Here is a 55,565-nt window from a genome sequence, read left to right as displayed (position 1 = left end):
TTCGGGTTATGGTTCAGGAAATCACGCCACAGGACTTCGGCAATGTCAGCCATACCCATCGGGGCACCCGGGTGGCCGGATTTGGCTTTCTGTACAGCATCCATGCTCAGCGCACGAATAGCGTTAGCAAGCTCTTTACGTGAGGACATTTTGACTCCAGTTCGGACTGTTGAAGGCCATACCCTTAACGACTTGACGAGAGCGCGTTTTGGGCTACGCCAGAAAAAAGTGTCAACAATGTAACCCAAGCGCGAAAGCATGTACATGGAGCATCCTTTTGTGGTTTAAGAAATCTCCGGAACACGTTGTGCTGCCCCGGAATCCTCTCGCCCGCATCACGCAATAGTCTTTATAATTTGTGCAGGATGCGACATGCTTATCGTCGCCTTTTTCAGACAAATAATCGTAAGATTGTGGAAGATAAAAATGAAAATTCGTTCAACTATTCTTGCCCTTGGGATTGCAGCAACCCTTACCGGATGTCAGAACATGGACTCCAATGCCCTCCTCAGCTCCGGCGCAGGCGCTTTTCAGGCCTATTCGCTGAGCGATGAGCAGGTCAAAACGCTCAGCGATCAGGCCTGTAAAGAGATGGATAGCAAGGCGACCCTTTCGCCGGCCAGCAGCGAATACAGCAAGCGCCTGAATAAAATCGCCGCCGCGCTGGGGGACAATATCAACGGCCAGCCGGTGAATTACAAAGTGTATGAAACCAAGGACGTTAACGCGTTTGCCATGGCGAACGGCTGCATCCGCGTCTATAGCGGCCTGATGGATCTCATGAATGATAATGAAGTTGAAGCGGTTATCGGCCACGAAATGGGTCACGTCGCGCTCGGCCACGTCAAGAAAGGGATGCAGGTAGCGCTTGGCACCAACGCCCTTCGCGCCGCCGCCGCGTCAGCGGGCGGCATCGTCGGCAGCCTGTCGCAATCTCAGCTTGGCGATCTGGGCGAAAAGCTGGTGAACTCGCAGTTCTCCCAGCGCCAGGAGTCAGAAGCGGACGACTACTCTTACGATTTGCTGCGTAAACGCGGGATTAATCCCGCGGGGCTGGCCACCAGCTTTGAAAAACTGGCCAAACTGGAAGCCGGGCGTCAAAGCTCGATGTTTGACGATCATCCTGCGTCCGAAGAACGTGCGCAGCACATTCGCGATCGCATGAAGGCGGACGGCATTAAATAAGCGCCATCCCCTCTCCGCGCGGCGGGGAGGGGAATAGCGGCACTTAGTACAGCGTTTTTTGCGGCGGCCCGGCAAAACGCAGGGCGCCAATCTGCCCCATTCTGACCTCCACCACCGACGGCCCCGGCATCGCCAGCGCTTCGGTCATCACCGACTGAAAATCCTCCGCCCGCTCCACGCTCCACGCCTGCAGGCCTATCGCCTGCGCCAGCAGCGTGAAATCAGGGGTGTGCAGTTCGTTATAATACTGGCGGCCGCCAAAATACTTATCCTGAATACCGCGCATCACGCCATAGCCGCCATCGTTCATAATCAGCAGCGTGACGTTAGCTTTTTCCTGCGCCAGCGTCGCCAGCTCCCCGAGGTTCAGGCTCAGCCCGCCATCGCCGACCAGGCCGACAATCTTGCGCTGCGGGTTGGCGATCGCCGTACCGATCGCCATCGGCAGCCCCATCCCAATCGCCCCTGCCAGCGAATGCACATTCATCAGCGGACCGTGGGCGCGGAACAAACGGCTGCCCCACAGGCTGCCGGAGACGGTGATATCGCGGACCAGAATGCCATCGTCAGGCAGCGCCTGGGCAATGGCGTCGTTCAGCTGGGCATAGGCGCCGCACTGCTCGCGCAGCCCCTGTTCCGCCAGCGTCACCGCGTCTTTTACCTGGGCGTCCCAGTGACCATTGCCCCATTCACGCCCCTGCGCTTTTGCCGCCAGCGCGCCCAGTAACGCGGCGCAATCGGCAATCAGCGTGTTGTCCATCAGATAGTTACGGCTGGCCGCCGCCGGGTCGATGTCAATCTGCACCCGCGGAGAGGGCAGCGCCAGCGTCCAGGAACGGGTCTCGTTGCTGCGCAGGCGCGACCCCGCCACCAGGGTAAAATCGCATTGCGCCATCAGCGCTTCAACGGAGGGTGAATTGTGGAACGCGCGCAGGCTGGCGCGGTGGCCGTCCGGCAGCACGCCGCGCCCGTGGGTACTGGAAATCACGGTGATCCCCGCGTCCGCCAGCTTCTTCACCGCCGCCGCGCTGCCGATAGCCCCGCCGCCCAGCCACAGCAGCGGCTGTTTCGCCTGCTTGAGCTGCGCCCACAGGGCATCGACCATCGCCCCATCCGCAGCGGCCGCCGGTGCCGGTTTCAGCGCCGCGGTCACCAGCGACAGCGGAATCTTCGCCCCCTGAATATCAATCGGGATCTCGACCGATACCGGTCCGCACGGCGGCGTCTGCGCCTCCTGGATCGCCTTATGCAAAATGGCGATCGCCTGGTTGGCATTGCTGATACGCCAGGCACGTTTCGAGCTGGCTTTCAGGAAGGTCAGCTGGTCGCGGGTTTCGTGAATAAAACCGGTATCGGCATCCAGCCAGGTTTTCTCCACCTGGCCGGTAAGATGCAGCAGCGGCGTGCAGGCGTTCATCGCCTCGACCAGCGCCCCTACCGCATTTCCGGCCCCCGCGCCGGTGCTGGTCAGCGCGACGCCCAGGCCGGAAAAACGGCCATGGGCATCGGCCATGGTGACCGATCCGGCCTCGCCGCGCGCCGGAACAAAGCGGATATTGCCACGCTGACCAATCGCATCGGCGACCGGCAGGTTGTGAATGGAGATGACGCCGTAAATAGCCTCAACGTTGTACTGCTCCAGCGTTCTGGCGATGGCTTCGCCGACGGTTATCATTTCGCTCATTACTCACCCTTTTCTCAGTCGCACCAGTGGTTGACGCTATTACCCGTCGCCAGATAAATGCTCTTTTGTTGCAGCCAGGCTTTCAGGCCCTGGATGCCTTTTTCGCGGCCCAGACCGCTCTCTTTAAAGCCCCCGAACGGGGTCGAAATGGAGAAGATCTTGTAGGTATTGATCCACACCGTCCCGGCTTGCAGACGATCGCTTAAGCGCAGGGCGCGTCCGCTGTCCCGCGTCCAGATCCCCGCCGCCAGACCGTAGATGGAGTCATTGGCTTCGCGGATCAGCGTCTCCTCATCGCTGAAGGGCATCGCCACCAGCACCGGGCCAAAGATCTCCTCCTGGCAGACGCGGGCGCCATTGCGTAACCCTTCGACGATCGTCGGCTGGAAATAGCTACCTGCCGCCAGCGCCGGATCCGCCGGGATCTCGCCGCCGCACAGCACCCGCCCGCCTTCACGTTTCGCCAGCTCGACGTATCCGAGGACGCTGTCGCGATGCTTTTCATTAATCAGCGGCCCGACGTGGGTGTCAGCGCTGAACGGGTGACCCAGCCGCAGCCCGCGGGTCAGCTCCAGCAGGCGCGCCATGAGCTGCGGGTAGACCTTTTCATGGACAAACAGCCGCGAACCGGCGATACACGCCTGGCCGCCCGAGCTGAAAATGCCGTAGCAAATGCCCCGCGCCGCCTGTTCAATATCGGCATCCTCCAGCACGATAGTCGGCGATTTCCCGCCCAGCTCCAGCGAGGCCGGAATCAGTTTTTCTGCCGCTACGTGCGCCAGATGGCGCCCGGTGCGGGTACCGCCGGTAAACGAAATTTTGCGCACCAGCGGATGGCGGGCCAGCGCGTCGCCAATCACCGCGCCTTTCCCCGGCAGGACGCTCAGCAGCCCGGCGGGTAGGCCGGCCTGTTCGAAGATCCGCGCCAGCTCCAGCGCCATCAGCGGCGTCGCTTCCGCCGGTTTGAGGATCACCGCATTCCCGGCGGCGATCGCCGGCGCCACCTTTTGCATCTCACTGGCGATCGGCGAGTTCCACGGGGTGATTGCCGCCACCACGCCCAGCGGCTCGTAGCGGCTCAGGGTCAGCAGATCCGCGTGGCGCGGCGTGGGCAGCTCCCCTTCCAGCAGCTCGCAGGCGGCGGCGAAATAGCGGGCGCTGCCCGCCGCGCTCATCACCAGCCCCCGTGCTTCCGCCAGCGGTTTGCCGTTGTCCCGGCTTTGCATCCGCGCCAGTTCATCAATACGGGATTCAATAATATCCGCCACGTTATGCAGGATTTTTGCCCGCAGGTGGGGCAGCATGTTGCGCCATGCCGGTTCGCGCCAGGCGCGCTCGGCATCCGCAAGCGCCTCATGCAGATCGTCGAGGCTTGCCGCATGGAGCGTGGCATTCAGCGAACCATCCGCCGGAAAGTGGCTGTGCATCAGATCGCCGCCGCCGTGCCGCCAGCGGCCGCCGATAAAAATCTTCAATTCGTCCATCGCAGCCTCTCAGCGTTGCGCCAGTTCACGGCAGGCGCGTACTGCGCTCAGCGCCGCCAGGGTGGAAGTTTTTGGGTTGCTGGCCAGCGGGAGCCCGCTCAGCTCCAGGTGGAATTCGCCGAACAGCCCTTCGACATGTAGCGTGTGGGTGTTGCGCCGGGTCGCCGGGTCAACCATCAGCTGCACGCGAGTGTCGTCCATCCCGATGCCGCCCAGCGCCACGGTCGCCGCAACGTTGGCGTTGGCCGGAAACAACCGCGCCGCTTCACGGGCGCTGCCCTCAAAAAAGATTTTCGCCTCGCTGACCGCATTCAGGTCGATCAGCATCTCCGCGTAGCTGCCGCGCCAGCTGGCCGGGCTTTTACGCGACCGATAGGTCACGCGTTCAAGCCCCCCCTCTTTCGCCGCCGCCAGGCCATCGATACCGGCCACCGCTCCGGGCAGCAGCGTTAATCTGCCGCCCGCTTCGTTTAAACGCTGTTCCAGCTCGCTATCGGCCAGCGCGCCGGTGGAGATCACCGCCAGATGCCAGCCGCGGGCGAGAATGGCTTCGCCATATTGCGCAACCGCCTGCTGGCTGGCGCACTCCAGCACCAGATCCGGGGTTTCCGCGCAGGATTGCGGGTCGTCAAGCGCGATCACCGCGTCGCCGAAGCGGGCGCGGATCGCCGCATGGTGCGTTTCCCGCGCGACAATCCAGCCCAGGGTCACCTGCGGCGGCAGTCGCTCAATCACCGCCTGCGCCATGGCGCCGTAGCCAATCAGCATGATTTTTTTCATGACCACTCCTTACAGGTGACGGCAAAAACCGCCGGAGACATCCAGCGCCGCGCCGGTGGTAAACGACGCCAGCGGCGAAGCAAGGAACAGCAGCGCCTGCGCGGGCTCCTGCGGCTTGCCAAGACGCGCCATCGGGATCCCTCGTTTCCGGGCGATATCCGCCGTCCACTCGTGCCAGGTCTGACTCTGGTCCGTGCGGTTGGCGAAGCGCCGCTGCCACTGTCCTGATTCCACCATTCCCAGCAGAATGGAGTTGACGCGAATACCTTTCCCCACCAGATCTTTGGACAGCGTCAGCGTCATATTGAGCAGCGCCGCGCGGGCGGCAGAGGTGGCAATCATGTGTTCTTCCGGCTGCAGCGCCAGCAGTGAATTGACGCAGGTAATCGAGGCGATATCCGACTGCTCCAGCTGCGCCAGGAAGGCTTTGACCGGGTTAATCACGCCAAACAGCTTCAGCTCCGCCTCGTGCAGCCAGGCCTCGCGCGGGGTATCGGCAAAATGCGCCACATAGCCCTGGCCGGCGTTATTGATCAGCATGTCCACCCCGCCAAAACGGCTGGCCACCGCGGCGGCAAACGCCTGGACCTCTTGTTCCTGCAGTACATCGCAGCGCCAGGAAAAGACCTCCGCTCCGGGATACTCGTTTTGCAGCGCCGCGTGGGCGCTGGCAAGCCGGTCGGGATTGCGGCCGCAGAAAGCGACCTTCGCCCCTTCCCCCAGCAGCAGACGCAGCGTTTCAAAGCCGATCCCTGACGAGCCTCCGGTGACCACCGCGACACGTCCTTCAATTTGTGCATTCATCGCGCACCTCTTCCCCTACCCGTAACAGCTGTTGATTAAAAAAGGTTTCATTATCGAGATAGCTGGCATGCCCCGCCTGTGGGATGGCGGTGTACGGCATGCCGTAGCGCAGCGCTAGCCCGTGAACCCACTCTGGCTGAGTGATCGCGTCCTGTTCGCCGCACCACACTTCAAACCGGCCGCGATAATCGCCAAGCCAGCGGTGAATGTTGTCGTGCGCCAGCATCCGCGCCGCGGCGAGATAGCCGTCATGACGCAGCTTGCGCATCCCGGCGGCGACGGTGGCTATATCGGCCGCCTTCGCCCCGGGATGCAGCAGCTTCGCCGCCCGGGTTGCCGCCAGTACGTCAACGCCCAGCGCGATCTGCTGCTGGCGGCCCTGCCAGACCTTTTCCCGCTGCGCCGCCTCCGCCTGGCCGTAGCCTTGTGCCGCATCGGCCAGCACCAGTTGCAGAACGCGTTGGGGATATTTCGCCGCAAAAGCGCTGGCGACCAGCGCACCGAGGGAGTGACCCACCAGCACCGTTCGGTCAACGCCGGCGCGGTCCAGCAGGCGCGCCAGCGCCTCGGCATAGTCGCCCGCATCGGCTTGTGCGACCGGCAGCATCGGGCTTTCGCCATAACCGGGCATATCCCAGGCCAGGACGCGGTAGCCGGGCAGCGCCATCTGTTTATGCCAGGAAGCCGCGCCGGAGCTGATGCCATGTAGCAGCGTCAGCGGCGTACCGCGTCCTTGTTCACGAAAACCCGTCATACCGCCTCCTTAATTACGTTTTACTTTCGACAGCGGATGATCTTCCGGATAGGTCGGGATATTCGGCTTCTTCGTCCCCAGCATCACGCACATCAGCGCCTCTTCTTCGCCATGGTTAAACAGCCCACGGTAGATCCCCGCCGGGACGGAGATCAGGTCACGTTCGCGCAGCACGGTTTCGGTATAGCTATCGCCGTCCTGAATCATCAGGGTGATCTGCCCTTTGAGCATGAAGAACACCTCTTCCACGTCATCATGCAGGTGCAGCGGCCCCTCACATTTCGCCGGCAGCACCATGGTGGAGAAGGTGAAGTTTTCCGCCGCCACGGTATTGGTATCGCTGGCCACGCCGGTGGCGCCGGTGCCGATATAGCGCATCTGGGCGCGGCGATATTTGGGGTCGAAATCGGCCTGGAATTTCAGCGCATTCCAGTCATATTTACGCCCCTCAAAGCGCGCGATACGCGACTCCACCCACTCTTCCATCGTCAGATGTTCAGGTTTGATACCCGGTTTTGCAGTTACGGTTGAATCAGTCATCGTTTTATCCTCAGTAACGTCTCAGCAGCGGCAGTAACAGGACGCAGCCCACAGCCGCCATCACCGCCAGAAAAATCAGCCCGGAATCCATGCTATGGGTGAAGGCGATAAGCGCGCCCATCACCGCCGGCGACAGGGCGCCCGCAAAGTTCCCCAGCCCGTTGAAAATGCCCCCCGCCGTGGCGCTGACCCGGGGATGGGTCGCCTTCGCCAGCAGGGCGAAGATGTTGGGCGCGCCGGTGCCCCACATAAAGGTGCTAAAGCTCATCGCCGCGATAACCGTCAGCGGGGTGGTGAAGTGCATCACCGCCGCCAGACCTACCGCCGCCCCGGCCAGCGAGATAAAGCAGGCGGCGGCGCGTTTATCGAGACGATCGGAGAGCCAGGCGCCAATCACTTCGCCCAGCAGCATGGCGATAAACGGCATCGACGACAGCCATCCGGCATGTTCCAGATGGATACCTTTGCCTTTGATCAGATAGCCCGGCAGCCAGCCGTTAATGCCCCACAGATAGGCCAAAAAGGCGATATTAAAGATGCAAATCATCCAGAAGTGCGGGCTGACGAACAGCTCGCGGCGCGCGGCGCGGCGTTCCTCCTGCGACACCGTCGTGCCGGACGTTTTGCTCTCCAGCTGGATTCCGCGCAGCCCGATACGCACAAACAGCAGCACCGGCAGCGTCAGCATCGCCATCACAAAGAAGGTGCTCTGCCAGCCGAAGGTATTAAGCAGCCAAATCGACAGCGGGAAGCCAATGGCCGCGCCGACCGGCGTCCCGAGTAGCCACAGCATGGTGGCGCGCGCCTGAAGCCGCGGCGGGAAGGTATGGCGGACAATGGCGAAGGCCAGCGGAAACAGCGGCCCTTCGGCGATGCCGAGCAGAATGCGCAAGGTGACCATCGCGGTGTAGTTATGGGTGAAACCCATCATCACCATTAAGATGCACCACACTGCCATCATCCCGCTAAGCAGGCGCAGGGGCGCGATACGGTCGCCCAGTCCGCTCAGCAACACCGAGGAAAAACCGTAGCTCAGTAAAAAGGCGCTCATCAGAATGCCGAGACGCGTGGTATCAAAATCAATCCCCATCGCCTGCTGGAAATGGCTATCGGAGAACAGCGCGGCAATGCTGATCTTGTCGAAAAACGCCAGCAGTACGCAGGCCAGCAATGACAGTGGAATTGCCCAGCGGACCGCTTTTTCAGGCGTACGGACGCCCTCACCGCTGGCCTCAACCGGCGCGGTGTTTGTCTCTAATGTGGTCATCTCTCCCCCCTTAAGGGTGCGCGTGTGTTATCGCAATGACATCAGCGAAAAGGTCAGATCGTCGAGCGGTACGGCGGAAAGATCCCTCCCTGCCGCCATCCAGCGCTTCGCCAGCTTGACGGTACGGGCGTCGTTGAACGCCACCAGTTGGCTCAGGCGCCCGTCGGCATCGATCGAGAAGAACAGCGGCCCTTTTGGATCCGCGCGAACCACCGTCCGGCTTCCCGGCTGAGGAATCCCGAGGATCTGGATGTTGTGCGCGTATTGATCCGACCACAGCCACGGCGCTTCGTCATAACCCGCCGCCTGCGGATCGCACATCGCTTTGGCCGTCGCCACCGCCTGGTTCTGGGCGAAGGCCCAGGACTGAATGCACAGGCCATACTGGTGATGCTGCGCGACATCTCCCGCCGCGAAGATCGCCGGGTCGTTGGTCTGCCCCTGGGCGTTGACGACGATCCCGCGATCGATCGTCAGCCCCGCCTCGCGCGCCAGCTCAAGGTTAAGATCGACGCCGATCCCCACCACTACCGCATCAAAGGTTTCGCGCTGGCCGTCGCAGTGAATAACCGGCAGGCCGTTACGATCCTCCAGCTCCAGCGCGCCGCAGCCGCTACGGATCTCCACGCCCTCGGCACGGTGAACACGTTCCAGCTCCTGCGAGACTTCGCCGCTTACCGAGCGCAGACATAGCGCCGGCTGCTGTTCGAATAAGGTTACCGCCACGCCGCTTTTTCGCGCCGATGCGGCAATTTCAAGGCCAATCCAGCCGCCGCCGACCACCGTCAGCCGCGAAATCGTGGCCAGCCGGCGTTTCAGGCGCTGCGCATCCTGCCAGTGGCGCAGCGTGTAAACCTGCGGGTGTTGCGCCCATGCGTCGCCGGGCAGCCGGGCGCGACCGCCGGTGGCAATCAGCAGCGTGTCGTAGCCGAGCTGCTCGCCGTTGCTCAGCCGGACGCATTTTCCTTCACGGTCAATGGCTTCGGCACGCAGCGGACGATACCACCTGAGGTTCAACGCCTGCTGAACGTCTGCGCTGAACAGCCGCGGCAGCGCCGGTTCGGCCTCCAGCAGCGCCGCCTTTGACAACGGAGGACGTTCGTAAAAATCCCATTCTTCTTCGGCAACGACGCAAATTTCGCCGTCATAGCCTTCGTCACGCAGCGTTTTCGCCGCCCAGCCGCCCGCCTGGCCGCCGCCGATAATCACTATCCGCGCCGTCATACCGCCTCCGGCTTCTTCTGCTGGCGACGGGTGTCGTGGTCGATCCCGCCTTCCACCGCCCATTCGGTAAAGGAGACCAGCGAATGTTCCAGCTCGCGCGGCTGCCAGTTCTCCGTCAGGAAATCATCGTTGGTGTAATACTCAAACGCGCCGCCGGTCGGGCTGTTGACGTACCAGAAGTAGGCGGAAGAGACCGGATGACGACCCGGACCGATAAAGGTGCTCCACGCGTTTTTGTTCATCGCAATGCCGCCGCCAATCACTTCATGAATATCGCGCACGGTAAAGGCGACGTGGTTGAGGCCGCGTTGGCGGTTGGGCAGCTGTAATAAAAAGAGGTTGTGGTGACCGCCGCGCGCGCCGCAGCGCAGGAAGACCGCGCGGTTGATATACCGATCAGAGACCTGGAAACCGAGCACCTCACGATAGAAGTTCTCTACCGCCGCCAGCTCTTCGACAAAGAACACCACGTGGCCGACGTTGATCGGCTGCGCACGCTCATAAACCGGGCTTGGCGTATCGATGCGGCGCATATCGCCCCACTGGTTAATCGGCTCAACCTTGAGCTCCACCGCGGTTTGCTGGCTGACCTGAACCCGCAGCGTCATGCCGTTCGGATCCTGACACTCAAGGGCGCCGTCGACCTCACGAAAAGCAGGCTGTTGCGCCAGCCTCGGCCGCAGGGCATCCAGCGCCGCCTGGTCCGCCACGCCCCAGGTCATACGGCGTAGGGTGTTGCCCGCCTCAAAGGCCGGCGGCAGATCCGGGCTATCAATCGGATTCAGCTCCACCCGCGCACCGCTCAGGGTGGTAAAGCGCTGGCCATCGGCATCGCCCGTCAGGCCAAAATCACGCATAAATTTGGCGCTATGGGCCAGGTCGTCGACGCCAAATTCCAGCTTTTCAATTCCGCATACACTCATGGTTCGTTGCCTCTTTACCGTTCGGTCGCCCTGATTTGGGCGTAAAACATGCCCGACGCACGCAAGCGCCTGATGTTAACTTGTTGATTTAACTAGCCTGTGATAGATACCCTAAAAAGCCGGATATTTTGTCCGCCGCCATGCTGACGTCATTTTGCAGCCGCTCGCGATCGCTTTGCGGGATCTCATCCGACGGCACCAGGATGCTCACCACTGCCGCGACCCGACCGCTGCGATCGTAGACCGGGTAGACGATGGAGGAGATGCCGTGACGGAAGAAGGATTCGCCGATCACGTAGCCGCGCGCTTTATCCTGCTGCACCATCAGCCACAGCGCTTCGCGGTCATGAATCTGCCCCGGCGTGTTGCCCGGCAGACGCTCATCGGGAAACAGCTGCTCAAATTCACTGCGGGAAACGTCGGTCAGCAACATGCGGCCAAGGGACGTACAGTGAACCGGCAGGCGGGTGCCAATACTGACCTGATTGATGCGCGAGCCGGCGGCGCTGACGCGGGCGATGTAAATAATGTCCCGGCCATCGCGGATCGCCAGATGGCTGCTGCACTGGCTGGTATCACGCAGCTGCTCGATAACCGGCTGGCCGACCTGCGCCACGTCCAGCGACGCAATATATTCAAAGCCAAGCCGCAGCACATTCATCCCAAGGGAGAAGGTGTTGGTGCGCGCATTGCGCTCCAGAAACCCCATATACTCCAGCGTCTGCACCACGCGATACGCGGTCGCTTTCGGCATATCCACCAGCCGATGTAGCTCGGCAAAGGTCAGATCGCGATGCTGTTCGCCAAATGCCAGGAGCAGCTGTAGTCCCCGCTCCAGTCCCGGCACCAGGTATTTCACTTCCTGATCGTTTGCCATACCGCCTCGCTTTTTAGTTAAAAACAAATCCGCCGTTGACCGGAATCAGCTGCCCGGTAATAAACCGCGACAGGTCGCTTAACAGCCACACCACGCTGCCGGTGACATCTTCCGGCTGCTGGGCGCCGCTTAACGCGCGCCCGTTTTCGTACAGCTGATGCCGCTCGGCAGGCACATATTCCGTCGCTTCAACGCGGGTCAGACCGGGGGCGATCGCGTTGATACGAATACGCTTTTCGCCCAGTTCACGGGCCATTGAGCGGGTCATAGCAATCACCGCGCCTTTGCTGGCGACATAAGCCATCAGGCGAGGAGCCCCCCACAGCGCGGTATCGGAAGCGACGTTGACGATCCCGGCCCCTTCGCGCAGCAGCGGCACCGCCGCCCGGGTCACCAGCCAGGTGCCTTTGACGTTCACCGACATCACCCGATCCCACAGATCCGGATCGTAATCGATCATATCTTTGCCGCCGACGCCGGTAGCCATCGCCGCGTTATTCACCAGCCCGTCGATCATTCCCTGCTCGCCGATCGCACAGAACGCCCGCGCGATGGAGTCCGCATCGGCCAGATCGATGACCTGCGATTCAATACGATAACCCTGCTCGCGCAGGCGATGGGCGCTTTCCGCCAGCTCGCCCTGCAGGATGTCGCACATTACCACCCCGGCGCCCTGCTCAGCGCAAGCTTTGGCGAAATGAAAGCCGAGGCCGCGCGCCGCGCCGGTCACCACCAGCCGTTTGCCATTGAGCAGTCCGTTCATCAGGCGGCTCCCTGCTGCGTTTCGCGGGCAGCCAGCTGCTCTTTAGCCGCTTTTTGCATCATCCGGCGCAGGCGGGAAAGGCCGACGTCGTGCTGATACAGGTATTCGTGGTCGCGGGCGTTCGGCGCCAGGCTTTCCAGCACCACGCGATCCTGCTCCAGCACTTCCCAGTGCAGTTTTTCCAGGCGGTTGCGGTACATAAAGCGCCACAGATCGCGCTGCCAGCCCTGTACGCCACGAATACGCCAGAAGAAGACCCGGCAGTTATCGTTATCTTCCGGGACCACCATGCCGACGATCCAGAAGTGGCCGCCGGGCCCAAAACGCTTTTTGTAGGGGATCGACAGGCGCATCCAGTAAGCGCCGCTGTTGCCGAGCTCCACCCAGTCGAAGTTCACTCCGCTCTGGCCTTTCTTCTCAAAAATGAAGCCGGTTTTGGTCGGCTGGAGCACCATCTCCGCTTTACGTTCCCCTTCCGCCATCGAGTGCGACGACGAGTGCAAGTAGGTACCGTGCATCGGGTCCATGACGTTTTCCAGCGCGTACTGATAGTTGCATTTCCAGGCGGCGGTACAGAGGAAGTTGCTGTATTTATCGCTGTCGGCCAGCTCCTGCGGGAAACTCAGTTCATCCGGCTGCTGGTCGGCGGTGACGCCAAACCACAGGAAGATCGCGCCATGCGCTTCCTGGACGTTGTAGCTACGTACGCACTGCTGGCCCACCAGCGGGCATTTGTCGACCGCCGGGACATCTTTCACTTCGCCGTTACCTGCCACTTCCACGCCGTGATACCAGCAGGCGATACGATCGCCGAGGTTCCAGCCCATCGACAGGCGGGCGCCGCGGTGCGGGCAGCGGTCTTCCAGCGCCTGCAGCTGACCATCTTTGTTACGCCACACCACAATTTGTTCGCCAAGACGGGTGATGCCTACCGGGGCGGATTGCACTTCCCAGCTCGCCAGCACCGGATACCACAGGCCGCGTAAACCTTTATCGAGATAATTTTGTACCGTTGTCGTCATCGCTGTGTCCTCAGTAGCCGTTTACCTGCAAAAACGCCTGAAAGCTGGCTTCGCTCCAGGGCTCGCCTTGCCGATCGTGCATCTTCAGCGCGTTCAGCCCGTCCACCAGCTGCGTCAGGCTCTCCGCCCCCTGCTCAAAAAGCGTTTCGAGGGTAGCGATAAGCTGCAGCTCCCAGTTTTCCGGAACGCGACTGCGGGTTTGCCAGATAAGATTGTGATAGTCGCCGGGCTTATGAATGTTGCCATTCCCGCCTTCCGCGGGGGGCGTAAACTGGCGACTTTCCGGCAGCGCCGGGTTGAAGTTCAGGATTTCGCTCATGCCACACTCTCCTCGATAAACGTAATCTGGATCTGCTTGTCGAATACCCGCACCGGGTAACGATTGAGGTTACGGCCGCCCGGACCATGCAGGCATTGCCCGGTTTTCACATCGAAAACCGCTTCATGCAGCGGGCATTCGACCTTGCCGTCTTCCACAAAACCCTGGCTTAACAGCGCGTAGGCATGGGGACACACGTCTTCCAGCGCGTAATACTCACCATCAATCAGATAAATACCGATTTCTTTACCGTCGATGTTGCCGCTATAAGGGAAATCTTCCTGTACCTGCTCTGCGTCACATACGCCTATCCAGCTCATCACGATCCTCCAGGCTTTGTTTCATATATGAAACTCTGTTTCTTATTTAATACGGTCAATATAAAAGCGTTCAATCTTTCGTCAAGCGGTAATGTAAAGGATTTGTTAACTGATCGCTATTTAGTTAGCTAAGTGTGCAATTGATCACGAAAAATTACGGTAATATGAAATTGTGATATTTAACGGGAGAAGTAAAAATAAATTAACCTGGCGATGTAATTTTCGAAAATGACTATTGACTTCTTTTCCGGATGATCATTAAAAATGGTCATCGGGGCATATCGTGCGGTTTCACCTGTGAAACAACATTTTTATTTATCATTAAAAACAATGAGTTTCACTGGTGAACTATTTTACCTGCGTGACTATCACCGCTATTAAAAAATAAACACATCGCTTCATCAAAGACCGGGAGAAAAAAATAAAAATGACCGCAAGATGGCAGGGTACAATCGCGTTGCTGTTGTTAATTATCATCTCTTATATTGATCGGGTAAATATTTCAGTGATGATACTTAACCCCGACTTTGCCGCCCACTTTCAGTTAAATGAAAACAGAATGTTACAGGGAATGCTAATGACCTGCTTTCTGCTGGGCTATGGTTTTTCGGCATTATTATTAACGCCGGTTATAGAAAGTAAGCTGCATTACCGCCAGGGATTGCTTGCCAGTATCGCCGTCTGGGCGGTGGTCTGCGCGATTTCGCCCGTAGTGGGTTCGCTGATGGGGATGCTGATCGCCCGCCTCATTCTGGGGATCGCGGAAGGCCCGCTATTTTCCCTTAAGACACGGTTTATCAGCGACAACTTTGCCGCCGAAGAGATTGGTAAACCGAATGCCGTCACCGCCCTGGGGGTCTCTTTGGGGTTGGCGGTAGGCTTTCCGCTGGTCACTTTTTTAGTCGCCCATCAGGGATGGATGGGATCGTTTTATAGCCTGGCGCTCCTGAACCTGGTGCTCGGCGGTGGGCTGATCTGGCGCTTCCTGCCCGCGCCAGCCGCCGCGGTGAAACACCGCCAGCCCGGTTTTCAGCAGACCTTTATGCTCGCCTGGCGAACGCCGCTTCTCGGCTGGATCGTGCTGGTTGAAATTGCCACCCTTAGCTATCTGTGGGGCAGCAGCGCCTGGCTGCCGGCCTGGCTGCGCGATGAGCACCACTTTTCCCTGCAGGTGACCGGCTTTCTGGCCGCAATTCCATTCCTGCTCAGCCTGGGAGCGAAATTTCTCGGCGGCGTGCTGCTCGACAAGATGCGCCCGGAACAGGCGCCGCTGCTGTTTATCATCGGCGGCGCGCTGACGGCCTGCTCGGTCGTGGCGCTGATACTCAGCCAGCAGCCGGCTCTGCTGGCGCTGTTTATGCTTTCGGCGAATCTCTTCTGGGGGCTACAGGGGGCGGCGATCCCGGCGGTGGTGCAGCATCATGCGCCACGACAGGCGGTAGGCAGCGCCTACGGGATCATCAACGGGGTAGGCAACATCTGCGCGGCGTTTATTCCGCTGCTGATGGGGATGGTGATGAAGTCGGTGGGCTCGGTCAGTTCAGGATTTTCGGTACTGGTGGCGTCGCAGCTCATCACCCTGCTGGCCGGAGGAATGCTGCTGCTGCGCATGCGTCGCGCAGCAGCAGTGAGCGTCTAAGGCTTATTCGCCTTTTTTCGCCGCCTGGATGTAGAGCATTTCCAGCGCCAGGGTCGCCGCCGCCAGGGCGGTGATCTCAGACTGGTCATAGGCCGGGGCCACTTCCACCACGTCCATCCCGACGATGTTCAGATCCTTCAGGCCGCGCACCAGTTTAATCGCGCGGTCGGAGGTCAACCCGCCGATCACCGGCGTACCGGTGCCCGGGGCAAACGCCGGATCCAGGCAGTCGATATCGAAGGTCAGGTATACCGGCATATCGCCGACGATCTGCTTCACCTGGGCGATGATGTCATCGACGGTGCGATCGTTCACCTGGCCGGCATCCAGTACGGTAAAGCCGTTATCCTTGTCGAATTCAGTACGAATACCGATCTGCACAGAGTAGTTCGGATCGATCAGCCCTTCTTTCGGCGCGGTGAAGAACATGGTGCCATGGTCGAATTCGCAGCCGTTGGCGTAGGTGTCGGTATGGGCATCAAAGTGAACCAGCGCCATTTTACCGAAATGCTTCGCGTGGGCGCGCAGCAGCGGCAGGGTCACGAAGTGGTCGCCGCCGAAGGAGAGCATACGCTTACCGGCCGCCAGCAGTCTTTCCGCATGCGCCTGCAGCTTCTCGCTCATCTCACGCGCGTCGCCGAAGGCGTAAACCAGATCGCCGCAGTCAACCACGTTCAGGCGCTCGCGCATGTCGAAGTTCCATGGGAAGCGGTTATGTTCCCACGCAAGGTTAGTAGAGACCTGACGGATCGCCGCCGGGCCATGACGGCCGCCCGCGCGCCCGGAAGTCGCCATATCGAAAGGCACGCCGGTAATGACCCAGTCAGCATCGCTGTCGTACGGCTGGAAATTCAGCGGCAGACGCAGAAAACCAAACGCGTTAGATACCAGGGAGTTATCGTATTGATGACCTAAGGTGCTCATGGGTATGACCTCTTTTTACAGTCGGTGTATGTAACTACAGATATAAAAAAACCCTTCCGCGTCGTTAGGCCCGACGAGGAAGGGTTTGAATAGGGTTGCTGCTTTGTGGAGCGAATTATCGCCATTAATGCATACGGGTTCAAGTCAGTATAGCGTTTGTGTGACCTGATGCCCTCTCGACAACGCAAAGAGGGCTCGCCGAACGTTACTCGTCTTCCAGATAAGTGTAGCCGTACAGACCGGCTTCGAACTCTTCGAGGAACTGCTGCTGCAGCGCTTCGTCGAGACCGGAATTTTTCACCTGATCGCGGAACTGGGTCAACAGCGTGTTCGGATCCAGCTGCACATACTGCAGCATATCCGCCACGGTATCCCCTTCATCGGAGAGTTCAACTTCGACGCTGCCGTCAGGGAACACAAACACGTCTACCGCTTCGGTATCACCGAACAGGTTGTGCATGTTGCCGAGGATCTCCTGGTAGGCGCCAACCATAAAGAAGCCCAGCATCGGTGGGTTCTCAGGATCGTATTCCGGCATCGGCATGGTGGTGGCGATGCCGTCGCCATCGACGTAATGGTCGATGGCGCCATCGGAGTCGCAGGTGATATCCAGCAGCACCGCGCGGCGTTCAGGCACCAGGTTCAACCCTTCCAGCGGCATCACCGGAAACAGCTGATCGATACCCCAGGCATCCGGCATCGACTGGAACAGCGAGAAGTTGACGTAAATCTTATCCGCCATACGTTCCTGCAGTTCGTCGATAATCGGACGATGCGCGCGGTTGCTTGGGTCGAGCTGTTTCTGAACTTCATGACACATGTTCAGATACAGCTGCTCAGCCCAGGCGCGCTCCTGGAGGTTAAAGGTGCCGGAAGAGTAGCCGATATGAATATCGTGCAGATCCATCTGGCTGTCGTGCAGCCATTCGCGCAGCGAGCGACGGTTGCCGGTCTCGTGCATCTCCTGCCAGGTTTCCCACATGCTTTGCAACGGACGCGCCGCATCTTGCGCCGGCGGCGTCGCCTCGGTGTATTCGTTACGCTCAACGCCGATGATGTTGGAGACCAGCACGGTGTGGTGTGCGGTAACCGCACGCCCGGATTCGGTAATCACCGTCGGGTGCGGCAGGCCGTTCTCTTCGCAGGCGTCGCCAATCGCCCAGATAATGTTGTTGGCGTACTCGTTCAGACCGTAGTTCACCGAGCAGTCAGACTGCGAGCGAGTCCCTTCGTAGTCCACGCCCAGGCCGCCGCCGACGTCAAAGCACTGAATATTGACGCCCAGCTTGTGCAGTTCGACGTAGAAACGTGACGATTCGCGCACGCCGGTGGCGATATCGCGAATGTTGGCCATCTGCGACCCCAGGTGGAAGTGCAGCAGCTGCAGACTTTCCAGGTGTCCCGCCGCGCGCAGAATCTCAACCAGCTGCAGAACCTGCGTTGCCGCGAGGCCGAACTTCGATTTTTCGCCGCCGGAAGATTGCCATTTACCGGAACCCTGCGAAGCCAGACGCGCACGTACGCCAAGGCGCGGCACGACATTCAGGCGCGCGGCCTCTTCCAGCACAATCGCGATTTCCGACATCTTTTCGATAACCAGATAGACCTTGTGGCCCATCTTTTCACCGACCAGCGCCAGACGGATGTACTCGCGATCTTTATAGCCGTTACAGACGATAACGCTGCGGGTCATGCCGGCATGCGCCAGCACCGCCATCAGCTCGGCCTTGGAACCGGCTTCCAGCCCCAGCGGCTCGCCGGAGTGGATCAGCGACTCAATCACGCGACGATGCTGGTTCACTTTAATCGGATAGACCAGGAAGTAGTCGCCGTTATAGCCATAGGACTCACGCGCGCGTTTAAAGGCGGCGTTAATCGAACGCAGGCGGTGCTGCAGAATTTGCGGGAAGCAGAACAACGCCGGCAGGCGCTGTCCCTGTGCTTCACGTGCTTTCACTAATTCAGCAAGGTCAACGCGCGCTTCCGGAACGTCAGGATCCGGGCAAACGCTGATATGGCCCAGTTCGTTAACGTCGTAGTAGTTATTACCCCACCAGGCAATATTGTAAGTACGTAGCATTTTGCTGGCTTCCTGGGAGCTCATCGCAACCTCCTGCATGGAACGTAGTACACCGTGTTCGCCTGCTGACGAAGGCGAAACTGAAGACATGTCGTCAGACATAGCGAACCTCAAATTTTAGTCGTAAGTGTAAAACAGTTAACTACTATCGCAGTCCGAAGACACGATAACAACCCATGAACAGTCCTAAACCCCAGCAGATAGTGCTGGCTTTGCGACTGCGCGACCGGTTTCTTATTCATATCATAGTAAAACACATACCCGAACGTAGTATGACAGTCCGGAGAAACCACGAGAAAACCCTTGCGATAGCAAGAGCGCCCTTGTTCAGTTTTCAGATAGCCTGCCGGCCCTGGAATCCTGAGAAGCGCCGAGACGGGTAGAACGTCGGCTGGTGTGCATGAAAGAGATGCAGAGTGCGGGAAAGTCACGCGCGACGGAACGACGCGACGAATCGGATGAAAAACGTGGGTTCATTATCTGGTATCACCTCCACACTGCCCCGGTACGGGCCAGCGACAAGCCAAAGCTAGACATACCGCAGCCGCGTGCCGAAACGCCGCTGAGGAATTCTGTAAATACAGACTGCTTAACCCGGCTGGAAGTGGCGTCACGAGATGCTCTTCGTGCGCTTTTTTAATGAGCCGCGCGCGGCGTTTTATACCGATAAGCCAGCTAAAATGCAAAATAAAAATAGGCGACTTGCCGCGATTGGCAGGAAAAATTTCCACCCTTCATTTTTCGTAAATGCGAAGCCGGTCAAAAAAGGCTGGAAATGGGATTAAGATTTGACCTAAAATAGCCATCCAGAAGTTAATCCATCTATACTGATTAACACTCAGACTGCTCGTGTCACTACCTGCAAGCTTTGGTAGAATCATCCATCAAAGCTAATCCACACAACAGTATGAGCTACACGAATACTCCACAGGTAAAATAAAACATGGCAAAACACCTCTTTACGTCCGAGTCCGTATCAGAAGGGCATCCAGACAAAATTGCTGACCAAATCTCCGATGCCGTGCTGGACGCGATCCTTGAGCAGGATCCGAAAGCGCGCGTCGCGTGTGAAACTTATGTCAAAACTGGCATGGTGCTGGTCGGCGGTGAAATCACCACCAGCGCATGGGTTGATATCGAAGAGATTACCCGTAATACGGTTCGTGAAATTGGCTACGTGCATTCCGATATGGGCTTTGATGCCAATTCCTGCGCCGTCCTGAGCGCCATTGGCAAGCAGTCTCCGGACATCAACCAGGGCGTTGACCGTGCCGATCCGCTGGAGCAGGGCGCGGGCGACCAGGGCCTGATGTTTGGCTACGCCACCAACGAAACCGACGTGCTGATGCCGGCGCCGATCACCTATGCGCACCGTCTGGTGCAGCGTCAGGCTGAAGTGCGTAAAAACGGCACCCTGCCGTGGCTGCGCCCGGATGCGAAAAGCCAGGTTACCTTCCAGTACGACGATGGCAAAATCGTTGGGATTGACGCGGTGGTGCTGTCTACTCAGCACGCGGAAGAGATCGACCAGAAATCGCTGCAGGAAGCGGTGATGGAAGAGATTATCAAGCCGGTTCTGCCGACCGGGTGGCTGAATGCCGCCACCAAATTCTTCATCAACCCGACCGGTCGTTTTGTTATCGGCGGCCCGATGGGCGACTGCGGCCTGACCGGACGTAAAATTATCGTTGATACCTACGGCGGCATGGCTCGTCACGGCGGCGGCGCGTTCTCCGGTAAAGATCCGTCTAAAGTTGACCGTTCTGCGGCCTACGCGGCGCGTTACGTTGCCAAAAACATCGTGGCCGCTGGCCTCGCCGACCGCTGCGAGATTCAGGTTTCCTACGCCATCGGCGTGGCTGAACCGACCTCCATCATGGTTGAGACGTTCGGTACCGAGAAAATCGCCCCTGAGCAGCTGACGCTGCTGGTTCGTGAGTTCTTTGACCTGCGTCCGTACGGCCTGATCCAGATGCTGGACCTGCTGCACCCGATCTATAAAGAGACGGCGGCATATGGCCACTTTGGTCGTGAACACTTCCCGTGGGAAAAAACCGACAAAGCCGCGCTGCTGCGCGAAGCCGCCGGTCTGAAATAATCCTGCCGCTTTGCTAAAAAAGGCCAGCCTTGCGCTGGCCTTTTTATTATCTGCACGTCCTGCTTCTCTCCCCTTCGCCGCGCATCCTCCGCGAATTCCCAATGAAATGAAAGCGATTACATAGGCAGTGAAGCCAAAAAACTGGATAAATAATGGGTTAGTGAAACGGTTTTCACTATGTTACATCCTGTTTCAGGCTTATCTGATTATGACTTTTTGTCAGCCAATCTATAATCATATATATAGCTGAATTTAATCATTTTTAAATAATTACACTTCTTTACCTTGGTGTAACCGATTACACAGCCGTGATTGGTATCACGTTTTTTTACGATGGACTCCCCTACCCTAAGTATCGACAGAATCAATAACTCAACTGGAGGGCGTTATGCCTGACAACAAAAAACAAGGGCGCTCGAACAAGACGATGACGTTCTTTGTCTGTTTCCTCGCCGCGCTGGCGGGCCTGCTTTTTGGCCTTGATATCGGCGTCATCGCGGGTGCCTTACCCTTTATTGCCAACGAGTTCCAGATCAGCGCCCACACCCAGGAATGGGTCGTGAGCTCCATGATGTTCGGTGCCGCCGTCGGCGCCGTCGGCAGCGGCTGGCTCTCTTTCCGCCTCGGCCGGAAAAAAAGCCTGATGATCGGCGCGATCCTGTTCGTCGCCGGTTCGCTGTTCTCGGCCGCCGCCCCGAACGTCGAAGTGCTGTTGGTTTCCCGCGTCCTGCTGGGCCTCGCCGTTGGCGTCGCCTCCTATACCGCCCCGCTGTACCTGTCCGAAATCGCGCCGGAAAAAATTCGCGGCAGCATGATTTCGATGTATCAGCTGATGATTACCATCGGGATTCTCGGCGCCTATCTGTCGGATACCGCCTTCAGCTACAGCGGCGCATGGCGCTGGATGCTAGGAGTGATTATCATCCCGGCGGTTCTGCTGCTGATTGGCGTTATCTTCCTGCCGGACAGCCCGCGCTGGTTTGCCGCCAAACGCCGCTTTGTCGATGCCGAACGCGTACTGATGCGCCTGCGTGATACCAGCGCAGAGGCAAAACGCGAGCTGGATGAAATCCGGGAAAGCCTGAAGATTAAACAGTCCGGCTGGGAACTGTTTAAAGAAAACAGCAACTTCCGTCGCGCGGTATTCCTCGGCATCCTGTTACAGGTGATGCAGCAGTTCACCGGGATGAACGTCATCATGTATTACGCGCCGAAGATTTTTGAACTGGCGGGTTATGCCAATACCACCGAACAGATGTGGGGCACCGTGATCGTCGGTCTGACTAACGTGCTGGCGACCTTTATCGCCATCGGGCTGGTGGACCGCTGGGGCCGTAAACCGACGCTGCTCCTCGGCTTTATCGTCATGGCCGTCGGCATGGGCGTCCTGGGCTCCATGATGCATATCGGGATTCACTCAGCGACCGCCCAGTACTTCTCCGTGCTGATGCTGCTGATGTTTATCGTCGGCTTCGCGATGAGCGCCGGTCCGCTGATTTGGGTCCTGTGTTCGGAAATTCAGCCGCTGAAAGGCCGCGATTTCGGCATCACCTGCTCAACGGCGACAAACTGGATTGCCAACATGATCGTCGGGGCGACCTTCCTGACCATGCTTAACTCTCTGGGCAACGCCAACACCTTCTGGGTCTACGGCGGGCTGAACGTCCTGTTCATCCTCCTGACTCTGTGGCTTATCCCGGAAACCAAAAACGTGTCGCTGGAACACATCGAACGTAACCTGATGAAAGGCCGCCCGCTGCGCGAAATCGGCGCCCGCGACTGACCGTCACGCTTCCTCCTCTCGCGGGAGGAAGCGTCTTCCCCTTGCTCTCCCCTTCACGCCGCACTATCCTCTGGCACTATGAAAACACCCCGAATTCCCATCGCCATTCAACAGGCCGTTATGCGCAGCCTGCGGGAAAAACTCGCCCAGGCGAATCGCCAGCTTGGCCGCAATTACCCGGAACCCACTCTGGTCTATCAGCAGCGCGGCACCTCCGCCGGCACCGCCTGGCTGGAAAAAAACGAAATTCGCCTCAACCCGGTGCTGCTGCTGGAAAACCAGCAGGCATTTATTGATGAGGTCGTCCCGCACGAACTGGCGCATCTGCTGGTGTGGAAACACTTCGGCCGCGTGGCGCCGCACGGCAAAGAGTGGAAATGGATGATGGAAAGCGTGCTCGGCGTCGCCGCTCGCCGCACCCACCGTTTTGAACTCGACTCCGTCCGTCAGAACACCTTTCCCTATCGCTGTCGCTGCCAGCAGCACCAGCTTACCGTCCGCCGCCACAATCGGGTGGTGCGCGGCGAAGCCACCTACCGCTGCGTTCACTGCGGCGATCTGCTGGTCGCCGACACCTAATTATCGGCTATAACTGGAAATTTTCTGATCTGACTGATTGCATCTGACAATCGCATTCGCTACGTTGCGGGCTCGTTTTGACACGGAGTTCACGATGTCCCGTATTTATGTTTTTACTGCGGCGTTTCTGGCCGCAGCCTGTGGCGGCCAGGCCGCGGCGGAAGGTATCAACAGCTTTTCTCAGGCCAAAGCCGCCGGCGTGAAGGTCAATGCCGACGTCCCCGGCGACTTCTACTGCGGCTGTAAAATCGACTGGCAGGGGAAAAAAGGCGTTATCGACCTGCAATCTTGCGGCTATAAAGTGCGTAAAAATGAGAACCGCGCCAGCCGGGTTGAATGGGAGCACGTCGTTCCGGCATGGCAGTTCGGCCACCAGCGCCAGTGCTGGCAGGATGGCGGGCGTAAAAACTGCGCCAAAGATCCGGTCTATCGCCAGATGGAAAGCGATATGCACAACCTGCAGCCGGCGGTGGGCGAAGTCAACGGCGACCGCGCCAACTTTATGTACAGCCAGTGGAACGGCGGCGAGGGCCAGTATGGCCAGTGTGCCATGAAGGTCGATTTTAAAGATAAAGTCGCCGAGCCGCCGGCCCGCGCTCGCGGTTCTATCGCCCGCACCTACTTCTATATGCGCGATACCTATCAGCTGACCCTTTCCCGCCAGCAAACCCAGCTTTTTACCGCCTGGAATAAAATGTATCCGGTGAGCGCCTGGGAGTGCGAACGCGACGCGCGCATCGCCAAAGTTCAGGGCAACCACAATCCGTATGTCCAGCAAGCTTGCCAGGCGCAAAAGAGCTAACCTACACTAGCGGCAATTGTTAATTGCAGATCCCGTGTTGCTCAATGGTGGGGAAGACGGCATCTGCGCGAAGAACGGAATATCAAGTATGCGCATCCCTCGCATCCACCACCCGGAGCCTGTTACCGTCGGTAGCCAAATCGCCCTTTCTGAAGATGCCGCCAACCACGTTGGCCGCGTTTTACGCATGGGCAAAGGCCAGGCAATCCAGCTTTTTGACGGCAGTAATCAGGTTTTCGCGGCCGTGATTGCCGAAGCCGGTAAGAAAAACGTTCTGGTTGAGGTGATAAGCGGCGAGACGGACGATCGCGAGTCGCCGCTGCACATCCATCTGGGCCAGGTGATGTCGCGCGGTGAAAAAATGGAGTTCACCATCCAGAAATCGATTGAACTGGGTGTAAGCCTCATTACGCCACTGTTTTCCGAGCGCTGCGGCGTTAAACTGGACGCCGAACGTTTGCAGAAAAAGATCCAGCAGTGGCAGAAAATCGCCATTGCCGCCTGCGAGCAGAGCGGTCGTAACGTGGTGCCGGAAATTCGCCCGGCGATGCAGCTCGAAGCATGGTGCGCGGAGCAGGACGATAGCCTGAAGCTCAACCTGCACCCTCGCGCCAGCGCCAGCATCAACACCTTGCCGCTGCCGGTGGAACGTATTCGTCTGCTGATTGGCCCGGAAGGAGGACTGTCGGCGGAGGAGATCGCAATGACCGCTCGCTATCAGTTTACTGATATTCTGTTGGGACCGCGCGTTCTACGTACAGAGACAACTGCGCTAACTGCCATTACCGCCCTGCAGGTGCGTTTTGGCGACTTAGGTTGAAGCGTTAACGGAGAATTACAATGATCAAGCTCGGCATCGTGATGGACCCCATCGCAACCATCAACATCAAGAAAGACACCAGCTTCGCTATGTTGCTGGAAGCGCAGAGTCGCGGCTATGAACTCCATTATATGGAGATGAACGACCTGTACTTAATTAACGGTGAAGCCCGCGCCCACACGCGCAAGCTGAGCGTGGAGCAGAATTACGATAAGTGGTACGCGTTTACCGGCGAGCAGGATCTGGCGCTGGCGGATCTCGACGTCATTCTGATGCGCAAAGATCCGCCGTTCGATACCGAGTTTATTTACGCCACCTACATTCTGGAGCGTGCCGAAGATAAAGGTACGCTGATCGTCAACAAGCCGCAGAGCCTGCGGGACTGTAACGAGAAGCTGTTCACCGCCTGGTTTGCCGACCTGACGCCGGAAACCCTGGTGACGCGTAATAAAGCCCAGCTGAAAGCCTTCTGGGAGAAGCATGGCGATATTATCCTCAAGCCGCTGGACGGCATGGGCGGGGCCTCCATTTTCCGGGTGAAAGAGGGTGACCCTAACCTGCCGGTGATCGCCGAGACGCTGACCGAGCTGGGTAGCCGCTACTGCATGGCGCAGAACTATCTACCGGCGATTAAAGACGGTGATAAGCGCGTGCTGGTGGTCGACGGCGAGCCGGTTCCTTACTGCCTGGCCCGTATCCCGCAGGGCGGAGAAACCCGCGGCAATCTCGCTGCCGGGGGGCGCGGTGAAGCGCGTCCGCTGAGCGACAGCGACTGGGCCATTGCCCGCCGCGTCGGCCCAACGCTGAAGGCCAAAGGGCTGATCTTCGTCGGTCTGGATATCATCGGCGATCGTCTGACGGAGATTAACGTCACCAGCCCCACCTGCGTGCGCGAAATCGAAGCGGCCTTCCCGATTTCCATCACCGGAATGCTGATGGACGCTATCGAGAAACGCATCAATAAATAAGTCCCCTCGGGCGCCAGCAAGATACACCACGTGATTCAACGCGAGATTTCGGGCTACAGGAAGGCGATGACGCAGCGAGTGCCCGGGAGCATAGTCCGCTATGTGACCGGGTTGAGCGAGGAAATCAACGCTCCTGTCGCCTGAAAGATACACCACGTGATTCAACGCGAGATTGCGGGCTACAGGAAGGCGATGACGCAGCGAATGCCCGGGAGCATAGTCCGCTATGTGACCGGGTTGAGCGAGGAAATCAACGCTCCTGTCGCCTGAAAGATAAAGTTGAATCGACAGTCTCGCACTTTACCCGCATACTGGGTGCTGCTTTTTGAACCAGGAACAGAACCTCTGACAATGAATTTACAGCATCACTTTCTGATTGCCATGCCTGCTCTTCAGGATCCCATTTTCCGCCGCTCCGTGGTTTATATCTGCGAATACAACGACGAGGGCGCCATGGGTATTATCATCAATAAGCCGCTGGAAAATCTGCAGATTGACGGAATTCTGGAAAAATTGAATATCGTCGCTGAGCCGCGTAATCCGGACATTCGTCTGGATAAACCGGTGATGCTTGGCGGGCCGCTGGCCGAAGACCGCGGTTTTATTCTGCACTCGCCGCCCTCTGATTTTTCCTCCAGCATTCGTATTTCCGATAATACGGTGATCACCACCTCTCGCGACGTGCTGGAAACGCTTGGCACGGATAAGCAGCCAGACAACGTGCTGGTGGCGCTGGGCTACGCCTCATGGGAGAAAGGTCAGCTGGAGCAGGAAATTCTTGATAACGCCTGGCTGACGGCTCCGGCGGATCAAAATATTTTGTTTAAAACGCCGATAGCCGACCGCTGGCGTGATGCGGCGAGGCTGATTGGTATCGATATCGTGACGATGCCTGGCGTAGCGGGGCATGCGTAATGAGCGGAACGCTGCTGGGTTTTGATTTCGGCACCAAAAGCATCGGCGTCGCCGTCGGTCAACGCATTACCGGCACCGCTCGTCCCCTGCCGGCACTGAAAGCGCAGGACGGTAAACCGGACTGGAACGTTATCGAGAAGCTGCTTAAGGAGTGGCAGCCTGAGGCCGTCATCGTCGGCTTGCCGCTGAATATGGACGGCACAGAACAGCCGCTGACCGCGCGCGCACGTAACTTCGCCAATAAAATCCATGGTCGTTTTGGCGTGAAGATCACCCTCCACGACGAGCGCCTGAGCACGGTCGAAGCCCGCGCCGGGCTATTCGAGCACGGCGGATCTCGCGCCCTGAATAAAGGCAGCATCGATTCCGCCTCAGCGGTCATTATTCTGGAAAGCTACTTCGAGCAGGGTTTTTAAACCCGAACAGGGTTGATGACGCCACCTTCCGCACCATGGCGCCATCAACCTTACCGCGACTTATCGCCTTAGTGACGCAAGTGCTCATTCGCCCAGCTGACAGCCTGGGTACGGTTCTTCACGCTCAGTTTACGGAAAACGTTGTACAGATGGGTCCGCACCGTGTTCTCGCTAATAAACAGCGCACGGGCAATATCCATATTGGTCGCGCCGCCACGGAGCTCATTCAGAATTTCACATTCCCGCTCGGTCAGTGGGGAGCTTTCCGCCGGGCGCGATGCCTGATCCACGGCATACATCGCCGGGTGCATCACGCTCAATTCGGCCGTCTGTTGGCCATTAAGTACAGCCTTAATGCCCTCAATTAAACGCAATTCATCATCGTCGTGACGGAATACGCCATACAGAGCCGGCCACTGCGCCATTTCATAGAGTTCATATTTTTGCGCGCTGTTGATAATCAGCAGTCGCGGGTTATGAGCATAAGAACGAATAATATCTCGCCACGCACCATTCAGCTTTTTATTCGACACCGCGATATCAAACAATATTACACTCTCTTTCGAAAAACGCTGAGGCTGGGGCTTATTGATATTATGCAGCATCACCTTAACGGACAAGGCTTCGGTCAGGTAAGAGGCAAATGCCTTACTCTGAATAGTCGGATGAGTAATAAAGACAAGCTGACAAGAACAAGGAAAACTACCTGATAAATTAATCACTTAAAACTCTCCTTAGCAAGCGCCCACCATCATGGTGGTTAAATGAATCAAACCAGAATGACAAACAAATTAATAAATTTACATTTCAACACAATATTCTACAGGGACCCTCCTGGCCCCAGAAACAAGCATAATTCGAACCAATGAAAAGTGTCAAAAGATAATCTTATTTTTTCCCTGTTCTGCGAAGATAATATCATTTCAAAATTTATACCCGGCATTCCACACCGTAACAGACTTACCCTAAGCGATATTTCATTTTAATACCAACAAACATTAATAAAACATTACGATAACAACAAACTGGCATGACCACGGAATATTAAAGCGGCGCTTATAAGCGGCCAGATGATACACGTTGTTGAAAACTTTGCGTAAAAGTCTGCATTCCGGCCTGTTGTCCGGTTTGCATCACGCCGGGCAACTGATGAGTTTTCCCCTCACGGATCAAATTCGCCACCGCCGGGATATTGACCAAAAGCTCGTATAGCGCAACTCTTCCGCCTGAGGTATCCGGTAGCAATTTTTGCGCGAGTACCGCACACAAACTTCCTGCAAGCTGGCTACGGACCTGCTCTTTCTCCTGAGCGGGAAAGACGTCGACCAGCCGTTCAACCGCCTGTGCGGCCCCGCGGGTATGCAGTGTAGCCATCACCAGATGCCCGGTCTCAGCAGCGGTCAGCGCCAGACGGATGGTTTCGCTATCGCGCAGCTCCCCAAGAAGGATGACGTCGGGATCCTGGCGCAGCGCGACCCGTAAAGCTGCAGCAAAGGAGGGACTATGGCGACCGATTTCCCGTTGCTGAATCAGGCTTCGTTCACTGACATGGAGATATTCCACCGGATCTTCGAGGGTCAGAATATGGCCATCAAGACATTGATTAAGGTGGTTGACCATCGCTGCCAGGGTGGTCGATTTCCCGCTGCCGGTCGCGCCGGCGACCAGAATCAGACCGCTTTCTTCGCGCAGCAGTTCCGTCAGCGCCGTCGGGACGCTGAGCTCCTCAAGCCGGGGGCAGCTTCGCGGCAGTAAGCGCAGCGCCAGCGATAGTCCCCGCACGTGGGAAAATGCGCTGGCGCGAAGACGCGCGCCGCTGGCCAGCGTTAAGGCAAAGTCCACCTGCCCGTTGGCCTGCCACTGGGCTAACTGCTTTTCGTTAAGCCAGTCGTTAAGCAGTTTAGCGATATCCGGCGAGTGAAAAGGGGCCGCCTCCAGCTTTCCCTGGCGACGCCAGCGCGCCGCTGAGGCATTGCACAGGTGTAGATCGGAGACGTTATGCTTTACACTAAGGGCCACGATTTCTTCCAGCTCCATAACTCATCCTCGGAATATGAACGATATTGCGCATAACCTGGCACAGGTCCGGGACAAAATCTCAGACGCTGCCGCACGCTGCGGCCGCGCTCCAGAAGAAGTGACGTTGCTTGCAGTAAGTAAAACCAAACCTGTGAGCGCGATTGAAGAGGCGATGGCAGCAGGCCAGGTGGCTTTTGGTGAAAACTACGTTCAGGAAGGGGTGGAGAAAATTCGCCACTTTCAGCAGGCCGGCGCCCGACATCTGCAGTGGCACTTTATCGGGCCTTTGCAGTCCAACAAAAGCCGTCTGGTGGCGGAACACTTTGACTGGTGCCATACCGTCGATCGCCTGAAAATCGCCACGCGGCTTAGCGAGCAGCGTCCGGCGCACTTGCCACCGCTCAATGTATTGATTCAAATAAACATTAGCGATGAGCAAAGCAAATCGGGCATCCTTGTGCAGGCGCTGGACGCCCTGGCGGCGGAGATCGCCGCGCTGCCTAACCTGCGGTTGCGCGGGCTGATGGCTATTCCGGCACCTGAGTCAGAATATGTAAGGCAGTTTGCCGTGGCCCAACAAATGGCGGTAGCATTTGCGCGACTCAAAACGCATTACCCTACGGTCGATACCTTGTCTCTGGGCATGTCGGATGATATGGAAGCCGCAATCGCGGCGGGAAGCACGATGGTGCGCATCGGTACCGCGATATTCGGTGCGCGCGACTACAGCAAAAATTAAGGAATCTGAGGAACGCCATGAAGACGTTGACTTTCCTGCTGGCAACGGTCATTGAACTGTACACGATGATCATGTTGCTACGCGTCTGGATGCAGTGGGCACGCTGCGACTTTTACAACCCGTTTTCGCAGTTTGTCGTTAAGGTCACCCAGCCTATCGTCGGGCCGCTGCGACGCATTATTCCGGCCATGGGCCCTATCGACAGCTCTTCGCTGCTGATCGCATTCATTCTTTGCGTCATAAAGGCTATCGTGCTGTTTATGGTGGTTACCTTCCAGCCGATTATCTGGATTTCCGCGCTGCTGATTCTGATTAAAACCGTCGGCCTGCTCATTTTCTGGGTTCTGCTGCTGATGGCGATTATGAGCTGGGTCAGCCAGGGCCGTAGCCCGGTAGAGTTCGTTCTGATGCAGCTGGCCGATCCGCTGCTGCGCCCGATTCGCAGAATGCTGCCGTCAATGGGCGGTATCGACTTCTCGCCAATGGTGCTGGTGCTGCTGCTGTATGTGGTCAACATGGGCATCGCCGAGCTGCTGCAGGCGACGGGCAACGTTCTGCTTCCGGGGCTGTGGATGGCGCTATGAGTGCCGTCGAAGTCTGCGCTGACGGGTTGGTGCTGCGGCTGTATATTCAGCCCAAAGCCAGCCGCGACAGCATCGTAGGTTTACATGGCGACGAACTGAAAGTCGCCATTACCGCTCCACCCGTTGATGGTCAGGCTAACGCCCATCTGGTGAAATTCCTCGCCAAACAGTTTCGTGTCGCCAAAAGCCAGGTACTGCTTGAAAAAGGGGAGCTTGGCCGCCACAAACAGATAAAAATCATCAACCCGCAACAGATCCCGACCGCGGTCGCGGCGCTGACAGAATAAACAGGATTAATGATGCAAAAAGTTGTTCTCGCCACCGGTAACGCCGGCAAGGTTCGCGAGCTGGCCTCGCTGCTGGAAGATTTTGGTCTGGATATCGTGGCGCAAACCGATCTGGGCGTGGATTCCGCCGAAGAGACCGGGCTGACCTTTATCGAAAACGCGATTCTGAAAGCGCGCCATGCCGCTCAGATAACCGGGCTACCGGCCATTGCCGACGACTCCGGTATCGCGGTAGACGCTCTGGGCGGCGCGCCGGGGATCTATTCCGCCCGCTATTCCGGCGAAGATGCCAGCGACCAGCAGAATCTGGAAAAACTGCTTGATGCCCTGCAGGAGGTCCCGGACGAGCAACGGCAGGCGCAGTTCCACTGCGTGCTGGTCTATCTGCGTCATGCCGCCGATCCTACGCCGATCGTCTGTCATGGCAGCTGGCCGGGGGTGATTACCCGTAAAGCGGCAGGAACCGGCGGCTTCGGCTACGACCCGATTTTCTTTGTTCCGTCAGCGGGGAAAACCGCCGCGGAACTCAGCCGTGAAGAAAAAAGCGCCATCTCCCACCGTGGACGCGCGCTGAAACTGTTACTGGAAGCATTGCGTAATGGCTAATTTGCCGCCTCTGAGCCTGTATATTCATATCCCCTGGTGCGTACAGAAATGCCCGTACTGCGACTTTAACTCGCATGCGCTGAAGGGCGAGGTGCCGCACGATGACTATGTGCAGCATCTGCTGACCGACCTGCGGGCCGATGCGGCCTATGCCCAGGGGCGTGAAATCGGGACCATTTTTATCGGCGGCGGTACGCCGAGCCTGCTTTCCGGCCCGGCGATGCAAACCCTGCTCGACGGCGTACGCGACTGCCTGCCATTGGCCGCCGCGGCGGAGATCACCATGGAGGCCAACCCTGGCACCGTGGAAGCCGATCGCTTCGTCGAGTACCAGCGCGCGGGAGTGAACCGCATCTCCATCGGCGTGCAAAGCTTTAGCGAGCCTAAACTGCAGCGCCTGGGTCGTATTCACGGCCCGGACGAAGCCAAACGGGCGGCGCATCTGGCCAACGGCCTCGGGCTGCGCAGCTTCAACCTCGATCTGATGCACGGTCTGCCGGACCAGTCGCTGGATGAGGCGCTGGACGATCTGCGTCAGGCGATTGCACTCAATCCGCCGCATCTCTCTTGGTATCAGCTGACCATTGAGCCGAATACCCTGTTCGGTTCGCGCCCGCCGGTACTGCCGGATGACGACGCGCTGTGGGATATTTTTGAGCAGGGGCATCGCCTGCTGACGGCGGCGGGCTATCAGCAGTATGAAACCTCGGCCTATGCCAAACCGGGCTATCAGTGTCAGCACAACCTGAACTACTGGCGCTTTGGCGACTACCTCGGCATCGGCTGCGGGGCGCACGGCAAGATTACCTTCCCGGACGGGCGGATCCTGCGTACCGCAAAAACGCGCCATCCGCGGGGGTACATGGAAGGTCGTTACCTCGAACGCCAGCATGATGTCGAGGTCAACGATAAACCGTTCGAGTTCTTTATGAACCGTTTTCGTCTGCTGGAAGCCGCGCCGCGCCGCGAATTCAGCCGCTATACCGGCCTGGATGAGCGCGTGATTCGCCAGCAACTCGATGCCGCCATCGCCCAGGGCTACCTGGTTGAAGATGCTCACGCCTGGCAGATAACCGAGCACGGCAAGCTGTTTTTAAACTCGCTGCTGGAGCTGTTTCTCAGCGAAGAGTAACGCCGCGGGCGGCCCTCCGCCGCCCGTTTTTTCCTGCATTCCTCCTCTCACCGTCGTTTTTTTCACCCGCGCTTCGGTCAAATCCCCTGCTGGTTTTTTATTCAATTCTTTGCAACCAATCACAAATCTGCATCAACATTTTTCCATTTCTTGACTCCATTTTTGCGCGGTGGTAATCCTGCTTCATCGGTTGAGCAAATGTAAAACCGAAGTATCCTACATGTGAAATATTGGTAACTCTTATTAAAAAAGTCTTGATGACGTTGGCGCAGCCCGGCGGATTCAAGCATATAAAAAAGAGGGTAATACAATGAATTACCGTAATATTTTTATCGCACTCGCAACAATATCCGGCGGAATTGTCGCCTCTGCTCACGCGGCGGAATCCGCCACCGTGGCATTTCTCATGCCCGACCAGGCCTCCACCCGCTATGAACAGCATGATTTCCCGGGATTCAAAGCCGAAATGAGCAAGCTGTGCGCCGATTGCAAAGTCATTTATCAAAATGCTAATGCCAGCGCCACGCTACAGCAGCAGCAATTCAACTCGGTCATCGCCCAGGGGGCGAAGGTTATCGTGCTCGATCCGGTAGACTCCTCCGCCGCCGCCGCGTTGGTGGAAAACGCCCAGGCGCAGGATGTCAAAGTGATCGCCTACGATCGCCCTATCCCCGGCAAACCGGCGGATTTCTACGTTTCGTTTGATAACGAAGGGATTGGCTATGCGATTTCTAAATCGTTGGTCGACCATCTGAAAGAGAGCGGCGTGGCGAAAGACGCCGGAGTCCTGCAAATTAACGGCTCGCCGACCGATGCTGCCGCCGGTTTGATTCGCGACGGTATCCATCGCGGCCTGAAAGAGTCGGGGTATAAAACGCTGGCGGAGTTCGATACTCCGGAGTGGGCGCCGCCAAAAGCGCAGGAGTGGGCCGCCGGGCAAATCACCCGCTTCGGCGACCAGATTAAAGGCGTGGTCGCCGCCAATGATGGCACCGGCGGCGGCGCGATCGCCGCCTTTAAAGCCGCCGGCGTCCAGCCCGTGCCGCCGGTCACCGGTAACGACGCCACTATCGCCGCGCTGCAGTTAATCATCGCCGGCGACCAGTACAACACCATCTCCAAACCGTCAGAAATCGTTGCCGCCGCCGCGGCGAAAGTGGCCGTGGAACTCATTCAGGGTAAGAAACCGCAGGCGAGCACTACGCTGTACAACACGCCTTCTCAGCTCTTTACCCCGGCGGTGATCACCGTAAAAAATATCAAAGCGGAAATCTTCGATAAAAAGATCCAGACCTACGCTCAGGTGTGTACCGGCGAGTATGCCGCGGCCTGCCAGAAATTAGGTATTGAGAAATAATGCTGCCCCTGCGCCCGTCGTCGCCGACGGACGCAGTTTCGCCATCATTGAGGTCTTTTTTATGTCGCAACAACAAGACATCGTCGCCAGCACCAGGCAACCGATTCTGAAACTGAGTAATGTCTCCAAACACTTTGGCGCGGTCTCCGCATTGACGGATATTGAGCTGGAGGTTCATGCCGGCGAAGTGGTCGCCCTGGTCGGCGATAACGGCGCGGGAAAATCCACGCTGGTCAAAATCCTCGCCGGCGTACATCAGCCGACCACCGGCACCATCGAGTTCGACGGTCAGAGCGTGACCCTGGATAGCCCGGGGAAAGCGCTGGAATACGGTATCGCCACGGTCTTTCAGGATTTAGCGCTGTGCGAAAACCTCGACGTGGTGGCAAACCTGTTTTTAGGTCACGAGATTTCACCTTTGCAGCTCGACGAGGTGGCGATGGAGGTTCGGGCATGGACGCTGTTGCAGGAGCTGGCCGCCAGAATTCCGTCGGTTCGCGAGCCCGTCGCCTCGCTCTCCGGCGGCCAGCGCCAGACCGTGGCGATTGCGCGCTCCCTGCTGATGAACCCCAAAATTATCATGCTCGATGAACCCACAGCGGCGCTCGGCGTCGCCCAGACGGCGGAAGTTCTCAACCTGATTGAACGCGTTCGCGAGCGCGGCCTCGGGGTGATTATTATCAGCCACAACATGGAAGACGTCCGCGCGGTGGCCGATCGCATCGTGGTGCTGCGGCTCGGGCGCAATAAAGGCATCTTCACCCCCGACGCATCCAACCAGGACCTCGTGGCGGCCATTACCGGTGCGACTGAGAACGCCGTTTCACGCCGCGTCGAACGTAAATCACAGTTAAGTTCTTCTGGAGTGATTTAATTTTATGAACAGCAAGACAGAATCCCGCCCCGCTTTGGATCGCAGCGATGAGCGCGTCCAGCACAACGACGGTCTGTTCGGCGCGGTGCGCGCGCAAATCAATCGTATCAAGACCGGCGATCTGGGCACCGCCCCGGTTATCGCCGGGCTAATCGTGATCTCATTGGTTTTCACCTGGCTCAATCCGGTCTTTATTGCGCCCAATAACCTGGTGAACCTGCTTTTTGACTGCGCCACCGTGGGATTTATCTCGCTGGGGATCGTCTGCGTGCTGATGCTTGGCGAAATCGATCTCTCGGTTGGCTCGATGAGCGGTCTCTCCTCGGCGATCGTCGGCGTACTGTGGGTGAACGCCGGCTGGCCGGTGGCCGCGGCGATTGCCGTCGCGCTGCTGTGCGGTATCGCCGTCGGCCTGATTTACGCGCTGTTGTATAACCGCGTCGGAATGCCAAGCTTCGTCGCAACGCTGGCTGGCCTGCTGGCGCTGCTCGGACTGCAGCTGTATATCCTCGGCCCCAGCGGCAGCATCAACCTGCCCTACGCGTCCCCGCTGGTGCGCTTCGGCCAGCTGATGGTGATGCCGGGCTGGTTCTCCCATATCATGGCGCTGTTGCCCGGGTTGGCGATACTCGCCTTTGGCGTCAAAACCCGGACGCGCCGCCTGGCCGCGAACCTTTCTGCGGAAGCCGTCAGCTCGCTGCTGCTGCGCGCCGTTCTGCTGACGGTAATCTTTGAAGCCGCCGTTTTCTATCTCAACCTCGGGCGCGGCATACCGTGGATTTTCGGCCTGTTCGTCGCCTTCGTGATGATCCTCAACTATGCGCTCAAGCGGACCAAATGGGGGCGCTCAATGTTTGCCGTCGGCGGCAACCGCGAGGCCGCTCGCCGTTCGGGGATCAACGTGCGGGCTATTTACGTCAGCGCCTTTGTGCTCTGTACCACGCTGGCGACGTTCGGCGGCATCCTGGCCGCTTCCCGTCTGGCCTCCGCCAGCCAGCAGGCCGGAACCGGCGATGTGAACCTGAATGCCATTGCGGCGGCGGTGATCGGCGGCACCAGCCTGTTCGGCGGGCGCGGCAGCGCCTGGTCCGCTCTGCTGGGGATCATCGTGATTCAGTCGATATCGAATGGTCTGACGCTGTTGAATCTGCCGTCATCGCTGCGCTACATCATTACCGGCTGCGTGCTGGCGATAGCGGTGATTATTGACTCTCTGGCCCGCCGCTCCCGCGTATCGCACGGGCGAGCCTGAGATCAGAGGACGCGGTACGCCCCGGAATTCCGGGGCGTACCGCAAAAAAGCGTTATTTCAGCGAGCTTACCAGCGCCTTACGGCTCTCTTCGAGAGAGACCACGCGGCTACAGACGTCTTTGCCAAATTTCTGGAAATCCGCTTCCTGGTTTTTCCATTCTTCCTGAATCGCCGTTTGCAGACCGCCAAGACTGCCAAGGATCCCCTGCAGCGGGTTGCCTCCGCCTTTCAGCACCGCCTTCGCGCCCATCTCGTTAATGCTGTCCTGCAGGATCCCGCCCATCGCCTGGTTAACCAGCTGCTGGCCGTCGGCACGTACCTGATCGATCGCTTTATAGTGGAAGGTCAGGCCGTCGCTGCGATGTTCAATGATGCGGTTCATCTGGGTTTTCAGCTGCGCATCGAGCTTCGTCAGACGACCGTGCATACTGCTGCTGGTGCCGACCTGCTCGGTAATGATTTTATCCAGCGCCTGACGCCCCTTCTCGACTCTGGCGCGCGCGCCGTCATCTATCCACGGCAGGCTGCTGCGCAAGCCTGCCTGATAATCCTGAGCCTGCTCGCGCTGGGCGGCCGTCAGAGTATACTGTTTTCCGTTCCAGGTCAGGTTGCCGTCCGGCATAATCACCAGATCGCCGTTCTCCCCTTTCACCTGCACCTGGTGTGGGCTGAGGATCACGTCGTCACGCGGCGTGACGCTACACTGATAGTCCGCATGGGCGGACAGAGCGGTCACGGACAGCGCCACCGCCAGCAGCGTTTTGCGCATCATAAAACTCCCTTCAGACAAAACGGGTCGGCAATTGCCGACCCTTGTCAGACTTAGTCCCACCAGACGTCAAAAAGTTCGCTGGTGCGCACATCGGCAAGCCCGCGATCTTCCAGCCACTTGCGCACGAGAGCCTGGTGCTCTTCGGTGCATTTACCGATTTCCTGCATGCAGATCAGGCCTTCCCAGGAGAGGTAGCCGCTGCCGTCAAACGCCAGTTTGTTCGGCTCAATCACTTCATTAATCAGGTCATTCACGGTCTGATCGATATGCTCTTCAGTGCTCCCTTCCGGGAAACGCCAGGCGACGGAAAAGCCCATTTCCTGAAATTCGTCGATATGCATTTTTTTACGCAGACGACGGCTACGATTCTTTGCCATTATTTCACCCTTTCGAACATTAAGTCCCATACGCCGTGGCCAAGACGATGGCCACGCTGTTCAAATTTGGTTACCGGGCGCGATTCCGGGCGCGGTACATAATCGTTGCTTGCAGACTGGTTACGATACCCATCAAGCGATGACATCACCTCCAGCATATGCCCGGCATACGCTTCCCAGTCGGTCGCCATATGGAAGACGCCGCCCAGCTTCAGTTTGCTTTTCACCAGCTCGGCAAAAGGCGCCTGGACGATACGGCGTTTATTATGCCGCGCTTTATGCCACGGGTCAGGGAAAAACAGCTGGACCATATTGAGCGAGTTGTCCGGGATCATGGTGTGCAACACTTCAACCGCATCGTGACACATCACGCGCAGGTTCTGCACCCCCTCTTCCTCGGCGGAAGCCAGACAGGCTCCCACGCCCGGGGAGTGTACCTCAATACCGAGAAAATTCTGCTCGGGTTTCGCTTTCGCCATCGCCACCAGCGAGGCGCCCATGCCGAAACCGATTTCGAGGGTCACCGGCGCTTCGCGGCCAAACAGGGTCGGGAAGTCGAGCGGCGCATCGTTGAACTCAACGCCCATCACCGGCCAAATAGTGTCCAGCGCGTGCTGCTGCCCTTTGGTCAGGCGGCCCTGGCGGCGGACGAAGCTACGAATGCGGCGCAGCGGGCGGCCGTTTTCATCGAATTCCGGAGATATGACGTCGTTTTTCATAAAAGTTAAGTCTGCTTGTGAGAGTGTGCGGAAAACGGGCATTATCCAAAGTTACCCGGCGGATGCAAGGGTTTACAGCCTGTCGCCCTTATGCTGCAATCTGCCCCCCTGTTATCGCGATTCCGGAGCTGTAGCTTTGACTTTTCTCGCCGCGCAATTTTCAGCCCAGGTGCTGGACTGGTACGACAAATACGGGCGTAAAACCCTGCCTTGGCAAATCGGCAAAACGCCCTACAAAGTATGGCTCTCTGAGGTGATGTTGCAACAAACGCAGGTCGCTACGGTGATTCCCTATTTCGAACGCTTTATGGCCCGCTTCCCGACGGTAACCGATCTGGCCGCGGCGCCGCTGGATGAAGTCCTGCATCTGTGGACCGGGCTCGGCTATTACGCCCGCGCGCGGAATTTACATAAGGCGGCGCAGCAGGTGGCGAGCCTGCACGGCGGCGAGTTCCCGCAGACCTTTGATGAAGTCGCCGCGTTGCCCGGCGTCGGGCGTTCCACGGCGGGGGCAATCTTATCCCTCTCCCTTGGTAAGCATTATCCGATTCTCGATGGCAACGTGAAACGCGTGCTGGCGCGCTGCTACGCGGTCAGCGGCTGGCCGGGGAAAAAAGAGGTCGAGAAACAGCTGTGGGAAATCAGCGAAGCGGTCACGCCGGCAGCCGGGGTCGAGCGCTTTAACCAGGCGATGATGGATCTCGGGGCGATGGTCTGCACCCGCTCGAAACCGAAATGCGAGATCTGTCCGCTCAATAACGGCTGCGTGGCCTATGCCAACCATTCATGGGCACAATATCCGGGCAAAAAGCCGAAACAGATTATTCCGCAGCGGACGGGCTATTTCCTGCTGATGCAGCACGGCAATGAGGTGTTTCTCGCGCAACGTCCGCCGGTGGGTTTATGGGGCGGATTATTCTGTTTTCCGCAGTTTGAGGAGGAAGCCGGACTCCGCGAGTGGCTGGCTCAGCGGCAGATAAAGGCCGACAATCTGACGCAGCTGACCGCGTTCCGCCACACTTTCAGCCATTTCCATCTGGATATTGTGCCGATGTGGCTTACAGTAGATTCATCTGGCGCATGCATGGATGAAGGCAACGCACTCTGGTATAACTTAGCCCAGCCGCCGTCGGTCGGACTGGCGGCTCCCGTGGAGCGCCTGTTGCAACAGTTAAAGGCCGGGGCACCTGCCTGACTTTCTGGCGAATAAAGAGGATGAATAATGAGCAGAACGATTTTTTGTACTTTCCTGCAGCGTGAAGCGGATGGCCAGGATTTCCAGCTGTATCCGGGCGAGCTAGGCAAACGTATCTATAACGAAATTTCAAAAGAGGCCTGGGCGCAGTGGCAACACAAACAGACCATGCTGATCAACGAGCAAAAGCTCAACATGATGAACCTGGAGCACCGCAAGCTGCTGGAGCAGGAGATGATCAAATTCCTGTTTGAAGGCAAAGATGTGCACATCGAAGGCTACACGCCGCCGGAAAAACAGTAAGGGCCTGACGGCTCTTAAGCACAACAAACACAACGCACGCTCCCGGAATGATGAAAAAATATTTAGCGCTAGCGCTCATTGCGCCTTTGCTCGTTTCGTGTTCCACCTCGAATAAACGAGGTGGCGAGTACAACGAAGCCTGGGTTAAGGACACCAACGGCTTTGATATTCTGATGGGGCAGTTTGCCCATAACGTCGAAAATATTTGGGGTTATAACGAGGTTCTGCTCGCCGGGCCGAAGGACTACGTTAAATATACCGATCAGTATCAGACCCGCAGCCACATCAACTTTGATGAGGGGACCATCACCGTCGAGACCATCGCCGGTACCGACCCCGCCGGGCGCTTGCGCCAGGCGATTATCAAAACCCTGCTGATGGGCGACGATCCGAACTCTATCGACCTCTATTCCGATGTCGACGACATTCAGATCTCGAAAGAGCCGTTTCTCTATGGCCAGGTGGTGGATAACACCGGCGAGTCGATTCGCTGGGAGTGGCGCGCCGCGCGCTTTGCCGACTATCTGCTGCAAACTCGCCTGAAGAGCCGCAGCAACGGCCCGCGGATGATCTACAGCATCACCATCAATCTGGTGCCTAACCACCTCGACAAACGTGCGCATAAATACCTTGGACTGGTACGCCAGTCGGCGCGTAAGTATGGCGTCGATGAGTCGCTGATTCTGGCGATTATGCAGACCGAATCCTCTTTCAACCCTTACGCCGTCAGCCACGCGGATGCCCTGGGTCTGATGCAGGTTGTGCAGCACAGCGCCGGGAAAGACGTGTTCCGTTCGCAGGGCAAATCAGGGCTGCCAAGCCGCAGCTACCTGTTCGATCCGGCAAATAATATCGATACCGGCACCGCCTATCTGGCGATGCTGAGCAACGTTTATCTGTCGGGCATCGATAACCCGACCTCGCGTCGCTATGCCGTGATCACCGCCTATAACGGCGGCGCAGGTAGCGTATTGCGCGTCTTCTCCAGCGATAAGGTCCAGGCGGCCAATATCATCAACAGCATGACGCCGGGGGATGTCTACTCCACTCTCACCAGCCGCCACCCCTCGGCGGAGTCTCGCCGTTATCTTTACAAGGTCAACATGGCGCAGAAGACCTACCGCCGGAAATAAACGTCGTCTCCCCGCCGCTGTCCTCTCCTCGTGAGAGGGCAGCATGGCGCTCTCTTTCCCTGTCACCCATACGAAAATGTTATTTGCATCACAATCTAATCTGCAAATTAATGTGGATTGCATTTTTTTGCGGAAGGTAACAAAACATGACGCCGTTTACTGATAAGATTTCATCAAATAACAGTCATGAACGTTATTATAACAACACATCCCCCGCTATCTTGTGAGGAAAATAACATGAACCTTAAGCTGCAGCTTAAAATATTGTCGTTTCTGCAGTTCTGCCTGTGGGGTAGCTGGCTGACTACACTTGGCTCCTATATGTTTGTGACGCTTAAGTTCGATGGCGCGTCTATCGGCGCCGTTTACAGCTCGCTCGGTATTGCGGCAGTCCTGATGCCCACCCTGCTGGGCATCGTGGCGGATAAATGGATCAGCGCGAAGTGGGTCTATGCGCTGTGTCATCTGGTGGGGGCAGGTACGCTGTTTATGGCGGCCCAGGTCACCACGCCAGGGGAGATGTTCTTCGTCATCCTGCTTAACTCGTTGGCCTATATGCCAACGCTGGGCCTAATCAACACCATTTCCTACTATCGCCTGAAATCCGCCGGCCTGGATATCGTGACCGATTTCCCGCCGATTCGTATCTGGGGCACCATCGGCTTTATCATAGCGATGTGGGGCGTCAGCTTCGCGGGCTTCGAACTGAGCCATATGCAGCTGTACATCGGCGCGACGCTTTCCGTGTTGCTGGCGCTGTTCACCCTGACCCTGCCGCATATTCCGGTCTCGAACCAGCAGAAAAACCAGAGCTGGAGCACCATGCTGGGCCTGGATGCCTTTGCGCTGTTCAAAAACAAACGTATGGCGATTTTCTTTATCTTCTCCATGCTGTTGGGCGCCGAGCTGCAAATCACCAACATGTTCGGGAATACCTTCCTGCACAGCTTCGATAATAACCCGCTGTTCTCCGGCAGCTTTATCGTCGAGCACGCGTCGGTGATGATGTCGATCTCGCAGATCTCCGAAACGCTGTTCATTCTGACCATCCCGTTCTTCCTGAGCCGCTACGGTATCAAGAACGTGATGCTGATCAGTATCTTCGCCTGGATGCTGCGCTTCGGTCTGTTCGCCTATGGCGATCCGACGCCGTTCGGCACCGTGCTGCTGGTGCTGTCGATGATTGTCTACGGTTGCGCCTTCGACTTCTTCAACATCTCCGGTTCGGTGTTTGTCGAGAAAGAGGTCAAACCTGAAATTCGCGCCAGCGCCCAGGGGATGTTCCTGATGATGACCAACGGCTTCGGCTGTATTCTCGGCGGCGTGGTCAGCGGGAAAGTGGTGGAGATGTATACCACTAACGGTATTACCGACTGGCAGCCGGTGTGGCTGATCTTTGCCGCCTATTCGCTGGTGCTGGCCGTCGCCTTCGTCGCCCTGTTCAAGTACAAACACGTGCGTGTGCCGGCAGGCGCTCAGACGACTGTCGCGCATTAATACGCGGTACCTCCCCTCTCCCGTTCAGGGGGGAGGGGCATTACCCGCACTTCGCTAAAACCCACCCCACCGACAAGAGATCCGCACTCCCACCCGGGCTTAAATGGCGCGCTATCAGCGCCCTGTCCATTGCCAGCAGCCGGCGGCGATCCCAGCCGTTTGTCAGCAGCGTTTGCGCATAGTTCTGCACATACCTCAGCCCGTCCATTCCGCCGCGCGCTACCAGATTGCTGTCCGGATTCACCGCCATCAGGCGCAGCAATAAATCATGCAGCTGGCGACCGTCCCAGCGGGGCAAGACGCTGCGCACCGTCGCAAAACCGCTTTCCGCCTCGCCGCGCGCGCCGGTTAACCCCCACTGCTGAAACTGGCGTTCGCCTGCGGTGGCCGCCCCGCGACGCCCCGCCAGCTCGCGCGCCACCAGCCCGCGGCAAAGAAGACTCACCTCGGCGCAGAGGCTTTCCGCGCTGACATTGCGCAGGCGTCCGGCGGCAAAACAGAGCAGGCCGAGAGCGAATATCCCGCCCTTGTGCGTATTTACCCCGCCGGTCGCCGCATACATCGCCTGCTCGCAGGCAATGCCCATCGGGCGAAGCCGTCGCAGCTGCCCGGCGGCGGGTTTCTCCGCATGGGCAAACCCCAGCTCGGCAAAGCGGGAAAACCACGGCGCCACCGCCGCAATGCTGCGGACAAACAGGGCGTGGTCCATATCGCGGTGGGAGCCGCTGTTGAGCCGATCCACCAGCCCCGGTTTCGGCGTCAGCTCCAGCTCCTGCCACAGCGCCTCCTGCGCTAAACGCGGTACGTCCACCGCGCGGCGTTTAGTCGCGAGCAAACCAATCATGAATGATCTTCTCCACGCTCATGACCAACTGCTCCACCGGATGCCTGCGCGAGCGGGAACAGGCGTGCGCCGGTTCGTCGCAAATCAGACAGCGGCGCAGATGCAGACCCAGCGAAAGACGCCCGACATGGCCATCCTGCGGACAAATGACATCCAGATCCCACAGCCTGCCGAGCGGATGACTCTGTTCCAGCGCCGCGCAGTGGGCCTTGATCTCCGGGGCGCCGTGCGCCACGCACCACATCGCTTCCGGCCCGGTCGGCAGCCACCACACCTGGCGGTCCAGCACCGGCCAGCGGTTCTCCCACAGCAGCTGGTCGCCCATCTGGAGCGCCACCCCCATGGTATTGCGGTAGCGCGGAGTATCTTTGACCATTCCCGGCGTGACCAGGGTCAGAGAGATAATGGGTTGTTGATACCGTGTCAGCCAGTCAGCCTGACGCGCCGCACGGTGTTCTTTCGCCGCCAGCCACGCCTCCAGGCTGACACCCGCTTCCGCGGGCGTCGCAGTGGTCATATCGCTACTCCTTAACCTGGCGCACGGTGTCGATCACCCGCCCGTCGCGGTAGCGGATCACGCCGACGATTTTGTCGGTGAACGCAATCGGCTTCGGTACGCCGGTCAGCGCTATCGCCCGCGCGTACAGCGTCCCGATATCGACGATCTTCATCCCGGCCGCCGCCAGACGCGCGCGGATTTCCGGGCGCGCCGGGTTCACCGCGATGCCGTGGTCGGTCACCAGCACGTCGATACTCTCACCGGGGGTCAGGCGGGTGGTCACCCGCTTCACCACCGTTGGAATACGGCTGCGCAGCAGCGGCGCGACGACAATGGTCAGATTCGCCGCCGCCGCCACGTCGCAGTGGCCGCCGGATGCGCCGCGCATCACGCCGTCGGAGCCGGTAATCACGTTAACGTTGAAATCAACGTCGATTTCCAGCGCGCTGAGGATCACCACGTCCAGCTGGTCGCAGCTCGCCGCTTTGCTGCCAGGGTTGGCGTAGACGTTGGTGGAAATCTCCACGTGATTCGGATTACGCGCCAGCGAGGCCGCCGCCTGGCCGTCGAAGCACTGGGTATCCAGCAGCTTTTCGATGAGCCCCTTCTCATGCAGATCCACCAGGCTGCCGGTGATCCCGCCCAGCGCAAAACTCGCCTTCACGCCGCTGCGCTCCATCTTCTCTTCCATAAAGCGGGTACAGGCGGTGGCTGCCGCGCCAGAGCCGGTCTGCATTGAAAAGCCAGGTCTGAAGTAGCCGGAGTGTTCGATCACGTCCGCCGCATAGCGGGCGATCATCAGCTCGCGCGGGTTGCTGGTGACGCGCGCCGCGCCGACGCCGATCTTCTCCGGGTCGCCCACGCTGTCGACCTGTACAATGTAGTCCACCTGGTCCTGCATCAGGCTGGCGGGCGTATTAGGAAAGGGGACAAGCTCTTCGGTGAGCACCACCACCCGACGGGCAAACTGCGCGTCGACCATCGCATACCCCAGCGAGCCGCAGCAGGACCTGCCGTGGGTGCCGTTGGCATTGCCGAATTCGTCGCTGCACGGCACGCCGAGAAACGCGACGTCAATCTTCAGCTCGCCATCCTGTAATAATTTAACCCGTCCGCCGTGGGAGTGGATCTGCACCGGCTCATCCATCAGCCCGTGGGAGATGGCTTCCGCCAGCTTGCCGCGCATCCCGGAGGTGTAGATCCGGGTAATCACCCCGTTCTCAATATGCTCGATCAACGCGTCATTGCAGGTCATCAGCGAGCTGGAGGCCAGGGTCAGGTCTTTAAAGCCCATTTGCGCAAGCTTAGCGACCACGCTGTTGATCACCCGGTCCCCTTCGCGGAAAGCGTGGTGAAAGGAGATGGTCATGCCGTCCCGCAGGCCGCTGCGCGCCACCGCCTCCTCAACGGATCCGCACAGCTTACGCTGATGTTTCTCCGCCACGTCGGCCAGCCAGGGCGTGGCGCTGTGGGCGGTATCAAACGGTTGTAAATCCCGCAGGTGGGGAAAATGTTCATGGAGCAGTTCTGTCTGGTTCATTATTTTATCCTTAGCGACGCACGCCGGAAGCCGCCGCGCGTTCCAGCACCCTCTGCGCGTGGTTAATAATCGGGGCGTCAACCATTTTGCCGTTGAGCGAGACCACGCCCAGGCCGTTACGCTCCCCCTCCCGCGCGGCTTCAATCACTAATTTCGCGTGATCGACCTCCTGCTGCGTGGGCGCGTAGGCGTTGTGCAGCAGGTCAATCTGGCGCGGGTTAATCAGCGACTTACCGTTAAACCCCATTCTGCGGATCAGTTCGACTTCGCGCAGGAACCCGGCCTCGTCGTTAACGTCTGACCACACCACGTCGAAGGCATCGATCCCGGCGGCGCGAGCGGCGTGTAAGACGGCGCAGCGGGCGTAGAACAGCTCGGTACCGTCGCCGCGCTCGGTCTGCATGTCCATCACGTAATCAAAGGCCGCCAGCGCGATACCGATCAGCCGCGGAGAGCGGCGGGCAATGGCCACGGCGTTAATCACGCCAATCGCCGATTCAATCGCCGCCATGATGCGGGTGGACCCCACTTCCCGCCCGCAGTCGCGCTCGATACGTTCCAGATGCCCCTCCAGTTCGTCGATATCCTCCGGGGTATCGGTTTTCGGCAGGCGCACCACGTCGACGCCGGCGCGGACCACCGCGTCGAGATCCGCGAGGCCAAACGGCGTATTCAGCGGGTTAATACGCACCACGGTTTCGATATCCTGATACAGCGGATGCTGTAACGCGTGCCAGACCAGCAGCCGCGCGCTGTCTTTCTCGCGCAGCGCCACCGCGTCCTCAAGGTCGAACATGATGGCGTCGGGACGGTAGATAAACGCGGTAGAGAGCATGGCGGCGTTGGCCCCCGGCAGGAACAGCATGCTACGACGCAGTGAGCTCATGACAGTTTCCTCCAGTCGATCTGCGGCTCATCGGCCGCGCGCAGCACCGCGCTCTGCAGGCGCGCGCGGATCACACAGTCCAGCGCCCCCTTGTCTTCCACGATAATCACTCCCTGGCGCACCTCCATCGCGCGCAGCGTCTCCTCGACCACCTGGCGAATCTGCTCGCCGAACTGCTTGATCACTTCACTGTGGATGACAATCTCCAGCTCGCCGTCGGCGGGGGCGATTTTCACCATCAGGTCGCTGGACTCCTGCGTACCGGCCAGCGCCTCCCTTACAATTTTCATAATCATTTCCTGATAGTTATGCGACTTCCGCGCGGTAGTGCGCTGCGAGATGCGCGAAAGTGGACTCCGGGACAATTTCCCGAATGCGGGAAAACTGCTGTGTCTTAAGTAAACGGCGGACTTCCGAGGCCGAAATCGCGCTGCCGCCCGCCTTGATACGCCCTGTCTCGACCACCGTGACGCGACCGGCCAGCAGCTCATGCAGCGTCTGGTTGTACTGGCGGGTAATGTCGCAAAACGGCTCCGAGCCGATAAAACGATGGGTGATGCCCAGCGCCGGCGCGATGGCGTCGCGGAAGATCAGCACGTCGATTTCGCTCCACGCCTGCTGCACCTTGCCGGTATCTTTGAGGAAGTAGGCCGGGAACGTGGCGCGGGAGATGATGTACTGCGAACCTTCGTGGACAGAGACGTTCGCCAGATGCGCCACCCCTGCCCGCACCATCTCCAGGCGGGCAGCAAACGGGAAGAATGAGGCGTCCTCGCGCACCACAAACAGGTGCAGCCAGTCGCACCCGGCCGCCGCCTGCTCCACCAGATAGCGGTGGCCGAGCGTGAACGGGTTGGCGTTCATCACGATCGCGCCGATCCGCTGACCGGGCCTGCGCTGGCGGCTTAGCGAGCGGCAGTAGCGGGTGATGCCCAGCGGCGTGTTCTCCATCAGCACCGCGTTATTTCCGCTCTGCGCGACGGGCCAGAAGCCGCTGCGGGCAAAGCGCTCTTTGTTACATGGCCGGGTGCAGAGGAAGAGGTGGAAATGGCCGCGCGCCAGCGCGGCGTTCTCGACTTCCGCCAGCAGCCGCGCGCTGAGGTTCACGCCGCGCAGCCGCTCATCCACCGCCACGCATTTAATGACGTTGCCGGCCAGCCCCGCGCAGCCCACCAGCTGCCTCCCGGACCAGGCCTCAACAAACAGGGTGATGTCGTTATCCAGGCCCAGGCCGCTGTCCGCCAGCAGATAGCGAATCTGGCTCAGGCGTTCCGGGTGTTTCACCACCTCCGTCAGCCGGAAGTCGATCGTGGCTTGCGAGTCCATCATGCCGCCTTACTCAGTGTGCCGCCGTCAGCGCGCCGGCCGGCGCTTCCATAATCACGTTGCTGAGATGACCGATATGTTCGATCTCCACCTCAATGCGATCGCCCTCTTGCATAAACAGCGGCGGATTGCGCTTTTTACCCACCCCGCCCGGCGAGCCGGTGATGATCACATCGCCCGGGCTTAAGCGGGTGAAGGTGCTGATGTATTCGATCAGCTCCGCGACCTTGTGGATCATGCTGCTGGTGTTGTCATCCTGCACCATCCGGCCGTTCAGCCAGGTGCGAATCGTCAGCCGGTGCGGATCCGGGATCTCGTCAGCGGTCGTCATCCACGGGCCGAATGCCCCGGTCTGCCGCCAGTTTTTACCGGCGGTGAACCAGCTGTGCTGCCAGTCGCGGGCGGAGCCGTCCATATAGCAGCTGTAGCCCGCGACGTGGCGCAGCGCCTCTTCGCGGCGGATGTTCTCGCCGCCGGTGCCGATAATCACCGCCAGCTCGCCTTCGTAGTCAAATTCGTGAGAGTGGCGCGGTTTCAGCACCGGCGCGTTGTGCGCCGTCTGCGAATCCGCGAAGCGGACAAACAGCGTCGGCGCCGGATTGTGCTGGTCGAACTCTTTGCGCTTTTCGGCATAGTTCATGCCGACGCAGAGGATTTTTTCCGGCTGCTCAATCACCGGCAGGAAGGTGACGGCGTCCATCGGCACATCGACCGTATCGTTGAGATAGCGGCTGGCTTCCGCCAGCCCGTTGCCCTGCAGCAGCGCCTTAAGGTCGGCATAGCGATCGCCGAGGCGACGACCCAAATCGATCATCCCTTCCGCCTTGACGATGCCGAAGCTGCGGGTGCCCTGATAGATAAAACTTGCGAGTTTCATGATGTTTTCCTGAAAACTTAAACGAGGAAGTTGCCGAGAACCAACAGCGAGATGGAGACGTTGATCGCCCCGCCGATGCGGGTGGCAATCTGGGCGAACGGCATCAGGCTCATACGGTTGCCGGCGGTCAGAATCGCCACGTCGCCGGTGCCGCCCTGCCCGCTCTGGCAGCAGGAGACGATGGCGACATCAATCGGATGCATGCCGATCTTTTTACCGACGAAAAAGCCGGTCGCCACCAGCGCGGAGACGGTGCTGACAATCACCAGCAGGTTGCTGACGGTGAAAGCGTTGACCAGCTCATGCCACGGGGTGATGGCTACGCCGACGGCAAACAGAATCGGGTAGGTTACCGAGGTCTGGAAAAACTTATAAACCACCTGCGAACCTTCGAGAATGCGCGGAGACACGCCGTTAAACAGCTTCACCAGCACCGCCATAAACAGCATGCCGACCGGCGCAGGCAGGCCAATCAGCTTGTGGCCCAGCATTCCCAGCATGTAAAGCAGCACCGCCAGCAGCGCGCCGGAGGCAATCGTGGTGACGTCGACTTTGCCGGAGGATGCCGGCTGAGAGGCGCTTTCATCGGTATTGGCGCGATTCGGCATCAGCTGACCTTCGCCGGTCAGATGCGGGTAGCGTTTGCCAAGCTGGTTCAGACAGCCGGAGATAATGATGGCGGTGAGGCCGCCCAGCATCACCATCGGCAGCACCCGGCCCAGCGCCACGCCCTGATCCATATGCAGCAGCGCCGCATAGCCGATCGACAGCGGGATCGCCCCTTCACCCACGCCCCCCGCCATGATCGGCAGAATGATAAAGAAGAAGATCTGGAACGGTTCGAGGCCGAGCGCCAGCCCCACCCCCATGCCGACGATCATGCCGACGATTTCCCCGCACAGCATCGGGAAGAAGATGCGCAGGAAGCCCTGGATCAGTACGGTACGGTTCATGCTCATGATGCTGCCGACGATAATGCAGCAGATATAGAGATAGAGGATGTTGGTGGATTTATAGAACTTCGTCGTCGACTCCACTACCACGTCCGGCAGCAGGTCGTAATAAACCAACGCGGAGGGAATAAAGGTGGCGCAAATCGCCGCCGCGCCGAGCTTGCCGACAATCGGCAGACGCTTACCGAATTCACCGCAGGCAAAACCAAAAAACGCCAGCGTGGCGACCATCACCACGATATCGCTCGGCAGCTTGCCGCCCAGACAATCGATGGCGATCAGCAGCCCGGCCAGAACAAACAGCGGCAGAGGAATAATGCCAATTTTCCAGCTATCCATAATATGCCACCAGCGCTCTTTGAGCGATGGTTTCTGAATATCAAGCGGGTCGTGGGTAACAGAGAAAGAATCGTCAGTTGTGCTCATAATTAAGCCCCTTGGTTATTTTGTAGATGCAGCTTAAAGTTCCAAAGACGCACTTAATGTGAGGATCGACATATTAAAAGCAAAACTTTAATGGCCTCTATGGTTTTAATGGTTTCTTTTATTTAATGTGATTAAGGCTTTATTTATTGGCGTGGTTTTTATGGTTTATTTTCTTAATTGAACAAACAAATAACATTTATTAACCTGGTGTTAAGATCCGCTTCCGCGCGGCTAATTTCCTGACACATCGCGCTGTGCAAGGGATCACAAGTTTCCGGTAAACCAGGTGCCAGCAGGAAAAAAGATGATATCTTAGCCACTTCCGTTGATACCGTGCGTGATAGTTATGAAAGTGTCATTTCAGATCAAGCTGTTTATTTCACTGACGGCCTTTTTCTCGGTGCTCCTTGTGCTGCTGGGTAGCTATTATTATGTCGATGTCGAAAAACAGCTATATCTGGAAATGAGTACCCGGGCAAAAATACAGGCAGAAGAAATCGCACTTATTCCCGGATTACGTCATGATGTCGTCCGCAAAGATATTACAGCGATCGCTGATTTCATGCATAAAATAGCGGCCCGCAGCGACGCCAGTTTTATTGTCGTCGGCGATAACCAGGGCCGCCATTTGTTTCATTCGGCCTTCGCTGACCGGGTCGGTACCCTGCTCGTCGGCGGCGATAATGACGAGGTGCTGCGCGGTGAAACCACCACCACCATTCGCCAGGGAGGACTCGGGATTTCGTTGCGCAGCAAGGCGCCAATACTTAACGACGGCGGCCAGGTGGTCGGTATTATTTCAGTGGGCTATCTCACCAGCTACCTCGATACCGTTACCGTCAGCAAGGTCGTCAATATTCTGCTCGCCGCCGCTCTGCTGCTGCTCGCCCTGTTTGTCTTCTCGTGGTTTTTCACCCGCGGCATCAAGAAGCAGATCTTCTCGCTGGAGCCGCGTGAAATCGGCCTGCTGGTGCGCCAGCAAAAGGCGATGATGGAGTCGATCTACGAAGGGGTGATCGCCCTCGACGACCGCTTACAGATCGAAGTGATCAACCAGGCGGCGCGCAAGCTGCTGAAGCTGAGCCAACCCGCCCGCCAGCTGCGCGGACGGCAGATCGGCGAAGCGATCGCCCCCGTCCCCTTCTTCGCGCCGCAAACGATGCTGCAGCGGGATACCCACGATGAGATCTGTCGCTTCAACGATCTCACCGTGATCGCCAGCCGCGTGCGGATCATGCTGGAGAATTCGCTGCAGGGCTGGGTGATCACCTTCCGCGATCGCAATGAGATCGATATCTTCAGCGCGCAGCTCAGCCAGGTCAAGCGCTATGTCGACAACCTGCGCATCATGCGCCACGAACAGCTTAACCGCATGACCACGCTCTCGGGCCTGCTGCATATGGGGCGCTACGAGGAAGCCATTAACTATATACAGGCCCAGTCAGAACACGCCCAGGAGCTGCTGGACTTTATCTCATCGCGCTTTAGCTCGCCGACGCTATGCGGCCTGCTGCTGGGTAAGGCCTCCCGCGCCCGTGAAAAAGGGGTCGAACTCAGCTTCGATGCGGCCTGTCTGATGAATAGCCCCTTCCCCCCGCTTGCCGAAGCCGAGCTGATTTCAATTATTGGCAACCTGCTGGACAATGCCATTGAAGCGACGCAGCGCGCGCCGCTGCCGCACGAGGCGGTAGAGGTGCTGATTAAGCTCAACGCCCGTGAGCTGATTATTGAAGTCGCCGACCGCGGCGTCGGCATTACCCCGGCGATCCGCGAACGCATTTTTGAGCGCGGGGTCACCACCAAAACCCGCGGCGATCACGGCATTGGGCTGTACCTGATCGACAGCTATGTCACCCAGGCGGGAGGGACGATCGAAGTTGCCGACAACCTGCCGCGGGGCGCTATTTTCTCACTGTTTATTCCCGCTACGGCCACCGCCCGGGAACCGGAAGAGACCGACTATGCAACATGAACTTATCGATGTACTGATCGTAGAAGATGAGCACCAGCTGGCGCAGCTCCACGCCGAGCTGGTTGGCAAACATTCCGGCCTGCGGCTGGTGGGCATTGCTTCATCTCTGGCCGACGCACAGGCGCAAATTGCGTATAAACGGCCGCAGCTGGTGCTGCTGGATAATTACCTGCCGGACGGCAAGGGCATCACGCTGATCGGCGATGCGCTGCTGGCGCGCACCCACTGCGCGGTGATTTTTATCACCGCCGCCAGCGATATGGATACCTGCAGCCAGGCGATCCGCAACGGCGCGTTTGACTATATCCTCAAGCCGGTCTCATGGCGGCGCCTGAGCCAGTCGCTGGAACGGTTTATGCAATTCGCCGAACAGCAGCGGGTATGGAAGATCGTCGATCAGCAAAACGTTGATTCACTGTATCAACTGCAGGCGAAAAACTACCGTCAGGATAGCGGCAGCAAAGGTATCGAAGGGAACACCCTGGCGCGGGTGCAGAAGCTGTTTACCGATAATACGGCGCACTGCTTTTCGGTGGACGAAGTGGTGAGCGCCACGGGGCTGAGTAAAACCACCGCGCGCCGCTATCTGGAACACTGCGCGGAGACCCGCTTTCTCGGCGTGGAGATCCTGTACGGCAAGATTGGCCATCCGCGCAGGCTGTATAAGCGCAGCGCGGTGTGAACCCCGCGCCAACCTCTCTCCGGCAGAGCGCGGGAGAGAGGCCCGGCGTGCAGAGCAGCCTATGGCGGACTACTTCAGCACGTAGCCATACAGCCGCTTGATGCCGTCTGAGTCCGTTTCGCTGTAGACCCCCTGCAGTTCGGGCGAGAAGCCGGGCAGCATATTGACGCCCTCTTCCAGCGCCAGGAAGTAGCGCAGCACCGCGCCGCCCCAGACTTCTCCCGGCACCACGCACAGCACGCCCGGCGGGTACGGCAGCGCCCCTTCCGCGGCAATACGGCCTTCGGCTTCGCTTAAGCGCACCAGCTCAACGTTGCCGCGAATAAACTCGCGGTTCGCATCCTGCGGGTTCATCACCACCCGCGGGAAGCTCTGCTTACGGAACATCTCCTTTTGCAGATCCTTCACCGCAAAGCTGACGTACAGATCGTGCATCTCCTGGCACAGTTCGCGGAGGGTGTAATCGCGATAGCGCACCGGATACTTGTTGTAGATGCTCGGCAGGACGTCAGCCAGCGGCGTATCGGCTTCGATATGCTGTTCAAACTGCCCCAGCATCGCCACCAGCTGGGCCATTTTTTCTGCGCTCTCGGCGGGGGTCAACAGGAACAGAATCGAGTTCAGGTCACACTTCTCCGGTACGATGCCGTTCTCACGCAGGTAGTGCGCGAGAATGGTCGCCGGAATACCGAACCCGGTATATTCGCCGCTTTCGGCATCGATGCCCGGCGTGGTCAGCAGCAGCTTGCAGGGGTCGACGAAGTACTGATCGCTCGCGTAGCCTGCAAAGCCGTGCCAGCGGGCGCCCGGCTCAAAGCTGAAGAAACGCCGCTCGCGGGCAATCGCCTCGGTTGGATGATCCTGCCATGGCCGCCCCGCAACCACCGGCGGAATAAACGGCTGGATCATTTTGCAGTTGGCGATAATCGCCTTACGCGCTTCAATGCCCAGCGCCACGCACTCGGCCCACAGACGGCGGCCGCTCTCCCCTTCATGAATTTTGGCGTTCACATCCAGCGCCGCAAACAGCGGATAGAACGGGCTGGTGGAGGCATGCAGCATAAAGGCGTTGTTCAGGCGCTTATGCGGGCAGAAGCGTGCCTGGCCGCGCAGGTGGTTATCCTTTTTATGGATCTGCGAGGTCTGCGAGAACCCTGCCTGTTGCTTATGCACCGATTGGGTGACAAAAATGCCCGGATCGTTTGCATTGAGATCCAGGAGCAACGGCGAGCAGTCCGCCATCATCGGGATAAACTGCTCATAGCCGACCCATGCGGAGTCAAAGAGGATGTAGTCGCACAGACTCCCGATTTTATCCACCACCTGGCGGGCGTTGTAGACCGTACCGTCGTAGGTGCCCAGCTGAATGACCGCCAGGCGGAACGGCCGCGGCTCATCGGCTTTTTCCGGCGCCACTTCGCGAATCAGGTTACGCAGATAGCGTTCATCGAAGCAGTGGTCGTCAATCCCACCGATAAAGCCAAACGGGTTGCGCGACGCTTCGAGATACACCGGGGTGGCACCCGCCTGAATCAGCGCGCCATGATGGTTGGATTTATGGTTGTTACGGTCAAACAGCACCAGATCGCCACGCGTCAGCAGCGCGTTAGTCACCACTTTATTCGCCGCCGAGGTGCCGTTGAGAACAAAATAGGTTTTGTCGGCGTTGAAGACCTTCGCCGCGAACTTCTGCGCGTGCTTTGCCGAACCTTCGTGAATCAGCAGATCGCCCAGCTTAACGTCGGCATTGCACATATCGGCACGGAATACGTTCTCGCCAAAGAAGTCAAAAAACTGGCGCCCCGCGGGGTGCTTTTTAAAGAAAGCGCCGTGCTGATGCCCCGGGCAGGCAAAGGTGCTGTTGTCCATCTCGACATACTGCGTCAGGGTATCAAAGAACGGCGGCAGCAGGTTCTCTTCATAGCGGCAGGCGGAGGCTTCCAGCTCCAGCCACTCCTGCTCTTTGCCGGCGATGATCGCCGTCACGCCGTCCGGCTTTACCATGTCGGTATCGGTCAGCAGATAGACCGGCAGGTTAAAGCCGCTGCGTTTGAGCAGGGAGAGGATGCCGCTGCGGCTGTCCGCCGCGGTAATGACGACTGCCGCCACATCGGTAAAATCAGTACTGTCCAGCGTCACCACGCGACGATGGGTGGACAGATGGGAGACCAGCTCGTGGCTGGCGGCAATGTGCAATGATTTCATTAGCGCGAATACCCGTTTCCGGAGAGTAAAAGGCTTCAGACAAGGTGGTGATACCTTGCCTAACGAAATGTCAGGGTCCGACTGGATTCCAGCTCCGACCGCCAGACATCAGTAAAAGCAGACCGCGTCCGATCTTACTGTTGTCCTGCAGTGAGCATGCGCTGCCTTCACCGCATGGAAGGCAGGCTATCAGGATGTAGAGTAGCAAGATGAGGCGGCTTGCGCATCTGCGCACCGCGGCAACGGCGATGATGTAGAAATGATATTGTCATCCCGGCGGCCTCATGGTTGAAGAGAAGAAAATTCGCGCAATAATGTCACCTTTGCCATACCCACGCAAGATGAATTCTTTATGCAGATATCTCGCGAACTGGCAAGCCTTTGCGCCGGTTTACATTCATAATAATGCAGTTATCAGGGATAATTAACAGGAGTTCTACTGTGATTACAGGACCTTTTATTAATGCCGGCGCGGTCCTTTTGGGCGGTGTATTAGGCGCGCTATTGAGTCAACGATTACCGGAACGGATTCGCACCTCGATGACCTCTATTTTTGGCCTGGCCTCGTTGGGCATCGGTATCCTGCTGGTCATGAAGTGCGCTAACCTGCCGGTGATGGTGCTATCGACGCTGGTCGGCGCGCTGTTCGGCGAAGCCTGCAATATGGAAAAAGGCATCAATACCCTGGTCAGCACGCTTCAGCAGTGGCTTTCACCGAAAGGGAAAACAAAAGCCCCGGCGAATACCTCCTTTATTCAGAGCTATGTCGCCATTATCGTGCTGTTCTGCGCCAGCGGTACCGGAATTTTTGGCGCCATGCGCGAAGGGATGACCGGCGACGCCAGTATCCTGATCGCCAAAGCCTTTCTCGATTTTTTCACCGCCACCATTTTCGCCTGCACCCTGGGGCTGGCGGTTTCAGCGATTTGCGTGCCGATGCTGATCATCCAGCTGACGCTGGCGGCCTGCGCGTCGCTGATTATGCCGCTGACCACGCCGATGATGATGGCCGATTTCAGCGCCGTCGGCGGGATGCTGCTGCTGGCGACCGGCCTGCGTATCTGCGGGATCAAGATGTTCGCGGTGGTCAATATGCTGCCCGCCCTGCTGCTGGCGATGCCGATTTCAGCGGCCTGGACGGCATTTTTCGCCTGAAGATGCGTGCTTTTAATTCAATCTGGTGATAGATTGTGCAGTCTGCATCGATTTAAATAAATTTCGTTGACGAAGCGAGGCGAATCGGTTTTAATGCGGCCCGTTGCCCGGATAGCTCAGTCGGTAGAGCAGGGGATTGAAAATCCCCGTGTCCTTGGTTCGATTCCGAGTCCGGGCACCACTATTCTTGTTTTATGCCTCTCTATGAATTCTTGTGTTTTTGAAATTCAACAGGTTGGCGTGAAAAGTCTTTCTGATACGTTTTGATTTATCCCTTCGTATCCGGAGAATTTGGGGTCAGATTGCGGGTCATTCAGTTCGACAACTGGAGTGACCCTCACATGTTAACTGACAGCAAAATCCGCTCAGCAAAACCTCTCACAA

58 protein-coding genes and 1 tRNA gene are annotated in these 55,565 nt (G+C 58.3%); 27 read left to right on the top strand and 32 right to left on the bottom strand.

Annotation, left to right across the window (positions count from 1 at the left end):
- The coding region (locus ACI2JR_RS21515; RefSeq protein WP_168800353.1) for a hypothetical protein at positions 1-149 on the bottom strand (149 nt) is incomplete at its 3' end.
- 277 nt (positions 150-426) lie between these two features.
- Here ACI2JR_RS21515 and ACI2JR_RS21510 point away from each other — a divergent pair.
- Complete coding sequence (locus ACI2JR_RS21510) at positions 427-1,185, top strand: M48 family metallopeptidase (protein WP_462479434.1); 759 nt, start codon at positions 427-429, stop codon at positions 1,183-1,185.
- A 43-nt stretch (positions 1,186-1,228) separates the two neighbouring features.
- Here the strand turns inward: ACI2JR_RS21510 and ACI2JR_RS21505 are convergent, their stop codons facing one another.
- From ACI2JR_RS21505 to ACI2JR_RS21440, 14 genes are all read right to left on the bottom strand, one after another.
- Positions 1,229-2,869 carry a thiamine pyrophosphate-binding protein gene (locus ACI2JR_RS21505; RefSeq protein WP_462479433.1) on the bottom strand — a complete coding sequence of 547 codons (1,641 nt, stop codon included), beginning with the start codon at positions 2,867-2,869 and terminating at the stop codon, positions 1,229-1,231.
- A 14-nt stretch (positions 2,870-2,883) separates the two neighbouring features.
- Positions 2,884-4,353, bottom strand: coding sequence for an aldehyde dehydrogenase (locus tag ACI2JR_RS21500; protein WP_132729800.1), 1,470 nt, complete (start codon positions 4,351-4,353; stop codon positions 2,884-2,886).
- 9 nt (positions 4,354-4,362) lie between these two features.
- Positions 4,363-5,133, bottom strand: a complete 771-nt coding sequence (locus tag ACI2JR_RS21495) for an aspartate dehydrogenase (protein ID WP_132729799.1) — start codon at positions 5,131-5,133, stop codon at positions 4,363-4,365.
- A 9-nt stretch (positions 5,134-5,142) separates the two neighbouring features.
- On the bottom strand, positions 5,143-5,937 hold the full coding sequence (locus tag ACI2JR_RS21490; RefSeq protein ID WP_462479432.1) for an SDR family oxidoreductase: 795 nt from the start codon (positions 5,935-5,937) through the stop codon (positions 5,143-5,145).
- On the bottom strand, positions 5,921-6,691 hold the full coding sequence (locus ACI2JR_RS21485) for an alpha/beta fold hydrolase (protein WP_132729797.1): 771 nt from the start codon (positions 6,689-6,691) through the stop codon (positions 5,921-5,923). Before ACI2JR_RS21485 ends, ACI2JR_RS21490 begins: the two co-directional genes overlap by 17 nt.
- Positions 6,692-6,700: 9 nt before the next feature.
- Entirely contained in the window at positions 6,701-7,231 is a 531-nt protein-coding gene (locus ACI2JR_RS21480) for a cupin domain-containing protein (protein ID WP_132729796.1), read from the bottom strand.
- 10 nt (positions 7,232-7,241) lie between these two features.
- Positions 7,242-8,498: an MFS transporter gene (locus tag ACI2JR_RS21475; protein ID WP_462479431.1), complete on the bottom strand. Its 1,257-nt coding sequence runs from the start codon at positions 8,496-8,498 to the stop codon at positions 7,242-7,244.
- 27 nt (positions 8,499-8,525) lie between these two features.
- Positions 8,526-9,722 carry an NAD(P)/FAD-dependent oxidoreductase gene (locus ACI2JR_RS21470; RefSeq protein WP_462479430.1) on the bottom strand — a complete coding sequence of 399 codons (1,197 nt, stop codon included), beginning with the start codon at positions 9,720-9,722 and terminating at the stop codon, positions 8,526-8,528.
- Positions 9,719-10,645 (bottom strand): VOC family protein, encoded by a 927-nt coding sequence (locus ACI2JR_RS21465; RefSeq protein ID WP_132729793.1) that lies wholly within the window; start codon positions 10,643-10,645, stop codon positions 9,719-9,721. The genes ACI2JR_RS21470 and ACI2JR_RS21465 overlap by 4 nt, the downstream gene beginning before the upstream one ends.
- An 88-nt stretch (positions 10,646-10,733) precedes the next feature.
- Positions 10,734-11,522 carry an IclR family transcriptional regulator gene (locus ACI2JR_RS21460; RefSeq protein WP_132729792.1) on the bottom strand — a complete coding sequence of 263 codons (789 nt, stop codon included), beginning with the start codon at positions 11,520-11,522 and terminating at the stop codon, positions 10,734-10,736.
- Between the two features lie 13 nt (positions 11,523-11,535).
- A complete protein-coding gene (locus ACI2JR_RS21455; RefSeq protein ID WP_132729791.1) occupies positions 11,536-12,285 on the bottom strand; it encodes an SDR family oxidoreductase in 750 nt (249 codons plus the stop codon).
- A complete protein-coding gene (locus tag ACI2JR_RS21450) occupies positions 12,285-13,307 on the bottom strand; it encodes a Rieske 2Fe-2S domain-containing protein (protein ID WP_462479429.1) in 1,023 nt (340 codons plus the stop codon). The genes ACI2JR_RS21455 and ACI2JR_RS21450 overlap by 1 nt, the downstream gene beginning before the upstream one ends.
- 10 nt (positions 13,308-13,317) lie before the next feature.
- Positions 13,318-13,626 (bottom strand): recombinase-like helix-turn-helix domain-containing protein, encoded by a 309-nt coding sequence (locus ACI2JR_RS21445; protein ID WP_132729789.1) that lies wholly within the window; start codon positions 13,624-13,626, stop codon positions 13,318-13,320.
- Positions 13,623-13,946: a Rieske (2Fe-2S) protein gene (locus ACI2JR_RS21440; protein ID WP_132729788.1), complete on the bottom strand. Its 324-nt coding sequence runs from the start codon at positions 13,944-13,946 to the stop codon at positions 13,623-13,625. The genes ACI2JR_RS21445 and ACI2JR_RS21440 overlap by 4 nt, the downstream gene beginning before the upstream one ends.
- A 427-nt stretch (positions 13,947-14,373) precedes the next feature.
- On the opposite strand from ACI2JR_RS21440, the gene ACI2JR_RS21435 reads away from it, so the two are divergent.
- Entirely contained in the window at positions 14,374-15,585 is a 1,212-nt protein-coding gene (locus tag ACI2JR_RS21435; protein WP_462479428.1) for an MFS transporter, read from the top strand.
- A 3-nt stretch (positions 15,586-15,588) separates the two neighbouring features.
- Here ACI2JR_RS21435 and speB read toward each other — a convergent pair whose 3' ends face one another.
- The 3 genes from speB to yqgB all read right to left on the bottom strand — a co-directional run bounded on the left by speB (position 15,589) and on the right by yqgB (position 18,831).
- A complete protein-coding gene (gene speB, locus ACI2JR_RS21430) occupies positions 15,589-16,509 on the bottom strand; it encodes an agmatinase (protein ID WP_462479427.1) in 921 nt (306 codons plus the stop codon).
- A 205-nt stretch (positions 16,510-16,714) separates the two neighbouring features.
- On the bottom strand, positions 16,715-18,691 hold the full coding sequence (gene speA, locus ACI2JR_RS21425) for a biosynthetic arginine decarboxylase (protein WP_132729785.1): 1,977 nt from the start codon (positions 18,689-18,691) through the stop codon (positions 16,715-16,717).
- A gap of 8 nt (positions 18,692-18,699) precedes the next feature.
- Positions 18,700-18,831 carry an acid stress response protein YqgB gene (gene yqgB, locus ACI2JR_RS21420; protein WP_132729784.1) on the bottom strand — a complete coding sequence of 44 codons (132 nt, stop codon included), beginning with the start codon at positions 18,829-18,831 and terminating at the stop codon, positions 18,700-18,702.
- Between the two features lie 375 nt (positions 18,832-19,206).
- Here yqgB and ACI2JR_RS21415 point away from each other — a divergent pair, with 375 nt between their 5' ends.
- The 9 genes from ACI2JR_RS21415 to ruvX all read left to right on the top strand — a co-directional run bounded on the left by ACI2JR_RS21415 (position 19,207) and on the right by ruvX (position 26,970).
- Complete coding sequence (locus tag ACI2JR_RS21415; protein ID WP_462479426.1) at positions 19,207-19,374, top strand: hypothetical protein; 168 nt, start codon at positions 19,207-19,209, stop codon at positions 19,372-19,374.
- Between the two features lie 158 nt (positions 19,375-19,532).
- Complete coding sequence (gene metK / locus ACI2JR_RS21410) at positions 19,533-20,687, top strand: methionine adenosyltransferase (protein ID WP_132729783.1); 1,155 nt, start codon at positions 19,533-19,535, stop codon at positions 20,685-20,687.
- A gap of 388 nt (positions 20,688-21,075) precedes the next feature.
- Positions 21,076-22,470 carry a sugar porter family MFS transporter gene (locus ACI2JR_RS21405; RefSeq protein WP_462479425.1) on the top strand — a complete coding sequence of 465 codons (1,395 nt, stop codon included), beginning with the start codon at positions 21,076-21,078 and terminating at the stop codon, positions 22,468-22,470.
- 78 nt (positions 22,471-22,548) lie between these two features.
- Entirely contained in the window at positions 22,549-23,049 is a 501-nt protein-coding gene (locus ACI2JR_RS21400) for a SprT family zinc-dependent metalloprotease (RefSeq protein WP_462479424.1), read from the top strand.
- A 94-nt stretch (positions 23,050-23,143) separates the two neighbouring features.
- Complete coding sequence (endA, locus tag ACI2JR_RS21395; RefSeq protein WP_462479423.1) at positions 23,144-23,851, top strand: deoxyribonuclease I; 708 nt, start codon at positions 23,144-23,146, stop codon at positions 23,849-23,851.
- A gap of 88 nt (positions 23,852-23,939) precedes the next feature.
- A complete protein-coding gene (rsmE, locus tag ACI2JR_RS21390; protein WP_132729779.1) occupies positions 23,940-24,671 on the top strand; it encodes a 16S rRNA (uracil(1498)-N(3))-methyltransferase in 732 nt (243 codons plus the stop codon).
- 20 nt (positions 24,672-24,691) lie between these two features.
- Positions 24,692-25,639, top strand: coding sequence for a glutathione synthase (gene gshB, locus ACI2JR_RS21385; RefSeq protein ID WP_132729778.1), 948 nt, complete (start codon positions 24,692-24,694; stop codon positions 25,637-25,639).
- 351 nt (positions 25,640-25,990) lie between these two features.
- A complete protein-coding gene (locus ACI2JR_RS21380) occupies positions 25,991-26,554 on the top strand; it encodes a YqgE/AlgH family protein (protein ID WP_132729777.1) in 564 nt (187 codons plus the stop codon).
- A complete protein-coding gene (gene ruvX, locus ACI2JR_RS21375) occupies positions 26,554-26,970 on the top strand; it encodes a Holliday junction resolvase RuvX (protein WP_462479422.1) in 417 nt (138 codons plus the stop codon). Before ACI2JR_RS21380 ends, ruvX begins: the two co-directional genes overlap by 1 nt.
- A 68-nt stretch (positions 26,971-27,038) precedes the next feature.
- Here the strand turns inward: ruvX and ACI2JR_RS21370 are convergent, their stop codons facing one another.
- A complete protein-coding gene (locus tag ACI2JR_RS21370; RefSeq protein ID WP_462479421.1) occupies positions 27,039-27,692 on the bottom strand; it encodes a LuxR C-terminal-related transcriptional regulator in 654 nt (217 codons plus the stop codon).
- A gap of 334 nt (positions 27,693-28,026) precedes the next feature.
- Positions 28,027-29,007 (bottom strand): type IV pilus twitching motility protein PilT, encoded by a 981-nt coding sequence (locus tag ACI2JR_RS21365; protein WP_132729775.1) that lies wholly within the window; start codon positions 29,005-29,007, stop codon positions 28,027-28,029.
- Positions 29,008-29,023: 16 nt separating this feature from the next.
- Between ACI2JR_RS21365 and ACI2JR_RS21360 the strand changes: the two genes are divergently transcribed.
- The 8 genes from ACI2JR_RS21360 (at position 29,024) to ACI2JR_RS21325 (ending at position 35,820) form a co-directional block, all read left to right on the top strand.
- The gene (locus ACI2JR_RS21360) at positions 29,024-29,728 is read left to right on the top strand and encodes a YggS family pyridoxal phosphate-dependent enzyme (protein ID WP_462479420.1); all 705 of its coding nucleotides are present in this window, start codon (positions 29,024-29,026) and stop codon (positions 29,726-29,728) included.
- Positions 29,729-29,745: 17 nt separating this feature from the next.
- Positions 29,746-30,312: a YggT family protein gene (locus ACI2JR_RS21355; protein WP_132729773.1), complete on the top strand. Its 567-nt coding sequence runs from the start codon at positions 29,746-29,748 to the stop codon at positions 30,310-30,312.
- The gene (gene yggU / locus ACI2JR_RS21350; protein ID WP_132729772.1) at positions 30,309-30,599 is read left to right on the top strand and encodes a DUF167 family protein YggU; all 291 of its coding nucleotides are present in this window, start codon (positions 30,309-30,311) and stop codon (positions 30,597-30,599) included. Before ACI2JR_RS21355 ends, yggU begins: the two co-directional genes overlap by 4 nt.
- A 12-nt stretch (positions 30,600-30,611) precedes the next feature.
- Positions 30,612-31,205, top strand: a complete 594-nt coding sequence (locus ACI2JR_RS21345) for an XTP/dITP diphosphatase (RefSeq protein WP_132729819.1) — start codon at positions 30,612-30,614, stop codon at positions 31,203-31,205.
- Positions 31,198-32,337: a radical SAM family heme chaperone HemW gene (gene hemW / locus ACI2JR_RS21340; RefSeq protein WP_462479419.1), complete on the top strand. Its 1,140-nt coding sequence runs from the start codon at positions 31,198-31,200 to the stop codon at positions 32,335-32,337. Before ACI2JR_RS21345 ends, hemW begins: the two co-directional genes overlap by 8 nt.
- Before the next feature lie 310 nt (positions 32,338-32,647).
- Positions 32,648-33,694, top strand: coding sequence for an ABC transporter substrate-binding protein (locus ACI2JR_RS21335; RefSeq protein WP_132729770.1), 1,047 nt, complete (start codon positions 32,648-32,650; stop codon positions 33,692-33,694).
- Between the two features lie 61 nt (positions 33,695-33,755).
- Entirely contained in the window at positions 33,756-34,568 is an 813-nt protein-coding gene (locus ACI2JR_RS21330) for an ATP-binding cassette domain-containing protein (RefSeq protein ID WP_462479418.1), read from the top strand.
- A 4-nt stretch (positions 34,569-34,572) separates the two neighbouring features.
- On the top strand, positions 34,573-35,820 hold the full coding sequence (locus tag ACI2JR_RS21325; RefSeq protein ID WP_132729768.1) for a sugar ABC transporter permease: 1,248 nt from the start codon (positions 34,573-34,575) through the stop codon (positions 35,818-35,820).
- Positions 35,821-35,872: 52 nt separating this feature from the next.
- Here ACI2JR_RS21325 and ACI2JR_RS21320 read toward each other — a convergent pair whose 3' ends face one another.
- The 3 genes from ACI2JR_RS21320 to trmB are packed head-to-tail and all read right to left on the bottom strand — an operon-like array spanning position 35,873 to position 37,688.
- The gene (locus tag ACI2JR_RS21320) at positions 35,873-36,592 is read right to left on the bottom strand and encodes a YggN family protein (RefSeq protein ID WP_132729767.1); all 720 of its coding nucleotides are present in this window, start codon (positions 36,590-36,592) and stop codon (positions 35,873-35,875) included.
- 50 nt (positions 36,593-36,642) lie between these two features.
- Positions 36,643-36,969, bottom strand: a complete 327-nt coding sequence (locus ACI2JR_RS21315; RefSeq protein WP_132729766.1) for a YggL family protein — start codon at positions 36,967-36,969, stop codon at positions 36,643-36,645.
- Positions 36,969-37,688: a tRNA (guanosine(46)-N7)-methyltransferase TrmB gene (trmB, locus tag ACI2JR_RS21310; protein ID WP_132729765.1), complete on the bottom strand. Its 720-nt coding sequence runs from the start codon at positions 37,686-37,688 to the stop codon at positions 36,969-36,971. Before trmB ends, ACI2JR_RS21315 begins: the two co-directional genes overlap by 1 nt.
- Before the next feature lie 136 nt (positions 37,689-37,824).
- On the opposite strand from trmB, the gene mutY reads away from it, so the two are divergent.
- The 4 genes from mutY (at position 37,825) to ACI2JR_RS21290 (ending at position 41,816) form a co-directional block, all read left to right on the top strand.
- Positions 37,825-38,883 (top strand): A/G-specific adenine glycosylase, encoded by a 1,059-nt coding sequence (gene mutY / locus ACI2JR_RS21305; RefSeq protein WP_462479417.1) that lies wholly within the window; start codon positions 37,825-37,827, stop codon positions 38,881-38,883.
- A 27-nt stretch (positions 38,884-38,910) separates the two neighbouring features.
- On the top strand, positions 38,911-39,186 hold the full coding sequence (locus tag ACI2JR_RS21300) for an oxidative damage protection protein (RefSeq protein WP_132729763.1): 276 nt from the start codon (positions 38,911-38,913) through the stop codon (positions 39,184-39,186).
- Positions 39,187-39,236: 50 nt separating this feature from the next.
- Complete coding sequence (mltC, locus tag ACI2JR_RS21295; protein ID WP_132729818.1) at positions 39,237-40,319, top strand: membrane-bound lytic murein transglycosylase MltC; 1,083 nt, start codon at positions 39,237-39,239, stop codon at positions 40,317-40,319.
- A gap of 237 nt (positions 40,320-40,556) precedes the next feature.
- Positions 40,557-41,816 (top strand): nucleoside permease, encoded by a 1,260-nt coding sequence (locus tag ACI2JR_RS21290; RefSeq protein ID WP_132729762.1) that lies wholly within the window; start codon positions 40,557-40,559, stop codon positions 41,814-41,816.
- A 40-nt stretch (positions 41,817-41,856) separates the two neighbouring features.
- On the opposite strand, the gene citG is transcribed toward ACI2JR_RS21290, so the two are convergent.
- The 8 genes from citG to ACI2JR_RS21250 are packed head-to-tail and all read right to left on the bottom strand — an operon-like array spanning position 41,857 to position 49,167.
- Positions 41,857-42,660, bottom strand: coding sequence for a triphosphoribosyl-dephospho-CoA synthase CitG (gene citG / locus ACI2JR_RS21285; protein WP_462479416.1), 804 nt, complete (start codon positions 42,658-42,660; stop codon positions 41,857-41,859).
- Entirely contained in the window at positions 42,638-43,177 is a 540-nt protein-coding gene (citX, locus tag ACI2JR_RS21280; RefSeq protein ID WP_462479415.1) for a citrate lyase holo-[acyl-carrier protein] synthase, read from the bottom strand. Before citX ends, citG begins: the two co-directional genes overlap by 23 nt.
- A 4-nt stretch (positions 43,178-43,181) precedes the next feature.
- A complete protein-coding gene (citF, locus tag ACI2JR_RS21275) occupies positions 43,182-44,699 on the bottom strand; it encodes a citrate lyase subunit alpha (protein ID WP_132729759.1) in 1,518 nt (505 codons plus the stop codon).
- Between the two features lie 10 nt (positions 44,700-44,709).
- Positions 44,710-45,585 carry a citrate (pro-3S)-lyase subunit beta gene (gene citE / locus ACI2JR_RS21270; protein ID WP_132729758.1) on the bottom strand — a complete coding sequence of 292 codons (876 nt, stop codon included), beginning with the start codon at positions 45,583-45,585 and terminating at the stop codon, positions 44,710-44,712.
- A complete protein-coding gene (citD, locus tag ACI2JR_RS21265; protein WP_132729757.1) occupies positions 45,582-45,875 on the bottom strand; it encodes a citrate lyase acyl carrier protein in 294 nt (97 codons plus the stop codon). The genes citE and citD overlap by 4 nt, the downstream gene beginning before the upstream one ends.
- Positions 45,876-45,891: 16 nt before the next feature.
- A complete protein-coding gene (gene citC, locus ACI2JR_RS21260) occupies positions 45,892-46,911 on the bottom strand; it encodes a [citrate (pro-3S)-lyase] ligase (RefSeq protein WP_132729817.1) in 1,020 nt (339 codons plus the stop codon).
- A 13-nt stretch (positions 46,912-46,924) separates the two neighbouring features.
- Positions 46,925-47,788: a fumarylacetoacetate hydrolase family protein gene (locus ACI2JR_RS21255; protein ID WP_462479414.1), complete on the bottom strand. Its 864-nt coding sequence runs from the start codon at positions 47,786-47,788 to the stop codon at positions 46,925-46,927.
- Positions 47,789-47,805: 17 nt separating this feature from the next.
- Positions 47,806-49,167: a 2-hydroxycarboxylate transporter family protein gene (locus ACI2JR_RS21250; RefSeq protein WP_462479413.1), complete on the bottom strand. Its 1,362-nt coding sequence runs from the start codon at positions 49,165-49,167 to the stop codon at positions 47,806-47,808.
- Positions 49,168-49,513: 346 nt separating this feature from the next.
- On the opposite strand from ACI2JR_RS21250, the gene ACI2JR_RS21245 reads away from it, so the two are divergent.
- The gene (locus tag ACI2JR_RS21245; RefSeq protein ID WP_462479412.1) at positions 49,514-51,139 is read left to right on the top strand and encodes an ATP-binding protein; all 1,626 of its coding nucleotides are present in this window, start codon (positions 49,514-49,516) and stop codon (positions 51,137-51,139) included.
- Entirely contained in the window at positions 51,129-51,821 is a 693-nt protein-coding gene (locus tag ACI2JR_RS21240) for a response regulator (protein ID WP_462479411.1), read from the top strand. Before ACI2JR_RS21245 ends, ACI2JR_RS21240 begins: the two co-directional genes overlap by 11 nt.
- A 69-nt stretch (positions 51,822-51,890) precedes the next feature.
- On the opposite strand, the gene ACI2JR_RS21235 is transcribed toward ACI2JR_RS21240, so the two are convergent.
- A complete protein-coding gene (locus ACI2JR_RS21235) occupies positions 51,891-54,026 on the bottom strand; it encodes an ornithine decarboxylase (RefSeq protein WP_462479410.1) in 2,136 nt (711 codons plus the stop codon).
- A 441-nt stretch (positions 54,027-54,467) separates the two neighbouring features.
- Between ACI2JR_RS21235 and ACI2JR_RS21230 the strand changes: the two genes are divergently transcribed.
- Together ACI2JR_RS21230 and ACI2JR_RS21225 are read left to right on the top strand one after the other, a co-directional pair.
- Positions 54,468-55,181, top strand: coding sequence for a DUF554 domain-containing protein (locus tag ACI2JR_RS21230; protein ID WP_132729751.1), 714 nt, complete (start codon positions 54,468-54,470; stop codon positions 55,179-55,181).
- A gap of 105 nt (positions 55,182-55,286) precedes the next feature.
- Positions 55,287-55,362: transfer RNA gene (locus tag ACI2JR_RS21225), tRNA-Phe, on the top strand.
- Positions 55,363-55,565 lie beyond the last annotated feature (203 nt).

Origin of the sequence: Klebsiella sp. NPDC088457, assembly GCF_044900465.1 — a bacterium.
GTDB lineage: Bacteria > Pseudomonadota > Gammaproteobacteria > Enterobacterales > Enterobacteriaceae > Klebsiella.
Note: the sequence above shows the minus strand (reverse complement) of the source record. Positions and strands in the feature narration are given on the sequence as shown.

What these genes read in the sequence shown, in the direction of transcription:
- ACI2JR_RS21480 (WP_132729796.1), bottom strand. Translation starts at nt 7,231, where the DNA reads ATGACTGATTCAACCGTAACTGCAAAACCGGGTATCAAACCTGAACAT.
- citC (WP_132729817.1), bottom strand. Translation starts at nt 46,911, where the DNA reads ATGGACTCGCAAGCCACGATCGACTTCCGGCTGACGGAGGTGGTGAAA.
- ACI2JR_RS21315 (WP_132729766.1), bottom strand. Translation starts at nt 36,969, where the DNA reads ATGGCAAAGAATCGTAGCCGTCGTCTGCGTAAAAAAATGCATATCGAC.
- mltC (WP_132729818.1), top strand. Translation starts at nt 39,237, where the DNA reads ATGAAAAAATATTTAGCGCTAGCGCTCATTGCGCCTTTGCTCGTTTCG.
- ACI2JR_RS21500 (WP_132729800.1), bottom strand. Translation starts at nt 4,353, where the DNA reads ATGGACGAATTGAAGATTTTTATCGGCGGCCGCTGGCGGCACGGCGGC.
- ACI2JR_RS21465 (WP_132729793.1), bottom strand. Translation starts at nt 10,645, where the DNA reads ATGAGTGTATGCGGAATTGAAAAGCTGGAATTTGGCGTCGACGACCTG.
- ACI2JR_RS21250 (WP_462479413.1), bottom strand. Translation starts at nt 49,167, where the DNA reads ATGAGCACAACTGACGATTCTTTCTCTGTTACCCACGACCCGCTTGAT.
- ACI2JR_RS21400 (WP_462479424.1), top strand. Translation starts at nt 22,549, where the DNA reads ATGAAAACACCCCGAATTCCCATCGCCATTCAACAGGCCGTTATGCGC.
- citG (WP_462479416.1), bottom strand. Translation starts at nt 42,660, where the DNA reads ATGATTGGTTTGCTCGCGACTAAACGCCGCGCGGTGGACGTACCGCGT.
- ACI2JR_RS21365 (WP_132729775.1), bottom strand. Translation starts at nt 29,007, where the DNA reads ATGGAGCTGGAAGAAATCGTGGCCCTTAGTGTAAAGCATAACGTCTCC.
- ACI2JR_RS21510 (WP_462479434.1), top strand. Translation starts at nt 427, where the DNA reads ATGAAAATTCGTTCAACTATTCTTGCCCTTGGGATTGCAGCAACCCTT.
- ACI2JR_RS21485 (WP_132729797.1), bottom strand. Translation starts at nt 6,691, where the DNA reads ATGACGGGTTTTCGTGAACAAGGACGCGGTACGCCGCTGACGCTGCTA.
- endA (WP_462479423.1), top strand. Translation starts at nt 23,144, where the DNA reads ATGTCCCGTATTTATGTTTTTACTGCGGCGTTTCTGGCCGCAGCCTGT.
- ACI2JR_RS21505 (WP_462479433.1), bottom strand. Translation starts at nt 2,869, where the DNA reads ATGAGCGAAATGATAACCGTCGGCGAAGCCATCGCCAGAACGCTGGAG.
- ACI2JR_RS21415 (WP_462479426.1), top strand. Translation starts at nt 19,207, where the DNA reads ATGCTCTTCGTGCGCTTTTTTAATGAGCCGCGCGCGGCGTTTTATACC.
- yggU (WP_132729772.1), top strand. Translation starts at nt 30,309, where the DNA reads ATGAGTGCCGTCGAAGTCTGCGCTGACGGGTTGGTGCTGCGGCTGTAT.
- ACI2JR_RS21325 (WP_132729768.1), top strand. Translation starts at nt 34,573, where the DNA reads ATGAACAGCAAGACAGAATCCCGCCCCGCTTTGGATCGCAGCGATGAG.
- yqgB (WP_132729784.1), bottom strand. Translation starts at nt 18,831, where the DNA reads ATGAATAAGAAACCGGTCGCGCAGTCGCAAAGCCAGCACTATCTGCTG.
- ACI2JR_RS21240 (WP_462479411.1), top strand. Translation starts at nt 51,129, where the DNA reads ATGCAACATGAACTTATCGATGTACTGATCGTAGAAGATGAGCACCAG.
- ACI2JR_RS21455 (WP_132729791.1), bottom strand. Translation starts at nt 12,285, where the DNA reads ATGAACGGACTGCTCAATGGCAAACGGCTGGTGGTGACCGGCGCGGCG.
- ACI2JR_RS21335 (WP_132729770.1), top strand. Translation starts at nt 32,648, where the DNA reads ATGAATTACCGTAATATTTTTATCGCACTCGCAACAATATCCGGCGGA.
- hemW (WP_462479419.1), top strand. Translation starts at nt 31,198, where the DNA reads ATGGCTAATTTGCCGCCTCTGAGCCTGTATATTCATATCCCCTGGTGC.
- trmB (WP_132729765.1), bottom strand. Translation starts at nt 37,688, where the DNA reads ATGAAAAACGACGTCATATCTCCGGAATTCGATGAAAACGGCCGCCCG.
- ACI2JR_RS21460 (WP_132729792.1), bottom strand. Translation starts at nt 11,522, where the DNA reads ATGGCAAACGATCAGGAAGTGAAATACCTGGTGCCGGGACTGGAGCGG.
- ACI2JR_RS21345 (WP_132729819.1), top strand. Translation starts at nt 30,612, where the DNA reads ATGCAAAAAGTTGTTCTCGCCACCGGTAACGCCGGCAAGGTTCGCGAG.
- ACI2JR_RS21470 (WP_462479430.1), bottom strand. Translation starts at nt 9,722, where the DNA reads ATGACGGCGCGGATAGTGATTATCGGCGGCGGCCAGGCGGGCGGCTGG.
- citX (WP_462479415.1), bottom strand. Translation starts at nt 43,177, where the DNA reads ATGACCACTGCGACGCCCGCGGAAGCGGGTGTCAGCCTGGAGGCGTGG.
- ACI2JR_RS21290 (WP_132729762.1), top strand. Translation starts at nt 40,557, where the DNA reads ATGAACCTTAAGCTGCAGCTTAAAATATTGTCGTTTCTGCAGTTCTGC.
- ACI2JR_RS21435 (WP_462479428.1), top strand. Translation starts at nt 14,374, where the DNA reads ATGACCGCAAGATGGCAGGGTACAATCGCGTTGCTGTTGTTAATTATC.
- ACI2JR_RS21245 (WP_462479412.1), top strand. Translation starts at nt 49,514, where the DNA reads ATGAAAGTGTCATTTCAGATCAAGCTGTTTATTTCACTGACGGCCTTT.
- speA (WP_132729785.1), bottom strand. Translation starts at nt 18,691, where the DNA reads ATGTCTGACGACATGTCTTCAGTTTCGCCTTCGTCAGCAGGCGAACAC.
- rsmE (WP_132729779.1), top strand. Translation starts at nt 23,940, where the DNA reads ATGCGCATCCCTCGCATCCACCACCCGGAGCCTGTTACCGTCGGTAGC.
- gshB (WP_132729778.1), top strand. Translation starts at nt 24,692, where the DNA reads ATGATCAAGCTCGGCATCGTGATGGACCCCATCGCAACCATCAACATC.
- citD (WP_132729757.1), bottom strand. Translation starts at nt 45,875, where the DNA reads ATGAAAATTGTAAGGGAGGCGCTGGCCGGTACGCAGGAGTCCAGCGAC.
- ACI2JR_RS21255 (WP_462479414.1), bottom strand. Translation starts at nt 47,788, where the DNA reads ATGAAACTCGCAAGTTTTATCTATCAGGGCACCCGCAGCTTCGGCATC.
- ACI2JR_RS21405 (WP_462479425.1), top strand. Translation starts at nt 21,076, where the DNA reads ATGCCTGACAACAAAAAACAAGGGCGCTCGAACAAGACGATGACGTTC.
- ACI2JR_RS21330 (WP_462479418.1), top strand. Translation starts at nt 33,756, where the DNA reads ATGTCGCAACAACAAGACATCGTCGCCAGCACCAGGCAACCGATTCTG.
- ACI2JR_RS21445 (WP_132729789.1), bottom strand. Translation starts at nt 13,626, where the DNA reads ATGAGCGAAATCCTGAACTTCAACCCGGCGCTGCCGGAAAGTCGCCAG.
- ACI2JR_RS21380 (WP_132729777.1), top strand. Translation starts at nt 25,991, where the DNA reads ATGAATTTACAGCATCACTTTCTGATTGCCATGCCTGCTCTTCAGGAT.
- metK (WP_132729783.1), top strand. Translation starts at nt 19,533, where the DNA reads ATGGCAAAACACCTCTTTACGTCCGAGTCCGTATCAGAAGGGCATCCA.
- ACI2JR_RS21450 (WP_462479429.1), bottom strand. Translation starts at nt 13,307, where the DNA reads ATGACGACAACGGTACAAAATTATCTCGATAAAGGTTTACGCGGCCTG.
- citF (WP_132729759.1), bottom strand. Translation starts at nt 44,699, where the DNA reads ATGAACCAGACAGAACTGCTCCATGAACATTTTCCCCACCTGCGGGAT.
- ACI2JR_RS21235 (WP_462479410.1), bottom strand. Translation starts at nt 54,026, where the DNA reads ATGAAATCATTGCACATTGCCGCCAGCCACGAGCTGGTCTCCCATCTG.
- ruvX (WP_462479422.1), top strand. Translation starts at nt 26,554, where the DNA reads ATGAGCGGAACGCTGCTGGGTTTTGATTTCGGCACCAAAAGCATCGGC.
- speB (WP_462479427.1), bottom strand. Translation starts at nt 16,509, where the DNA reads ATGAGCACCTTAGGTCATCAATACGATAACTCCCTGGTATCTAACGCG.
- ACI2JR_RS21300 (WP_132729763.1), top strand. Translation starts at nt 38,911, where the DNA reads ATGAGCAGAACGATTTTTTGTACTTTCCTGCAGCGTGAAGCGGATGGC.
- ACI2JR_RS21440 (WP_132729788.1), bottom strand. Translation starts at nt 13,946, where the DNA reads ATGAGCTGGATAGGCGTATGTGACGCAGAGCAGGTACAGGAAGATTTC.
- ACI2JR_RS21320 (WP_132729767.1), bottom strand. Translation starts at nt 36,592, where the DNA reads ATGATGCGCAAAACGCTGCTGGCGGTGGCGCTGTCCGTGACCGCTCTG.
- ACI2JR_RS21355 (WP_132729773.1), top strand. Translation starts at nt 29,746, where the DNA reads ATGAAGACGTTGACTTTCCTGCTGGCAACGGTCATTGAACTGTACACG.
- ACI2JR_RS21475 (WP_462479431.1), bottom strand. Translation starts at nt 8,498, where the DNA reads ATGACCACATTAGAGACAAACACCGCGCCGGTTGAGGCCAGCGGTGAG.
- ACI2JR_RS21360 (WP_462479420.1), top strand. Translation starts at nt 29,024, where the DNA reads ATGAACGATATTGCGCATAACCTGGCACAGGTCCGGGACAAAATCTCA.
- ACI2JR_RS21490 (WP_462479432.1), bottom strand. Translation starts at nt 5,937, where the DNA reads ATGAATGCACAAATTGAAGGACGTGTCGCGGTGGTCACCGGAGGCTCG.
- citE (WP_132729758.1), bottom strand. Translation starts at nt 45,585, where the DNA reads ATGAGCTCACTGCGTCGTAGCATGCTGTTCCTGCCGGGGGCCAACGCC.
- ACI2JR_RS21495 (WP_132729799.1), bottom strand. Translation starts at nt 5,133, where the DNA reads ATGAAAAAAATCATGCTGATTGGCTACGGCGCCATGGCGCAGGCGGTG.